The sequence below is a fragment of the Bacillus sp. 5B6 genome (genome assembly GCF_000259405.1).
Lineage (GTDB): Bacteria > Bacillota > Bacilli > Bacillales > Bacillaceae > Bacillus > Bacillus velezensis.
In genome coordinates, this window is sequence record NZ_AJST01000001.1 from 2,598,202 (window position 1) to 2,655,002 (window position 56,801).

60 protein-coding genes, 3 pseudogenes and 1 other annotated feature (2 of these 64 only partly in view) are annotated in these 56,801 nt (G+C 46.5%); of the genes and pseudogenes, 18 read left to right on the top strand and 45 right to left on the bottom strand.

Annotation, left to right across the window (positions count from 1 at the left end; genetic code table 11):
- From argH to sppA, 10 genes are all read right to left on the bottom strand, one after another.
- Positions 1-1,074 carry the 5' portion of an argininosuccinate lyase gene (gene argH, locus MY7_RS12135; protein WP_007613085.1) on the bottom strand. It extends 303 nt beyond the left edge of the window, so 1,074 of the gene's 1,377 nt are visible here — the first part of the coding sequence; its start codon is at positions 1,072-1,074; its stop codon lies off the left edge, out of view.
- Entirely contained in the window at positions 1,071-2,282 is a 1,212-nt protein-coding gene (locus MY7_RS12140) for an argininosuccinate synthase (RefSeq protein WP_007613086.1), read from the bottom strand. Before MY7_RS12140 ends, argH begins: the two co-directional genes overlap by 4 nt.
- Before the next feature lie 152 nt (positions 2,283-2,434).
- Positions 2,435-2,947, bottom strand: coding sequence for a MogA/MoaB family molybdenum cofactor biosynthesis protein (locus MY7_RS12145; RefSeq protein ID WP_007408054.1), 513 nt, complete (start codon positions 2,945-2,947; stop codon positions 2,435-2,437).
- 99 nt (positions 2,948-3,046) lie between these two features.
- On the bottom strand, positions 3,047-4,234 hold the full coding sequence (locus tag MY7_RS12150; protein ID WP_029326031.1) for an acetate kinase: 1,188 nt from the start codon (positions 4,232-4,234) through the stop codon (positions 3,047-3,049).
- 310 nt (positions 4,235-4,544) lie between these two features.
- Entirely contained in the window at positions 4,545-5,531 is a 987-nt protein-coding gene (locus MY7_RS12155) for a class I SAM-dependent methyltransferase (protein WP_007613090.1), read from the bottom strand.
- 61 nt (positions 5,532-5,592) lie between these two features.
- On the bottom strand, positions 5,593-6,096 hold the full coding sequence (gene tpx, locus MY7_RS12160; RefSeq protein ID WP_007613091.1) for a thiol peroxidase: 504 nt from the start codon (positions 6,094-6,096) through the stop codon (positions 5,593-5,595).
- Between the two features lie 115 nt (positions 6,097-6,211).
- Positions 6,212-6,652, bottom strand: a complete 441-nt coding sequence (gene ytfJ, locus MY7_RS12165) for a GerW family sporulation protein (RefSeq protein ID WP_003152423.1) — start codon at positions 6,650-6,652, stop codon at positions 6,212-6,214.
- 12 nt (positions 6,653-6,664) lie between these two features.
- Positions 6,665-7,354 (bottom strand): DUF2953 domain-containing protein, encoded by a 690-nt coding sequence (locus tag MY7_RS12170; RefSeq protein ID WP_007613093.1) that lies wholly within the window; start codon positions 7,352-7,354, stop codon positions 6,665-6,667.
- Positions 7,355-7,431: 77 nt separating this feature from the next.
- Positions 7,432-7,923: an RDD family protein gene (locus tag MY7_RS12175; protein ID WP_007613095.1), complete on the bottom strand. Its 492-nt coding sequence runs from the start codon at positions 7,921-7,923 to the stop codon at positions 7,432-7,434.
- Between the two features lie 13 nt (positions 7,924-7,936).
- The gene (gene sppA, locus MY7_RS12180) at positions 7,937-8,944 is read right to left on the bottom strand and encodes a signal peptide peptidase SppA (RefSeq protein WP_007613097.1); all 1,008 of its coding nucleotides are present in this window, start codon (positions 8,942-8,944) and stop codon (positions 7,937-7,939) included.
- Positions 8,945-9,125: 181 nt separating this feature from the next.
- Between sppA and MY7_RS12185 the strand changes: the two genes are divergently transcribed.
- Positions 9,126-9,932 carry an NAD kinase gene (locus MY7_RS12185; protein ID WP_017418362.1) on the top strand — a complete coding sequence of 269 codons (807 nt, stop codon included), beginning with the start codon at positions 9,126-9,128 and terminating at the stop codon, positions 9,930-9,932.
- A 16-nt stretch (positions 9,933-9,948) separates the two neighbouring features.
- Here the strand turns inward: MY7_RS12185 and MY7_RS12190 are convergent, their stop codons facing one another.
- The 5 genes from MY7_RS12190 to MY7_RS12210 form a co-directional block, all read right to left on the bottom strand.
- A complete protein-coding gene (locus tag MY7_RS12190; RefSeq protein WP_007613102.1) occupies positions 9,949-11,544 on the bottom strand; it encodes an amidohydrolase in 1,596 nt (531 codons plus the stop codon).
- Positions 11,545-11,567: 23 nt separating this feature from the next.
- A complete protein-coding gene (gene mbcS, locus MY7_RS12195) occupies positions 11,568-13,154 on the bottom strand; it encodes an acyl-CoA synthetase MbcS (RefSeq protein WP_012118182.1) in 1,587 nt (528 codons plus the stop codon).
- Positions 13,155-13,302: 148 nt separating this feature from the next.
- A complete protein-coding gene (locus MY7_RS12200) occupies positions 13,303-13,524 on the bottom strand; it encodes an alpha/beta-type small acid-soluble spore protein (protein ID WP_007408043.1) in 222 nt (73 codons plus the stop codon).
- 80 nt (positions 13,525-13,604) lie between these two features.
- Positions 13,605-14,810 carry a tRNA uracil 4-sulfurtransferase ThiI gene (thiI, locus tag MY7_RS12205; RefSeq protein ID WP_007613105.1) on the bottom strand — a complete coding sequence of 402 codons (1,206 nt, stop codon included), beginning with the start codon at positions 14,808-14,810 and terminating at the stop codon, positions 13,605-13,607.
- Positions 14,811-14,813: 3 nt separating this feature from the next.
- Positions 14,814-15,959, bottom strand: a complete 1,146-nt coding sequence (locus MY7_RS12210) for a cysteine desulfurase family protein (RefSeq protein ID WP_007613106.1) — start codon at positions 15,957-15,959, stop codon at positions 14,814-14,816.
- A 193-nt stretch (positions 15,960-16,152) separates the two neighbouring features.
- Here MY7_RS12210 and brnQ point away from each other — a divergent pair, with 193 nt between their 5' ends.
- Positions 16,153-17,493, top strand: coding sequence for a branched-chain amino acid transport system II carrier protein (brnQ, locus tag MY7_RS12215; protein ID WP_007613107.1), 1,341 nt, complete (start codon positions 16,153-16,155; stop codon positions 17,491-17,493).
- A gap of 113 nt (positions 17,494-17,606) precedes the next feature.
- Here the strand turns inward: brnQ and ezrA are convergent, their stop codons facing one another.
- Positions 17,607-19,298 carry a septation ring formation regulator EzrA gene (ezrA, locus tag MY7_RS12220; RefSeq protein WP_007613114.1) on the bottom strand — a complete coding sequence of 564 codons (1,692 nt, stop codon included), beginning with the start codon at positions 19,296-19,298 and terminating at the stop codon, positions 17,607-17,609.
- Positions 19,299-19,493: 195 nt separating this feature from the next.
- On the opposite strand from ezrA, the gene hisJ reads away from it, so the two are divergent.
- Positions 19,494-20,306 (top strand): histidinol-phosphatase HisJ, encoded by an 813-nt coding sequence (hisJ, locus tag MY7_RS12225; RefSeq protein ID WP_007613116.1) that lies wholly within the window; start codon positions 19,494-19,496, stop codon positions 20,304-20,306.
- Here the strand turns inward: hisJ and refZ are convergent.
- Complete coding sequence (gene refZ / locus MY7_RS12230; RefSeq protein WP_007613118.1) at positions 20,296-20,919, bottom strand: forespore capture DNA-binding protein RefZ; 624 nt, start codon at positions 20,917-20,919, stop codon at positions 20,296-20,298. The genes hisJ and refZ overlap by 11 nt on opposite strands.
- A 125-nt stretch (positions 20,920-21,044) precedes the next feature.
- On the opposite strand from refZ, the gene MY7_RS12235 reads away from it, so the two are divergent.
- Complete coding sequence (locus tag MY7_RS12235) at positions 21,045-21,527, top strand: GAF domain-containing protein (protein WP_007613120.1); 483 nt, start codon at positions 21,045-21,047, stop codon at positions 21,525-21,527.
- A gap of 34 nt (positions 21,528-21,561) precedes the next feature.
- On the opposite strand, the gene MY7_RS12240 is transcribed toward MY7_RS12235, so the two are convergent.
- A complete protein-coding gene (locus MY7_RS12240) occupies positions 21,562-23,310 on the bottom strand; it encodes a sensor domain-containing diguanylate cyclase (RefSeq protein WP_007613122.1) in 1,749 nt (582 codons plus the stop codon).
- A gap of 290 nt (positions 23,311-23,600) precedes the next feature.
- Between MY7_RS12240 and rpsD the strand changes: the two genes are divergently transcribed.
- Complete coding sequence (rpsD, locus tag MY7_RS12245; RefSeq protein WP_003152406.1) at positions 23,601-24,203, top strand: 30S ribosomal protein S4; 603 nt, start codon at positions 23,601-23,603, stop codon at positions 24,201-24,203.
- A gap of 255 nt (positions 24,204-24,458) precedes the next feature.
- Complete coding sequence (locus MY7_RS12255; RefSeq protein ID WP_007613125.1) at positions 24,459-25,829, top strand: aldehyde dehydrogenase; 1,371 nt, start codon at positions 24,459-24,461, stop codon at positions 25,827-25,829.
- A gap of 24 nt (positions 25,830-25,853) precedes the next feature.
- Here the strand turns inward: MY7_RS12255 and MY7_RS19935 are convergent, their stop codons facing one another.
- Positions 25,854-26,018, bottom strand: a complete 165-nt coding sequence (locus tag MY7_RS19935) for a response regulator aspartate phosphatase (protein WP_051058662.1) — start codon at positions 26,016-26,018, stop codon at positions 25,854-25,856.
- A 265-nt stretch (positions 26,019-26,283) separates the two neighbouring features.
- Between MY7_RS19935 and MY7_RS12265 the strand changes: the two genes are divergently transcribed.
- Positions 26,284-26,967: a hypothetical protein gene (locus MY7_RS12265; protein ID WP_007613127.1), complete on the top strand. Its 684-nt coding sequence runs from the start codon at positions 26,284-26,286 to the stop codon at positions 26,965-26,967.
- A 428-nt stretch (positions 26,968-27,395) separates the two neighbouring features.
- Here the strand turns inward: MY7_RS12265 and MY7_RS20170 are convergent.
- From MY7_RS20170 to hmpA, 5 genes and pseudogenes are all read right to left on the bottom strand, one after another.
- A pseudogene (locus MY7_RS20170) lies at positions 27,396-27,667 on the bottom strand (HNH endonuclease signature motif containing protein).
- A 39-nt stretch (positions 27,668-27,706) separates the two neighbouring features.
- Positions 27,707-27,844 carry a hypothetical protein gene (locus MY7_RS19610; protein ID WP_153933080.1) on the bottom strand — a complete coding sequence of 46 codons (138 nt, stop codon included), beginning with the start codon at positions 27,842-27,844 and terminating at the stop codon, positions 27,707-27,709.
- Between the two features lie 205 nt (positions 27,845-28,049).
- Positions 28,050-28,787, bottom strand: a complete 738-nt coding sequence (locus MY7_RS12280; RefSeq protein WP_007613129.1) for a hypothetical protein — start codon at positions 28,785-28,787, stop codon at positions 28,050-28,052.
- A gap of 231 nt (positions 28,788-29,018) precedes the next feature.
- A pseudogene (locus tag MY7_RS12285) lies at positions 29,019-29,217 on the bottom strand (tyrosine-type recombinase/integrase); the annotation flags it as partial.
- Positions 29,218-29,327: 110 nt separating this feature from the next.
- Entirely contained in the window at positions 29,328-30,518 is a 1,191-nt protein-coding gene (hmpA, locus tag MY7_RS12290) for an NO-inducible flavohemoprotein (RefSeq protein ID WP_007613131.1), read from the bottom strand.
- Positions 30,519-30,754: 236 nt separating this feature from the next.
- Here hmpA and MY7_RS12295 point away from each other — a divergent pair, with 236 nt between their 5' ends.
- The 3 genes from MY7_RS12295 (at position 30,755) to MY7_RS20040 (ending at position 31,931) form a co-directional block, all read left to right on the top strand.
- Positions 30,755-30,982 (top strand): hypothetical protein, encoded by a 228-nt coding sequence (locus MY7_RS12295; RefSeq protein WP_007613133.1) that lies wholly within the window; start codon positions 30,755-30,757, stop codon positions 30,980-30,982.
- 169 nt (positions 30,983-31,151) lie between these two features.
- Complete coding sequence (locus MY7_RS12300) at positions 31,152-31,661, top strand: type 1 glutamine amidotransferase domain-containing protein (protein ID WP_007408760.1); 510 nt, start codon at positions 31,152-31,154, stop codon at positions 31,659-31,661.
- Between the two features lie 141 nt (positions 31,662-31,802).
- Positions 31,803-31,931, top strand: a complete 129-nt coding sequence (locus tag MY7_RS20040; RefSeq protein WP_007613134.1) for a hypothetical protein — start codon at positions 31,803-31,805, stop codon at positions 31,929-31,931.
- A 15-nt stretch (positions 31,932-31,946) separates the two neighbouring features.
- Here the strand turns inward: MY7_RS20040 and MY7_RS12305 are convergent, their stop codons facing one another.
- The 4 genes and pseudogenes from MY7_RS12305 to MY7_RS12315 all read right to left on the bottom strand — a co-directional run bounded on the left by MY7_RS12305 (position 31,947) and on the right by MY7_RS12315 (position 34,225).
- Complete coding sequence (locus tag MY7_RS12305; RefSeq protein ID WP_007613140.1) at positions 31,947-32,699, bottom strand: SGNH/GDSL hydrolase family protein; 753 nt, start codon at positions 32,697-32,699, stop codon at positions 31,947-31,949.
- 180 nt (positions 32,700-32,879) lie between these two features.
- Positions 32,880-33,086 (bottom strand): hypothetical protein, encoded by a 207-nt coding sequence (locus MY7_RS12310; protein ID WP_007613141.1) that lies wholly within the window; start codon positions 33,084-33,086, stop codon positions 32,880-32,882.
- Positions 33,087-33,133: 47 nt separating this feature from the next.
- Positions 33,134-33,184, bottom strand: a pseudogene (locus tag MY7_RS20175) (hypothetical protein); the annotation flags it as partial.
- A 171-nt stretch (positions 33,185-33,355) separates the two neighbouring features.
- Positions 33,356-34,225 carry a cation diffusion facilitator family transporter gene (locus MY7_RS12315; RefSeq protein WP_007408764.1) on the bottom strand — a complete coding sequence of 290 codons (870 nt, stop codon included), beginning with the start codon at positions 34,223-34,225 and terminating at the stop codon, positions 33,356-33,358.
- 223 nt (positions 34,226-34,448) lie between these two features.
- Here MY7_RS12315 and MY7_RS12320 point away from each other — a divergent pair, with 223 nt between their 5' ends.
- The 3 genes from MY7_RS12320 to MY7_RS12330 all read left to right on the top strand — a co-directional run bounded on the left by MY7_RS12320 (position 34,449) and on the right by MY7_RS12330 (position 36,379).
- A complete protein-coding gene (locus MY7_RS12320; RefSeq protein WP_007408765.1) occupies positions 34,449-35,255 on the top strand; it encodes a TrmB family transcriptional regulator in 807 nt (268 codons plus the stop codon).
- A 72-nt stretch (positions 35,256-35,327) separates the two neighbouring features.
- On the top strand, positions 35,328-36,059 hold the full coding sequence (locus MY7_RS12325) for an AzlC family ABC transporter permease (protein WP_007613144.1): 732 nt from the start codon (positions 35,328-35,330) through the stop codon (positions 36,057-36,059).
- Positions 36,056-36,379, top strand: a complete 324-nt coding sequence (locus MY7_RS12330; protein ID WP_007613145.1) for an AzlD domain-containing protein — start codon at positions 36,056-36,058, stop codon at positions 36,377-36,379. The genes MY7_RS12325 and MY7_RS12330 overlap by 4 nt, the downstream gene beginning before the upstream one ends.
- 40 nt (positions 36,380-36,419) lie before the next feature.
- On the opposite strand, the gene sr7p is transcribed toward MY7_RS12330, so the two are convergent.
- From sr7p to acsA, 3 genes are all read right to left on the bottom strand, one after another.
- Positions 36,420-36,545: a small protein SR7P gene (gene sr7p / locus MY7_RS20045; RefSeq protein ID WP_260627211.1), complete on the bottom strand. Its 126-nt coding sequence runs from the start codon at positions 36,543-36,545 to the stop codon at positions 36,420-36,422.
- A gap of 119 nt (positions 36,546-36,664) precedes the next feature.
- The gene (gene tyrS, locus MY7_RS12335) at positions 36,665-37,930 is read right to left on the bottom strand and encodes a tyrosine--tRNA ligase (RefSeq protein WP_007613147.1); all 1,266 of its coding nucleotides are present in this window, start codon (positions 37,928-37,930) and stop codon (positions 36,665-36,667) included.
- A gap of 50 nt (positions 37,931-37,980) precedes the next feature.
- Positions 37,981-38,213 (bottom strand) — a binding site (T-box leader).
- A 53-nt stretch (positions 38,214-38,266) separates the two neighbouring features.
- A complete protein-coding gene (gene acsA, locus MY7_RS12340) occupies positions 38,267-39,988 on the bottom strand; it encodes an acetate--CoA ligase (protein ID WP_007613149.1) in 1,722 nt (573 codons plus the stop codon).
- A gap of 158 nt (positions 39,989-40,146) precedes the next feature.
- Here acsA and MY7_RS12345 point away from each other — a divergent pair, with 158 nt between their 5' ends.
- Genes MY7_RS12345 through MY7_RS12355 form a run of 3 tightly spaced genes read left to right on the top strand, consistent with a single transcriptional unit; the run spans position 40,147 to position 42,611 of the window.
- The gene (locus tag MY7_RS12345; protein WP_007613150.1) at positions 40,147-40,779 is read left to right on the top strand and encodes a GNAT family N-acetyltransferase; all 633 of its coding nucleotides are present in this window, start codon (positions 40,147-40,149) and stop codon (positions 40,777-40,779) included.
- Between the two features lie 24 nt (positions 40,780-40,803).
- A complete protein-coding gene (locus MY7_RS12350; RefSeq protein ID WP_007613151.1) occupies positions 40,804-41,448 on the top strand; it encodes an acetoin utilization AcuB family protein in 645 nt (214 codons plus the stop codon).
- Positions 41,445-42,611, top strand: coding sequence for an acetoin utilization protein AcuC (locus MY7_RS12355; RefSeq protein ID WP_007613153.1), 1,167 nt, complete (start codon positions 41,445-41,447; stop codon positions 42,609-42,611). Before MY7_RS12350 ends, MY7_RS12355 begins: the two co-directional genes overlap by 4 nt.
- A gap of 9 nt (positions 42,612-42,620) precedes the next feature.
- On the opposite strand, the gene motS is transcribed toward MY7_RS12355, so the two are convergent.
- The 12 genes from motS to MY7_RS12415 all read right to left on the bottom strand — a co-directional run bounded on the left by motS (position 42,621) and on the right by MY7_RS12415 (position 54,232).
- A complete protein-coding gene (gene motS, locus MY7_RS12360; protein WP_007613154.1) occupies positions 42,621-43,310 on the bottom strand; it encodes a flagellar motor protein MotS in 690 nt (229 codons plus the stop codon).
- Positions 43,300-44,115 (bottom strand): flagellar motor protein MotP, encoded by an 816-nt coding sequence (gene motP / locus MY7_RS12365; RefSeq protein ID WP_007613155.1) that lies wholly within the window; start codon positions 44,113-44,115, stop codon positions 43,300-43,302. Before motP ends, motS begins: the two co-directional genes overlap by 11 nt.
- A 68-nt stretch (positions 44,116-44,183) precedes the next feature.
- Complete coding sequence (gene ccpA, locus MY7_RS12370; RefSeq protein ID WP_003152385.1) at positions 44,184-45,188, bottom strand: catabolite control protein A; 1,005 nt, start codon at positions 45,186-45,188, stop codon at positions 44,184-44,186.
- 278 nt (positions 45,189-45,466) lie between these two features.
- Entirely contained in the window at positions 45,467-46,543 is a 1,077-nt protein-coding gene (locus tag MY7_RS12375; protein ID WP_003152383.1) for a bifunctional 3-deoxy-7-phosphoheptulonate synthase/chorismate mutase, read from the bottom strand.
- 235 nt (positions 46,544-46,778) lie between these two features.
- Positions 46,779-47,105 (bottom strand): bacillithiol system redox-active protein YtxJ, encoded by a 327-nt coding sequence (gene ytxJ, locus MY7_RS12380; RefSeq protein ID WP_007408776.1) that lies wholly within the window; start codon positions 47,103-47,105, stop codon positions 46,779-46,781.
- A gap of 25 nt (positions 47,106-47,130) precedes the next feature.
- A complete protein-coding gene (locus MY7_RS12385; protein WP_003152380.1) occupies positions 47,131-47,544 on the bottom strand; it encodes a YtxH domain-containing protein in 414 nt (137 codons plus the stop codon).
- Positions 47,545-47,576: 32 nt separating this feature from the next.
- Positions 47,577-47,999, bottom strand: coding sequence for a DUF948 domain-containing protein (locus tag MY7_RS12390; protein ID WP_007408777.1), 423 nt, complete (start codon positions 47,997-47,999; stop codon positions 47,577-47,579).
- Between the two features lie 155 nt (positions 48,000-48,154).
- Complete coding sequence (gene murC / locus MY7_RS12395; protein WP_007613158.1) at positions 48,155-49,453, bottom strand: UDP-N-acetylmuramate--L-alanine ligase; 1,299 nt, start codon at positions 49,451-49,453, stop codon at positions 48,155-48,157.
- 240 nt (positions 49,454-49,693) lie between these two features.
- Complete coding sequence (locus MY7_RS12400; RefSeq protein WP_007613160.1) at positions 49,694-52,297, bottom strand: DNA translocase FtsK; 2,604 nt, start codon at positions 52,295-52,297, stop codon at positions 49,694-49,696.
- A gap of 166 nt (positions 52,298-52,463) precedes the next feature.
- A complete protein-coding gene (ytpR, locus tag MY7_RS12405) occupies positions 52,464-53,069 on the bottom strand; it encodes a YtpR family tRNA-binding protein (RefSeq protein ID WP_007613161.1) in 606 nt (201 codons plus the stop codon).
- A 14-nt stretch (positions 53,070-53,083) separates the two neighbouring features.
- Positions 53,084-53,893 carry a DUF1444 domain-containing protein gene (locus tag MY7_RS12410; protein ID WP_012118213.1) on the bottom strand — a complete coding sequence of 270 codons (810 nt, stop codon included), beginning with the start codon at positions 53,891-53,893 and terminating at the stop codon, positions 53,084-53,086.
- Between the two features lie 15 nt (positions 53,894-53,908).
- A complete protein-coding gene (locus tag MY7_RS12415) occupies positions 53,909-54,232 on the bottom strand; it encodes a thioredoxin family protein (protein ID WP_029326241.1) in 324 nt (107 codons plus the stop codon).
- Between the two features lie 197 nt (positions 54,233-54,429).
- Here MY7_RS12415 and MY7_RS12420 point away from each other — a divergent pair, with 197 nt between their 5' ends.
- Entirely contained in the window at positions 54,430-54,876 is a 447-nt protein-coding gene (locus tag MY7_RS12420) for a YtoQ family protein (protein ID WP_014418659.1), read from the top strand.
- 33 nt (positions 54,877-54,909) lie between these two features.
- Here the strand turns inward: MY7_RS12420 and MY7_RS12425 are convergent, their stop codons facing one another.
- A complete protein-coding gene (locus MY7_RS12425; RefSeq protein WP_007613172.1) occupies positions 54,910-55,983 on the bottom strand; it encodes a M42 family metallopeptidase in 1,074 nt (357 codons plus the stop codon).
- 158 nt (positions 55,984-56,141) lie between these two features.
- On the opposite strand from MY7_RS12425, the gene MY7_RS12430 reads away from it, so the two are divergent.
- Positions 56,142-56,459 carry a PepSY domain-containing protein gene (locus MY7_RS12430; protein ID WP_003152366.1) on the top strand — a complete coding sequence of 106 codons (318 nt, stop codon included), beginning with the start codon at positions 56,142-56,144 and terminating at the stop codon, positions 56,457-56,459.
- A 55-nt stretch (positions 56,460-56,514) separates the two neighbouring features.
- On the opposite strand, the gene MY7_RS12435 is transcribed toward MY7_RS12430, so the two are convergent.
- Positions 56,515-56,801 carry the 3' end of an NAD-dependent malic enzyme gene (locus tag MY7_RS12435; protein WP_007613173.1) on the bottom strand. It continues 1,411 nt past the right edge of the window, so the window shows 287 of its 1,698 coding nt (coding positions 1,412-1,698); its start codon lies off the right edge, out of view — the gene reads right to left on this strand; the stop codon is at positions 56,515-56,517.

Here is a 56,801-nt window from a genome sequence, read left to right on the forward strand (position 1 = left end):
TTGTTTCATGATGTCTTTGTTTACTTTCATCGTTTCAATCATGCCCGTGAAAATCTGAAGGCTTCCTTCAACGGTTTTCACCGTGTCAAACATGCCTTCTTTATCTTCCTGCAGGTCTTTGTTGTAAGCGAGCGGGAGCCCTTTCATAATCGTGAAAAGCCCCATCATATCACCGTATACGCGTCCGGTTTTACCGCGGATCAGCTCCGCCATGTCGGGGTTTTTCTTCTGCGGCATCATGCTGCTTCCCGTCGCATACGTATCATCCAGTTCAATGAATCTGAATTCCTGCGAGCACCATAGAATGATTTCTTCTGATAAACGCGAAAGGTGCATCATCAGCATGCTGCTGCCGCTTAAAAACTCGAGAATAAAATCTCTGTCACTGACTCCGTCAAGACTGTTCTCATAAATGGAGTCAAAACCGAGCAGCTCCGCCGAATAGTTACGGTCTATCGGAAACGTAGTTCCGGCAAGCGCCCCGCATCCGAGCGGCGATATGTTAATCCGCTTCATAGCATCGCGAAAACGCTCTTTATCCCGTTCAAGCATCCAAAAATAAGCAAGCAGATGGTGGGCGAAAGAAATCGGCTGGGCCCGCTGTAAATGGGTGTACCCCGGCAGAATGGTCTCGACATTGGCCTCCGCTTTTTCGATCAGCGCTTTTTGGAACTGTTCAATCAGAACGATGATATGTGAGACATGATCTTTCAAATACAAATGCATGTCGGTCGCCACCTGGTCATTCCGGCTTCTGCCGGTATGGAGCTTGCCGCCCAGCGGTCCGATTTCTTCGATCAGCATTTTTTCAATATTCAAATGGATATCTTCATAATCAACAGAGAATTCAAGCGTTCCTTCCTCTGCTTTTTGCAGGAGGATCTGCAGCCCCTGTCGGATGGCGCCTTCTTCTTCTTCCGTCAGAATGCCGCATTTTTTCAGCATGGCCGCATGAGCGAGAGACCCTGTAATATCCTCTTTGACTAAGTTTTGGTCGAATGTGATGGATGCGCCGAACTCATCGACCCACTTTTCCGGTGTTTTTTGAAAACGGCCTCCCCAAAGCTTCTTCATGCTTCAATCTGCTCCTTCTTTTTCACAATGCTGTTTACTTTTGTCGGCAGCCCCCAAAGCTCAATGAAACCGATTGCCGCGTGATGGTCAAAAACATCGTCTTTTGTATATGTCGCAAGTTTTTCATCATAGAGTGAATATTCCGACTTACGTCCTTCTACAATGGCATGGCCTTTAAACAGCTTGACGCGCACGACGCCGGTGACGTGTTTTTGGGTTTCTTTCAGGAATGCAAGCAGCGCGTCTTTTAACGGCGAGAACCATAAACCGTTATAGATGATTTCAGACAGTTTTTGTTCAATTGCCGGTTTGAAATGGGCCACTTCTTTCACTAAAGTCAGATCCTCAAGCTCTTTGTGAGCCGTAATCAAAGTCATCGCGCCCGGGCACTCATAAACTTCACGGGACTTAATGCCGACCAGGCGGTTTTCCACATGGTCAATCCGGCCGATGCCGTGTTTTCCGGCAGTCTCGTTCAGCTTGAGAATTAAATCAGCAAGCGGGTAGGTTACGCCGTCGATTGAAACCGGAACACCGGCTTCAAATGCGATTTCGATGATTTCCGGAACGTCCGGCGTGTTTTCAAGAGATGCTGTCAGGTCATATGCCCCTTCAGGCGGCGCCGCCCACGGATCTTCTAATATACCGCATTCATTGGCGCGTCCCCATAGGTTCTGGTCGATGGAATACGGGCTGTCAAGATTGATCGGAATCGGAATGCCGCGGCTTGCAGCATATTCAATTTCTTCTTCACGCGACCATTGCCACTCACGGACCGGAGCAATGACCTCCAGATCAGGATTTAATGATTTAATGGATACTTCGAAACGCACCTGATCGTTGCCTTTTCCCGTGCAGCCGTGCGCTACGGCCACCGCGTTTTCCTTTTCCGCGACTTCAACGAGTTTTTTCGCGATTAACGGACGGGATAGTGCAGATACGAGCGGATACTTGCCTTCATACATTGTATGGGCCTGCATAGAAATGAGCGCGTACTCCCGGGCGAATTCTTCTTTCGCATCAATCACATAGGAATTTACGGCGCCTACTTCCAGCGCTTTTTGCTGAACGAATGCCAAATCCTTTCCTTCCCCTACGTCTAAGCAGCAGGCAACAACATCGTATCCCTGTTCTTGCAGCCATTTTATCGCTACAGAAGTATCAAGACCTCCTGAGTATGCCAATACAACCTTTTTTTGTTCTGCCATGTTAAAAGCTCCCTTTTGTATAAAAATTAGTTTTAATTAATAAAAATGCATTTTGTATGTATACACTGTAACAAGTAAATTCTGTTTTTTCAAGCCTTTTATAAAAAAAACCCCACCCAATTTTTTGAGCGGAGCAGAGCCTTTTTATACATTTATAAATCTTTTCGGATTTCCCGGAGCACATGAGGCAGTTCAGGAATAATCAGTTTACTCATCGCAAGCTTTACGGCGCCTGAGGAGCCGGGCGTGCAGAAGACTGCGGTATTTTGGATCACACCCGCTGCCGCTCTGGACAAAATGGCGGCGGAACCGATGTCCTCCGTATAGCTCAGCATGCGGAACAGCTCGCCGAATCCCGGGAGTTCTTTTGAAAACAGCGGCGTGACGGCTTCAATTGTGACATCCCTTTCGGCAATGCCCGTCCCTCCGTTTAACAGCACCGCATCTGTATATTCATCCATACAGCCGGATAAAACAGCTTTCTGCAATTCGTCTTTTTCATCTTTAACAATGTCATAAGCGACCGTTTCAAATCCCGCTTCCCTGAGGAAGTCCATCATGACGCGCCCGCTTTTGTCGGTTTCTTTCGTTCTCGTGTCGCTGACTGTGATCACCTTGCAGCGCACGGCTGACGGGGCTTCTTGTTTATGTTCATGCACACTCATTGCTTCACCTCATCGTTTATGTATTAAACATATCGTAACGTTTGATTCTGGGGCATTCAATAAAAAAGCACACCCTAAAGGATGTGCTTTTTTCGATCATTACTGTGCAAGGCGGACAACGTCGCGTGCGATCATGACCTCTTCGTCAGTCGGAATGATCATGACTTTGACAGGAGAGTGAGGGTAGCTGATAAACGCTTCCTCGCCGCGCACGTTGTTCAGCGCAGGATCCCAATATACACCCATGAATTCTAAGCCGCGAAGCACGCGTTCTCTGACTTCAACGCTGTTTTCACCGATACCCGCAGTGAAAATAATCGCGTCAACGCCGCTCATTCTCGCAGCGTAAGAACCGATGTATTTATGGATTCTGCTTGCGAACACTTCAAGAGCCGTTTCCGCTCTTTCGTTTCCTTCTTTTGAAGCTTCCACGATATCGCGGAGGTCGCTGGAGAAACCGGATACGCCAAGCAGTCCGCTCTTTTTATTTAACGTATTTAATACTTCATCTGCCGTCTGATCCGTTTTTTCCATAATGTACGGAATCAATGCAGGGTCGATGTTTCCTGAACGTGTTCCCATCGCAACACCCGCAAGCGGTGTGAAGCCCATTGACGTATCAATGGATTTTCCGCCTTCTACGGCCGCGATACTTGCGCCGTTACCGAGGTGGCAGGAAATCAGACGCAAGTCTTCAATCGGACGGCCGAGAAGCTCAGCTGCGCGCTGTGTCACGTATTTATGAGATGTGCCGTGGAAACCGTATTTGCGGATGCCGTATTTCTCGTAGTATTCGTACGGAAGGCTGTACAGGTAAGATTGCTCAGGCATCGTTTGGTGGAACGCCGTATCAAACACTGCAACCGCAGGCACATCCGGAAGCACTTCTTTAAAGGCTTTAATGCCGACGATGTTAGCCGGGTTGTGAAGCGGCGCAAGTTCTGAAATCTCTTCAATCTCACGGATTGTTTCATCCGTAAGCAAAACAGAATCGCTGAATTTTTCTCCGCCGTGAACCACACGGTGGCCGATTCCGTCAATTTCATTTAAATCCTTTATAATACCGAATTCAGTCAGCTTGTGAAGCAGCATCTTCACCGCAACCGCATGATCCGGAATATCTGTCACTTCTGTATTTTTTTCGCCGTTAACAGAGATTGTGAAAACGCTGTCGGCGATACCGATCCGTTCTACTAAACCTTTTGTTAGCACCTTTTCTGAAGGCATTTCGAATAACTGAAATTTTAAAGATGAGCTTCCTGCGTTAATTGCAATAATTTTAGACATAAATGACGCTCCTATCAAAATTCTTCTTCGTTTGTTCGTTCTTTTTTCCCAGACCATAACTGCAGTCCAAAAAATATCTGACTTTTCCATTTAAACATTGTCAACTCAGCATTTCAAGTCAACATCCACATTGGTACCGCTTACAATATGAAGTCGATATTTTCTGATAAATTTTATTTGTGCCAAATGGACGGCACGGCCTTACGGAATGTTATTTTCTTTCCTTAATTTGTGTTATCCTCCTGATTTCCATTCATTTTAAAAAGCAAAAGCAGCGCGGGATTTTGCATCTCGCACTGCTTTTTCGCCATTATTTTTCTGTTTGAATCCATTGATCCAATTTTGCCATCATCTCCCGCATCGCCTGCTGGTTCGCAAAAGAAGGAAGATTCGCCAAAAGCGCTTGTTTCGGCGGCTTTGCGTCTTCGCCTTTTTTCTGCAAGATTAAAATGCTCTTTGCCTGCGCTTCGTCTTTAAACATAGTAGCCGGCAGCTGAAGAAGGGCGTTGATATACACTTTTTCCGCAAAAAACCGCTTCAGTTTATCGCTTTGCGCGCTGTCAAACAGATGGTTCGGAATCATAAAAAATAAGTATCCGCCCGGTTTTGTATGTTTGACGCTCTGCTCAATAAATAAGTGGTGAGCAAATGAGTGGCCTTCATTCGCTTTCAGCTCAAACGCTTCAGCGCCTTCGTCATTCGGATAGTAGCCGACCGGCAAATCGCAGATGACCGTATCGGCCGGTTCGATAAATAACGGCTGAAGACTGTCCTGGCAGAACAGCTCCATTTCTTTTTCCTGCAGATTCGCCTGAGCATAAGCGATCTTCAGAAGGACATCGTCGATTTCAATGCCGAAGCTTTTTCCCGCTTTGTCAGAAAGCTGGTTTGCCGCGGTCAGCAGAAGATTTCCGGTGCCGCAGGCGGGGTCCAGCAATGTCAGCCCTTTTCGGCCGCCCGTAAATTTATTCACGAGGTAACTGATGAAAAGGCCGATCGTATCAGGCGTCATCTGTCTGTTCGGATGGGACTTATCTTTGAGCCCTTTTAAAATGGCGAGCTGGAACGCCTTGCGGATCCATTCATGCTCCCATTTTCTGAAGTCTGCTTTCGCGAGCAGGCTGTTAAGCTCGCCGGTTTGCTTTTCCTGAAGCGGAAGCTGGTCGGCCTTTTCAAGAAAATACATCTCTCCCGCTTCCGCAAGCCCCTCAATATAAGAAATCTGAAGGCCTTCTGCTATCACTTGGGCGGCTTCATCTAAAAGTTCATAAATCTGACCGACATGGTCGTGTTGCATGCTGTTTCCTCCTTGCCATGAAAAGAGCTCCGCGGCAGCACCCGGAGCTCTTGTTCTCTCTTTACTTGATTAACGCTTTTGCAGCTTCGATAGGCTTTTCATAATTCGGGTGGTTTGTCGCTTCGCTTACGTATTCCGCGTAAACGACTTTTCCGTCCTGATCAAGGACGAATACGGAACGCGCCAAAAGACGAAGTTCTTTGATGTGAACACCGAATGCTTCACCAAATGACATCTCTTTATGATCCGATAATGTTTCAACTTTATCAATTCCGTTCGCTCCGCACCAGCGCGCTTGTGCAAACGGAAGGTCGGCGCTGATTGTATAAACGTTCACATCACCGAGTTTTGCGGCTTCTTCATTGAAGCGGCGTGTCTGCGCGTCACATACGCCTGTGTCGATGGAAGGAATAACGGATATGATCGTTACTTTCCCTTTCATATCTGCTAACGTCTTCTCTTCTAATCCGTTTGTCAAAACCGTGAAGTCAGGAGCTTGGTCACCCGGTTTCACTTCTTGTCCGATCAGCGTCACGGCTCCGCCTTTAAATGTAATTTCAGCCATTCTGATTCCTCCCTTTATCTATGTATAGCTCTATCATAGTCGAGTTTTATGCAAACTGCAAAGGTTATGCCGCATCGTAAAAAAAGCTAACTGCGGGCGGCAGTTAACTTTTCTGTTATAAATCGATATCCGTTCTTTTTTGGTTCCGGCCTTTTTCATTCTTTTTAAACATATGCTGGATGCGTTCAATCGTTTGAGGCGCGGAGTCTAACAGTTTATCAATCAGATGGGTGTTTTCGTCCAAATGAAGCATACGCACGCCGTTTGTTCCGACAATCAGAAACGCAATCGGCGTAATGGATACTCCGCCGCCGCTTCCGCCGCCGAACGGGAGCTTCTGCTCTTTTCTTTCATCATCATCGGTTCTTTTTTCAGCCGGCTTTCCTCCAAACTCGCTTCCGCCCGCCGCAAATCCGAATCCGACCTTTGAAACCGTTAAGATTACGCTGCCGTCAGGCGTTTCAACAGGATCGCCGATGATTGTATTCACGTCAATCATTTCTTTTAAATTTTCCATAGCGGTTTTCATTAAACCTTGAATGGGATGGTCTGCCATATGCGCTCCTCCTTAAACTGATGAATCATTCTTTGAAGCAACCGGAACCGGCTGTTTCTTTCGTATGATAGAAAGTCCGTTCCGCCCGTATTTGAGCAATTTGAAAGCTGCACCTATAAGATGTCCAAAACGAAAAAAGAATATACACTGCAAATGCGTCTTGGATGCAGGCACTTGAAAAGACGGAATGACTTCGCACACCGGTTTATGTATGAAACGCAGATGATCATACAGCATCGCCGTAAGGCCTCCCTTTACGGCCCACAATCCGCCGGCGGCGATTCCCGTAACGGCGGCGTCCTTTATTCCGATAACCGTCACCCATTCGAACTTCGTAACACGGACTCCCGCAAGAAATGAGGCGCCGATTTGGCGCATCTGAAAAACTTGGTGCAGAATCATTTCTATTCTGTGAATGCTCTGTTTGACATCTTCATATGTGATTTTTTTCTTCTCTTTTTTCTGACCTTTCATTTCTGATTTCGTGTCCTGTTTGACATCAATTGACGCGTCTTCGCTGTTTACTTTAATGACGGGCAGCGTTTTTTTAATACGGATCAGCCCGTATAAGGCCGAGAGTTTAAACGTCAGTTTGTCGTTATCTTTATCGTGAAGATATTCGAGCGTCAGGTGAATTTTCATCCTCATAAGCAGCCAGGCCAAAATGAGAATGAGAATAACAGCTGCTGCGGCATATCCCATAAGCTTCACTTCCTTAGCAGCATTATCGCCAAAACCAAAAAAAATAAACCCGGACGTTTATTCCGGGTTTACTGCTTTTATTTGCGGTACAGCGCTTCGTGAATCACCGTTGTGTCGGCGATCAGATCGTGAATGCCCTGCTTTTTGGGCGTAAACGCAATGACGATATAAAGAATCCAGATTTTATCGATATAACGCCCCACCGCTTCTCTGAAAATGACGGTGCTCCAAGTAAGAGGCTTTCCGGGCGTCAAAGAAGTGACCTTTAACCCGAAGACCATCTTGCCGAGTGTCTGATGAAACCATTTCGTCATGAACACAAAATAGGCGAGGTAGACGATCAGGGTTGTGACGGAATAAGCTGAGATTGTAAACATTCCGCTTGTTGCCGGGAGCTTCATCAGCGTGAAAACCGGTGAAACGATGAGATGGTTAAGTCCCCAGACCACCAGCCAATCGAGAAGAAAAGCCCAAAACCTGATCCAAAAGCCCGCATATGCCTGCTCGGGCGCCCTCTGTTGTTCGGCTCCCTCTTCTTTGCCGTGAAAGCCTTCGTAAGTCGCGTCCATTCTTTCTTCCCCCCTACTTTGCATAGAGATACATCATCCGCGGCGAACCGGATTGCGAAATGAGTTCTTTCATGTTCAGAAAATCAATTTCGCTTTTAAACATTTTCGCTGCGCTCATGGAAAAGAGCGAGCCTAATCCGAATCCTTCCTCGTATGTGATGACTGAAGCGTTTTTCATATTTTTATGGTCCTTTTTCATCGCGCTGATCGTATCATCGTAAAAACCGAGCTCATCAACGAGGCCGATTTTTTTCGCTTGTCTGCCGTCGTAAACACGGCCGTCGGCAATTTTTTTCACATCAGATTTTGACATGTGCCGGCCTTTTGAAATGACATTGACAAATCCTTCATAAGAATCGTTGACCATTGTCTGCATGATCTTTCTTTCTTCCTTCGTCATGTCGCGGGTCGGGGACATGATGTCTTTATGCGCGCCGCTTTTAATGGTTTCAAACTTGATGCCGAGTTCATCGGCGAGCTTGGAATAATTGACGCTTTCCATGATGACGCCCAGTGAACCCGTGAGCGTTTCCGGTGAAGCATAGATTTTATCGGCGGCCGTTGAAATATAGTAGCCTCCCGAAGCCGCCATGGAGCCCATGGATACATAAATCGGTTTCTTCGTTTCTTTCTTTAGTTCTTCCAGTTTTTTATGTATTTCCGCGCTTTCGTACACGCCTCCGCCAGGGGAATTGATTTTCAGCACAATTCCTTTGACGCTTTTGTCTTCTTTCGCACGCTCAACCTGTTTTAAAAATGATCTGTGATCATACCCGCCTGAGCTGAGCAGGCCAGCGGACCCGCCGTTATCCTCAATCGTGCCGTCCACTTCAAGCACGGCGATTTTACTGCCGGGGCTGCCCTTATCCAGCGTCACTTCCTCTGTGTCATCTGTCAGTGATGCAAAGTCAGACCCTGTATCCCCGATATTCTTCAGCACCCCGACGGTCACACTTGCAATGACTGATACGCCGAAAATGCCGAGCGCGATGACGAGCGCAATCCATCTTTTTGCATTCATTTGTTCTCCTCCTTTTCTGTCAATATTCGTACGTTCCCCCGTAAAAAAAGATTCATTTTTTTCATGAAGCGCTTTCCCTTAACGGATAAACAGGAAACATGTTACACTATTGCCACAGGTATTTTAACACAATACCTGCTGGGAGAAAAACGTAAATATGACAGCAAAGGGGAATGGGGATATGACCGATCTTCGCCGCAATGTTTATTTTTTTCACAAACAAAACAACGAAACAAAAGAACAAGTCAGCTCTTTGAAGCAGCTTGCTGAATCGCACGGTTTTACAGTTGCGGCTCAACCGGAGGATGCCGGAATTATCGCCAGCATCGGCAGCGACGGCTCATTTCTGCAAGCTGTCAGAAAAACCGGATTCCGTGATGACTGCCTGTATGTCGGCATCGCTAAAAAAGGGAAAGCCCATTTGTACTGTGATTTTCACAGCGATGAGCCTGAAAAAATGGCGGCCAGCATGACCGCGGAACAGCTTGAGGTCAGAAAATACCCGCTCATTCACGTAACGGTGGACGGCAGCAATCATTTTCACTGTTTAAACGAGGTTTCCATCCGTTCAAGCATTATTAAAACGTTTGTGATGGATGTGTTAATTGATGATCTTCATTTTGAGACATTCAGAGGAGACGGGATGATCATTTCCACCCCGACGGGCAGCACCGCCTACAATAAATCTGTTTCAGGCGCCGTTGTTGATCCTTTGATTTCCTGCATGCAGGTATCCGAACTGGCGTCGTTGAACAACAACACATACCGTACACTCGGATCTCCGTTTATTTTAAGCTCAGACCGGAAGCTGACACTGCAGGTGGTGCAAGACGGCAATGAGCATCCGATTATCGGGCTTGATAATGAAGCGCTCAGCACGCGGAATGTCAAAAAGGTTGAGATTAGACTATCCGATAAAAAAATCAAAACGGTGAAACTGAAAGACAACTCTTTCTGGGAAAAAGTAAAACGATCATTTTTATCATAAAAAAAGAGGACGGGCATCACTGCCTGTCCTCTTTTTCATATACGATACGGCCGCCGACGACGGTTTTGACAGCTTCCAATTCATGAAGCTTTTTCGGGTCCGTCCTGAACGGATCACCGCTGAGTACGGTAAAGTCGGCATCATAGCCGGGGGCGATCCGTCCGCGGCTATGTTCTTTATGGATGATGGCCGCGCTTCCCTCCGTGTAAAGCTGAATGGCTTCGTACACAGTCAGGCACTCTTTTTCATAATAGGCCGGACCTTCCGGGTGCTGCTTGCTCGTACGGAGCACAGCCGATTGAATGCCCAGAAGCGGATCGGCCGGTTCTATCGGGGCATCTGAACCTCCGGCGCACAGCAGCCCTTTTGACAGCAGTGTTTTCCAGGCGAAAGCCGTTTTCATCCGCTCTTCTCCGAGCCTGTCAATCACCCACGGAAAATCACTGGCCACAAAATGCGGCTGAAGATCAAGTCCGATCGGCAGCCGGGCGGCTCTTTCAATCAATCCGTCATCTAATACTTGCGCATGAATGAGCCTGTCTAGCTGTCCGGGCTTTGCCGGGTAACTTTCGATAACATCCAGCACCTTTTCGAATGCAAGGTCGCCAAACGCGTGCACGGCGATCTCCATCCCTTTCTCTCTCGCTTTATAAACAAGAGCGGCAAGGGTTTCGTCATCATGCACCTGAACACCGGAAACTGACGGATCATCGTGATAAGGCTTTTTCAATAGAGCGGTTCTGCCGCCGAGCGCGCCGTCAGCAAAAATTTTCATCGCTCCGTATTCCAGATAAGGTCCGGTCGATTTATCCAGAGCGCTCCAGCTGTCGACGGCTTCGTGATGTACGAGCAGATGGGCGCGAAAAGGATAAAGGCCGCTGCCGGTTAATGACTCGTACGCGGCAATGGGAACGGACGCGTCTCCGTAGTATGCCAGATCTTCTGAATGCCCGCCGGTCAGGCCTTTTGACCAGCAGTCCGTAATCGCCGTTTGAAGCGCGCGTTTGACATAGTGAAGTGAGACGGGCGGCAGGGCCTGTGTCACAAGCTCTTGGGCTTTATCCAGCAGGAGGCCTGTCGGACCGGTGCCGTCCCGGACGATAATTCCGCCGTTTGGATCAGGTGTTTCGTTTGTAATTCCCGCCGCGCGCAATGCGGCTGAATTAACCGCCGCGGCGTGCCGGCATACCCGCTTCAGCAGGACGGGGCGGTCGGGAAAGAGCGGGTCAAGGTCATGCTTCGTGACGTAAACCGGCCGTTCAAACAGATTTTCATCCCAGCCTTCGCCGATCAGCCATTCGCCATCTTCCAATTCACGCTCTGCTTCTTTTGCGGCCCGCAGTATCGCTTCTTTTGACGTCAGCTGCGACAAATCGAGGCGAAGCTGTTTTTCCCCGTGTCCGATTAAATGCATATGACTGTCCGTAAACCCCGGGAACATGACAGCTCCATGTAAATCGATCTCATCCGTATCAGGCGAACCGTATGTTCCTTGGAGCTCCCGGAAGCTGCCCGTCTGTCTGACGACGCCTTCTTCGGTATAAACGGCTTCAGTGACATGATTCTTGTCCAGCATTGTATAGATGGTGCCGCCGTGCCAAATCGCTTTCATCCCCGCTCACCCTTTATCCTGTATTATGCTTTTTTATCAGCCTTCAGCCGTTCTTCACGCTGTCTCAGCTCCACACGTCTGATTTTTGCGGACGCCGTTTTCGGCAGGCTTTCGACAAATTCAATTTCTCTCGGATATTTGTAAGGCGCCGTAATCGTTTTTACGTGGTTTTGCAGTTCTTTGACAAGTTCGTCACTGCGCTTTTCATCGTCTTGTAAAACGACATAAGCTTTTACGATTGAACCTCTGATTTCATCCGGGCTCGCCACAACGGCACATTCTTTCACTTCCGGATGCTTCACGAGCGCGTCCTCTACTTCAAAAGGCCCGATTGTATATCCGGAGCTGACGATGATGTCATCATTGCGGCTCTCAAACCAAAAGTAGCCGTCCTCGTCTTTTTTCGCGCGGTCTCCTGTAAGAAAGTAATCTCCGCGAATCTGCTTTTTCGTTCTTTCAGGATCTTTATAATATTCCTTGAATAAGGCCGGTGTGCTCAAATGCACGGCGATATCGCCCGTTTCGCCAGTTTCGCATATTTCGCCTTTATCGTTTATAATCTCCACTTGATTTCCGGGGGTCGGTTTGCCCATGCTTCCCGGCTTAATATCCATGTCCTTCAGGACGCCGACTAACAGGGTGCTCTCCGTTTGGCCGTATCCGTCTCTCACTTTAATGCCGAAATGCTTCCGGAATACGTCAATGACTTCCCGGTTTAATGGCTCACCCGCAGAAACTGCGCTGTGAAGGGCAGAAAGATCATATTTGTCCAACTCCTCCACTTTTGCCATCAGGCGGTATTCCGTCGGGGTACAGCAGAAGACATTTACTTGATGGCGCTCCAGCAGCTCTAAATACGTCTTGGCGTTGAATCTGCCGTGATAAATGACTCCTGTCGCGCCGCTTCCCAGAATTGCGAGCAGCGGGCTCCACACCCATTTCTGCCAGCCGGGCGCCGCGGTGGCCCACACTGTATCGTCTTCAGAAATATCCAGCCATGCACCAGCTGATGTTTTTAAATGGGCAAAGGCCCAGCCGTGTGTATGTACAACGCCTTTAGGCTGGCCGGTCGTGCCTGAAGTATAGGACAAAAACGCCATGTCTTCTCTTGTTGTATCAGCTGTTTGAAAACTGTCTCCGTCCGCTTCAATCGTTAGGAGGTTTTTCCAGCCGACATTATTTTCACCGATTGACAATGTCACCAGCTGCTCGGTATTCACCTCGTCAAACGCGTTTATAAATGAAGGATAAACGATAGCGCCTTTCACTTCGGCGTGTTTGATCCGGTATTCAAGGTCTTTGGCGCGCAGCATTTCCGAGCAAGGAATGACGACCATCCCCGCTTTTAAGATCGCTAAATAAACGGCATACGCTTCAAGCACTCTCGGAACCATGACAATTAGCTTATCGCCTTTTTCAAATCCGAGACCTTTCAGACGGGCTCCGATTTTATTCGTTTCTTCCATCAATTTTTCATATGTCCAGACTTTCTTGCCGCCTGTTTGATCTTCCCATATAAGCGCGTTCTTCTCTTTGGAACGGCTGAACTTTTCGATTTCATTTACAAGGTTATAGTTCTTTGGGGCGATTAAATCTTCTCGTTTTAACACGAACAACTCCTCACTTTCTTTCCCCATTATACATAAACATAGGCCATTACAATAAAAATATGCATAAATTGCTTCCCGCCTTCTATCTATACTCATGAAAAAAGAGCGGGGAATTCCCCGCTCTTTTAGCCATTATGTGAAGTTGTGATTAAAACTGCTGCTGGCTGCTTCCGCCCATGCTTTGCTGAGCAAAAGAGACAAGACGTTTTGTGATTTCTCCACCGACAGAACCGTTAGCGCGAGAAGTTGTTTCCGGTCCAAGGTTTACACCGAATTCAGAAGCGATTTCATACTTCATTTGGTCGATAGCTTGAGCAGCGCCTGGCACTAAAAGCTGGTTGCTGTTTCCGCTGTTTGATTGTTGTGACATGTGTATCACCTCCTTGTGAGTATAGAATGTGATAAAACACATGTCTTCATTCAAAAAAACTTTGGTAATTGTATACAGTTTTAAAACAGGCCGGCAAACTTATCGTGAGCTTCCTGCTCTGAGTAAACAGTGATAGTTTCGATGCCGGCAGCGGCCTCTGCAATCAGCGGTTCAAAATCAACGAAGCTTTCGAAGTGCTCGATTTTTTCTTTTTTCGGGCGTGTTTTCGGACTTGGCGGCGTAAAGATGGTGCAGCAGTCCTCAAACGGCTGAATGCTTGTTTCATAAGTGCCGATTTCTTTTGATTTCTCGATGATTTCTGTTTTGTCCATTCCGATTAAAGGACGCAAAATCGGCGTTGCCGTCACGGCATTGATCGCATACATGCTTTCAAGCGTCTGGCTCGCTACCTGCCCGAGACTTTCTCCCGTAATGATCGCGAGCGCTTTTCGTTCTTCTCTGATTCTGTCCGCGATTTGCAGCATAAGACGCCGCGTCGCCGTCATCGTATAGTTCTCCGGGATTTGTTTTTGGATGAGTTCCTGCGTCTTTGTAAACGGCACGATATGAAGCGTCATACTGCCGCCGAACTTCGCAAGGCATCCCGCGAGATCCATGACTTTCTGCTTTGCACGTTCACTCGTATACGGCGGACTGAAGAAATGTACGGCTTCAACTGATAACCCCCGTTTCATCGCGTAAAAACCGGCGACCGGACTGTCAAAACCGCCGGAAAGCATCAGCATCGCTTTACCCGCGGAACCGACAGGAAGGCCTCCTGCGCCTTTTTCGTTACGAATAGTCAGGAATGTCGCTTCCTCCCTGATTTCAATCCGAAGCGGAATATCGGGATGTTTCACATTGACGGTTAATCCATCCGTGTTTTTCAAAATATGGCCGCCGATTTCAGCGTTCATCGCATTCGTATCTAATTCAAACTGTTTGTAAGCCCGTTTGGTCTCGACCTTAAACGTATTCCCCGGTTTATATTCGCCTTCTATCGCGGCTAAAGCCGTTTTTTTAATGTCTTCCAGCTTGCTTTCGCATTTAATTGCGAGACTAAAGCTTTGAATGCCGAATATATTCTTTAATAAGGAACAAATTTCCTCCGGGTTTTCTCCATTAAGTGTAATTGACATCCGGTCCCGGTTTGAAAAGTATTTTACTTTTTTATAATCCTTTAATACCAGGCGGATATTCTGTTTTAATCTTTCAATAAAACTGCGTCTGTTTTTTCCTTTTGTGGATATTTCACCAAAACGGATTAAAATATGATCGTAATTCATATGCTACCTCATCATTTTTTTTAGTTTTTGAACAGCCGGCACCAGCGCGGCCATAAACGGCTCCGTGATGTCAGCCGTATGGCTGAAGTTCAGGCTGACTCTGATGCTGCTTGATGCAATCTGTTCGCCTTTATTCATTTGCAGAAGAACACGGCTCGGTTTGTGCTCTCTTGCGGAACATGCCGCGGTTGTGGAGACATATATTCCTTTTTCCTCAAGCATGTGCAGCAGCACTTCCGCCTTCACGCCCGGAACGGAAAAATTAATGATATGCGGCGCGCTGTTTTCGACGGGAGTGTTGATGACGACACCGTCCGTCCCGCTCAGCCTTTCCATGAGCGCATTCTTGGCAGCCTCCACAGAAGAAAGCCGCTCGTTCATGTCACGCGCGGAAAGATTGATCGCTTTCGCAAGGGAAACGGCGCCTGCCGTGTGTTCTGTTCCGGCGCGGACGCCTTTTTGCTGCGAGCCGCCCGTTATAAGCGGAATGAGCCGCGTTCCTTTTTTGACGATAAGCGCTCCGGTCCCTTTTAAGCCGTGAAACTTATGCCCTGAAACGGTGCAAAGGTCAATGCCCGCTTCTTCTATAGACAGAGGAACTTTATGAATACCCTGCACATGATCAACATGAAACAGAATATTCCGGTGCTGCTTCAAAAACCCGCCGATTTCCTTTACGGGCTGAATGGAGCCGACTTCGTTATTGACATGCATGACGCTGACGATTATCGTATCCGGCCTGACAGCCGATTTGACGTCTTTCAAAGAAACGAAGCCGTTTTGATCGGCCGGAAGATATGTGACTTCAAAGCCGAACAGCTCTATCAGCTGATCAAGCGTCTCCGTCACAGAAGGATGCTCAATCGCCGAAGCAATGATATGTCTTCCTTTACTCATGTTTGCCCAGGCTGCTCCCTTTAACGCCGCGTTATTCGCTTCAGTCGCGCCTGATGTAAATACAATATCATAATTTTTTAAACGCAAGGTTTTTTTTATTTGCTGAGCGGCCGCTTCAAGGAGCTGTTCCGTCTCAGTTCCTAACTGGTGCAGAGACGAAGGGTTGCCGAAATAACGGCTGCTCGTCTGTTTATACACTTCCAAAACCTCTTCATACGGCTCGGTCGTTGAGCTGTTGTCTAAATATATCATTTTTTTTACTCCTTTAATGAAAACGGTACATCGTATGATATTTATGCTACCATAACAAAAGTAAATATAAATTCGCAATAAATCGAGTATTGACTTCTCTGTACATTGCCATATAATAAGTAATGTTCGTTTTGTTATATTATCTGACAATTAATTGACAGAATATTTCAACATAGTATTTAGGAGGATTTTTATGAAACACTCACTACCTGTCAAAGATACCGTTATTATCGGTTTCATGCTTTTCGCACTTTTTTTCGGGGCAGGAAATATGATATATCCGCCGGAGCTCGGGCAAGCGGCGGGGCATAATGTCTGGAAAGCGATGGGCGGTTTCTTACTGACCGGCGTAGGTCTGCCGCTTTTGGGTATTATCGCCATCGCATTAACGGGCAAAGACGCAAAAGGGCTTGCCGATAAAGCTCATCCGGTATTCGGGACTATTTTCACCGTTGTGCTTTATTTATCAATCGGGCCGCTTTTCGCGATTCCGAGAACCGGAACCGTTTCATATGAAATCGGTGCAGTTCCGTTTTTAAGCGGCATTCCGGAAAGATTATCTTTATTTGTTTTCACATTGATCTTTTTTTCTATTACGTATTATTTAGCTCTTAATCCTTCCAAAATCGTTGACAGAGTCGGAAAGATTTTGACTCCTATTAAATTCGGTATTATTTTAATCATCGTCGTAAAAGCCATTGTCACTCCGATGGGCGGACTGGGCGCCGTACATCAGGCATATTCCGGAACGCCAGTGTTCAAAGGATTTTTGGAAGGCTATAAAACAATGGACGCGCTCGCCTCAATCGTCTTCGGCGTCGTTGTCGTCAACGCTGTTAAAAGCAGGGGCGTCACCCAGCGTAAAGCGCTCGCGGCCGCTTGTATTAAAGCGGGTCTTATAGCTGCGGCAGGTTTGACATTCATTTATTTATCTTTGGCCTATTTGGGAGCGACAAGCACGGACGCTGTAGGTCCGATCGGCGAAGGCGCAAAGATTTTATCAGCTTCATCAGATTACCTGTTCGGTTCACTGGGAAACATCGTTCTCGGCTCTGCCATCACCGTTGCGTGTTTAACGACAAGCATCGGGCTTGTCACATCTTGCGGCGAATATTTTTCAAAATTGATTCCCGCTTTATCATACAAAATGGTGGTTACGATTGTCACGCTGTTCAGTCTGGCGATTTCAAATTTCGGACTTGCTGAGATTATTGCATTTTCAGTTCCTATTTTATCAGCGATTTACCCGCTGGCGATTGTCATTATCGTCCTTTCCTTTATTGATAAAATCTTTAAGGAAAGACGGGAAGTCTATATCGCCTGCCTGATCGGAACGGGGCTGTTCAGTATCTTGGACGGTTTGAAGGCAGCAGGCATTCCGCTCGGATCATTAGATTCATTCTTAAACGCAAATCTTCCGCTTTACAGCATGGGAATCGGCTGGGTGCTTCCGGGCATTGCCGGAGCGATCATCGGCTGCATCATCACGTTTTTTACCAGCCCGCCCATCGAATTAAATAAAGCAAAATCGTAACATTCAGCGCTTGCGGCTTGACGTATATCAGCCGCAGGCGCTTTTTATATTCCGTGAGAAACTAAAAAACTGCACCTCTGATTTCCATCAGGGTGCAGTTTTTGCTTATGCGTCTATGAAGCAGATTGATCAGCTTTAATTTTTTTCACGGCGCCGGGAGCTGCTTTTTCAACAGCATCTGCCGCCATCTCATAAGCTTCATTATAGCTGTAAGCGTAAAACAGCCGTTCCGCTTCTTTCAGCTGTTCGGATAAAATATGATTCTGGCTTCGGAAGCGGTTGCCGTACTGGATGATCCGCTCAATCAGCTTCACCTGAATCACAAGATCTTCCGCCTCTTCGCTGACTTCCTCAACTGCCTTTTCGGCTTCAGCCAGATGTTTGGCGGCTTCCTCCATGTTCAGCGGCAGCACTTCCAATTGGCTGACGGTTTCTTCTATATGATGATTTGCCGTTTCGAGCTTGTCCTTGACTTGTTCAGGAATTCCCGGCACGTTGCTTTTTTGCAGCATTCGGGCCGTGTCAGAAATGGTTTTCCGAAGATGCATCAGCGTTTCCCGCGCCTGCAGTTCTTCTTTTCTGAGCGCCTGCAGATTTTCACGGTATTCGGCATGTTCTTTCTGAGCCTCTTCCATCTGCTTTTCGATGGCCTCGACTTCTTCAATCAATAGAGAGTAAGCGACATGCTCACCATCAAGCTTTTCTCTCGCCTGCTCAAGGAGCCGGCCGATCGTTTCCAGCTGTTTTTCGAAGGCATGCTGTCTGCCGATTTCACCCGCCGTCAGCTGATAGCTTTCCTTGACGAGCTCCGTTTCGGTTTTTGTACGGTCTTTTTCTTCCTCAAGCTTCTCATACGCGATGATCAGCTCAGGCATTTTGCTTAATACGGACTGTCCGGCTTCCACTTCGCCTTCCAGCTGGTCATACATCGATTGAATGGTTTCATCAATCAGCTGAAGAATGGCGGACGCTTCGTCGACATCCAATTCTTCCAAAAGCGCGTTTTCAGCCCGTTTCAATTGATTTGTGAGTGTATCCAGCTCTTTTTCGATTTGAATATGCTCCAATTTGTAGCCTTTTTCCGTCATTTCCCGGTAGCCGTCTTTCAGCTTGGCAATTTGGTTCGGCACGGTCTGTTTACAGTCCGCAAGCAGTTTCGGAACGTCATCTATGTATGTCTGAAGCTGATCCAGTCTGCGGTCCTGTTCAAGCAGCACTTTTCTCGCTTTGATGTAATTGCCGCTTTCCGTCTCTTCTTCGAACTCTTTTATGCCGCTCCAGATTTCGTCGAGATCCGTCTCCAGGCTGTTATAAAGCTCTCCGTAGAGATGGCTGTACGCCAGAAGGTTTTTCCGCGCTTTTGAATACCGCTCACGCACCTGTTCAATCTCTCCGCGGCTTTTTTCCTCGCTCGTCACAAGGTCGCTGATCTCACGCAGTATGCCTTCTATATTTGATTCGGCTGCAGTGAGAAGGTCGTCGATGTGGACAAGCACCTGATTCGCTTTTTTAAACCGGTATTTGTCGGCGTTCTCTTCGGCATCATAAAGGAGCTCTTCTACTTTCGGCAGATGGGCTGTGACAATTTCATCCCACTCTTCGCGCCATCTTTCAAAGAACTCTTCCGTCTCTCCGGTCATTTTCAGATGTTTGATCTTGGACATTTCTTCCACTATCGAACGGTTTAAAATTTCAATCTTCCATGACTCCAGCCGGTCAATTTCCGTATAAATTTTTTTCCTGAAAAAGTAGCCCGCCGCAAAGAGCGCGAGCAGTATAACCAATAATCCGATGACTAACTCCATAATGAGCCCCCTTGTTGTTCTCTTAATCTGTCAGGGTGTTTTATGTATTCAGAAAGATTTCAATATATGTATTGAGAAAATCTGTCGTTTTCATTGTTATTATGATACCATGTAACCAACATTTTTTGACCAGAAATCAAAAACTTTTTGCATAATTTCGGCAGGATTCTGCAATTTTTTAATGGAGTGACACAAATGGAAAAACGAGACGCTCATATCCACACGCCTTTTTGCCCTCACGGCTCGAAGGATGCGCTGAAACAATATGTCGAAAAGGCCCTGGAAAGAGGCTTTGACTCGATCACATTTACAGAGCACGCCCCCCTTCCTCCGTCATTTCAAGATCCCGTACCGCTTCAGGACAGCGCGATGGATCTCAGACAGATGGAGGTTTATTTGGAGCGGCTGTCACACCTGAAAAAGGAATACGATGGACAAATCAGCATTCTGACTGGGCTGGAAACCGATTTTATCACAGGGTATGAAGAGGAAACCGCGGCGTTTCTGAACACGTACGGCCCCTCACTGGATGACGGCATTTTATCCGTTCATTTTTTGAAGACCGGTCCGTCTTATATATGCCTGGATTTTGACGAGCACGCCTTTCAGCAGCTTGCCGACCGCTTCGGAAGCGTTGAAGCCGTATATGAACAATACTATGAAACTGTGTATTCTTCCATTGTAACACCGCTCGGCCCCTTTAAGCCAAAACGGGTCGGCCATATCACGCTCGTCAAAAAATTCGCGCGCCTTTTCCCTTACAGCATGTCACCTCAAATAAGAGAGCTTGCGGCCCGCTGTCTTGACGCCGTGAAAGAACGCGGAATGGAGCTGGATGTGAATACATCCGGGCTCAGAAAGAAATTTGCCGGGGAAGTATACATGGAGGATTGGATGGCTGAGACGGCGAAGCAAAAAAAAATCCCGCTCATATTCGGGTCGGACGCCCATCAAGCGGAAGATGTCGGCAGTTCCTACGAAACGTACAAAAGCATCATTACTTCATAAGCGCCGCATCAGGCCGTCGGAACACGCTTTCGATCCAGATCTTCACCTCTTCAAAATACCTTTTATAAAAGTACGGTTCATGAGGCTGCATATAGAGCACCTCCGTAATGTATTGAGGCTGAAGATACGGCATCATCAAGAGGGATTTCAATTGCAGAATAAAATGCGGCACGGGCAGCGTCAGCCGTCTGTGGCGTGACTGCCCTTCTTCAATCATCAGCTGGAAAATATATTTTTCTTTCATTAAGTAAGTAGACATAATTTCCCTGATCAGCACGGAATCAATCGTCACTTCCCGGTATACAAACCGCGTTAATTGACGGTTATCGTGCTGATAGGATAAAATATCGAAAATCACCCGCAGGATGCGTTCCTGCGCGTCTTCACCGTTCATACTGACGGCGGCTTTTTCCAGCGCTTCAGTATAGCCTTCGTAAAACTCGGAAACTAAATGTTCCATTAATCCGCCTTTCCCTTTAAAATAGTAGGAGATGTGCGCAACATTTACATCAGCTGACTTTGCGATTTCACGGACGGACGTGCCGGAATAACCTTTTTGGTTAAACAGCTGGACAGCGGCGTTAATAATTTTGTCTTTGGTGCTTACTTTCATACGGCTCACCCCTTTATGTGTAACAATTCAAGCAGAAAGGCGCCGTTCCTGTAAGAACTTCTCGACAAATGCCGGCAGAACGGCCGGAACTTTGTTTGATATTATAGAAAAAGTGAGGGTTTTCCATGTTTCATGTCGAAAAACAATCCGGAGATAAAGAAAAAAGTTATCAGCTTCTGCTTAAACAGCTCGAAGCCATGACAGAAGATGAAACGGATGCGATCGCAAATTACGCGAATGCGTCAGCGCTTTTATACCATTCATTACATGAAGTCAACTGGGCGGGGTTTTACTTCGCTAAAGAGGGCGAGCTCGTACTCGGACCGTTTCAAGGACTTCCTGCCTGTGTGCGCATTCCGTTCGGCAGAGGCGTATGCGGCACTGCCTACTCTAATGGCTCGGTGCAGCGGATTGCCGATGTGAATGCGTTCCCGGGACATATCGCCTGTGACGCGGCTTCCCAGTCGGAAATCGTCCTCCCGATCCGCGTAAACGGTGAAGTGATCGGTGTGCTGGACATTGACAGCCCCGTGAAAAACCGTTTTGATGAAACGGACGAAACCTATTTGGCAAAGTTTGTTGAAACGCTTGAAAAACGATTAGGATAAAAAAAGGAGCCCGGCCGGCAGGCCGGCTCCTTTTTTATGTCGTCGTGCTGTTTTGATGGATGATCAGCCGGTTTTTGCCGTTCCGTTTGGCGATATAAAGCGCCTCATCCGCTTGCTGAACGAGCAATTTCAACGGCATCGGGCCGGTCTTTGACCAGCAGGAAACGCCGCAGGAAATCGTCACGCGCGGCTCGGTGTTTTCCCGGATGGCGCGAACCAGCCTTTTAGCGATGCGTTCTCCGGATGACACGTTGATATTCGGCAGATAGACAGCCAGCTCCTCGCCCCCCCACCTCGCAGCGACATCATGCTCACGAATATGGTTCTTCATAACGGAGGCCACCTGAATCAGGATCGAATCTCCCGTTTGATGACCGTATGTATCATTAATATTTTTGAAATTATCGATATCAACGAGGATGAATACACCCCGTTTATGAATTTTCATGCTGTATTGAATTTTCTCATCCAAATAGGTTCTTGAATACAGCTCCGTCAGCTGGTCTGTCTGAACAAGATGCTCAAGCCTGTCGCGCAGCATGGAGTTCGTAACCGCCAATGTCGCATGGTGAATGAGCGCTTGAAAAAGCTTATACATTTCAAACGTAAAAGCATACAAATCCTTTTTCAATAAAATCGCAAACCCGAAGACGGTGTCATTTTCGATCATCGGCACCGCCATCAGCGAGCCGTAGCCGCTTTCGCCGAATACAGTCTTTCCGCTGCCGATAAACACACCCTTTTCTCCCTCGAAGAGCTTTTCTTTCACAATGCTGATATAGGGGTTCGCACGTTCTGTCTTAAAAAAAGCGGTATGTCCCGGAAGCAGATTTTGCGTTTCAAAATGATCAATATGAAAAAAAGCCACTTCTTCCGCATGAAACGATTGGGTCATAATGGCGGCGAGCTCCCGCATCGTATCAGTGAGTCTGAGGCGCTGATTCAGCTGGCGCGATGTTTCATTAATGAGCTCCAGATTCGCAATGCTTTTTTTCGATTGCTCATAGAGCTGCGCATTTTCAAATGCTTTTCCCGCTGCGCCCGCAAGCAGCAGCATTTCACTGAGAGTACTGCACGAAAGAACGGCATCCTGCAGCCCCTCCGTCTTCAGAACCCCGTAAGTCCCCTGCTGGCCTTTGATCGGCAGATAAGCAGATGACCTGCCTTTTCTGAGCAGTCTCCCCGATAAATAAACCTTCTGGGCAGACGGATCGGCATCTTTTCCGTCCATATGTAATTCTTTTGCGGGAAGCTGTCTGTCCGTATCCTGATCCTGCGTGATAAACAGTGAAAAACGGAAAGACCGGAAAGCCGTACTCAAACTTGCCTGCAGTTTTTCCAAAACCTCATTTTGGTCCAAAAGCGAATGGAACATTTCTGTCATTCTGTGAATTTTCCGCTGATGCTTCGTTTTGTCAAACAGCCCGCTTTGTCTCACAGATTGATTAATGAACTGAGTAACGATCTCAGGCAATGATTCCGGGATCGGCAGCCCGCCTTCCGAGCACAGATAAAAGGATCTGCCGGACGTCTGATTCCTGATCATAAAACGGCCGTCACTCTCTTTCAGCGGAGCATAATGCGGTTCATCTTCTGTTTTTATGGTGAAACGTGTTGATTCTGCCGGTGAAAGGGTCAATGAAAGAGATGTAAAGCAGGATTCGAGAGCTGAGGCCAGCCATAACAGCGAGTCGGATAATGAGACGGATTCAGATTTCGTTAAGAAAAAAGAAAGCATTTTCTGATGAAAGGCCGTCACTTCATCAATTGTTTGTTTTTTCATTTTTATCACCTAAACATGTACTACTCATTTTTGTACATTATATCATAAACCGGCACTCTTCATGGAGAAATGGTTGACGGCGGCAGGGAAAAATCATATAATGTTCTTTGTGTGAAATATTGCAGCCTTTTTGTTCAGCTTCTGTGTTTGCATTTTGTTCCTTAGCTGTAAGGTGTATCGTGTAACTCTCTGCTGCTGGAGCGAGGATACATGAAAACAAAATGTGCACGGTCGGATCGAACAGACGGTTTTTATTTTCCACAAAATAAAACCAAAGGAGGAGTCACATTATGGCTCGCTATACAGGTCCATCTTGGAAACTGTCTCGCCGTTTAGGAATCTCTCTTAGCGGTACAGGTAAAGAATTAGAAAAACGCCCTTACGCACCAGGTCCCCACGGTCCGGGACAGCGTAAAAAACTATCAGAATACGGTTTGCAATTGCAAGAAAAGCAAAAACTTCGTCACATGTACGGTGTAAACGAACGTCAATTCCGCACATTGTTTGACAAAGCTGCAAAAATGACTGGTAAACACGGCGAAAACTTCATGATTCTTTTAGATGCACGTCTTGATAACGTTGTGTACAAGCTCGGTCTTGCGCGCACTCGCCGTCAAGCACGCCAATTAGTTAACCACGGTCACATCCTTGTTGACGGAAGCCGCGTTGACATTCCGTCTTACCAAGTAAAACCTGGTCAAACAATCGGTGTTCGCGAAAAATCAAGAAACCTCTCTATCATCAAAGAATCTGTAGAAGTAAACAACTTCGTTCCTGAGTACCTTACTTTCGACGCTGAAAAGCTTGAAGGTACATTCACTCGTCTTCCAGAGCGCTCTGAGCTTGCTCCGGAAATTAACGAAGCGCTTATCGTTGAGTTCTACTCCCGTTAAGTAAAACGCTCTTTAAAGAGCATTGGATTAAACCCCGGACATGTTGTAATGACAATGTTTCCGGGGTTTTTCTTTTGGGCTGTCAGAATAATGGGCAGATGCTCCCTCTCTTTATTAAAAAAAGCCCCTGTCCCGGGGCTTTTTTTATGTGCCTGCTGCTTTTCAGCTGCATGTACATTAGAAAATCCCATTTGACAAGCAGAAGCGATTTTTTACATAATGAATCATCATACCTTACAAAAAAGGAGCGACTGAATGAACAGCATCCCCTCTATCGTCAGCAAGCACAAAGCCTATTTTGCGGCGGGGCATACGAGACAGCTAGAAATGAGACTGAACATGCTGCAAAAGCTGAAACAAGCCATCAAAACACAAGAAGCCGATATAACAGCCGCTCTCTATCAGGATCTCCACAAATCCGAACAAGAGTCGTACACGACAGAAATCGGAATTGTACTGGAGGAAATCAGTTTTGTGATGAAGCGGCTGGGAAAATGGATCAAACCGAAACGAGTCAAAACGCCTCTGACTCACCTAGGCTCGAAAAGCATCATTATCCCTGAGCCATATGGAACCGTTTTGGTGATTGCGCCTTGGAATTATCCCTTGCAGCTGGCGCTTTCACCCTTGATTGGAGCCATTGCGGCCGGAAACACAGTCGTTCTTAAACCGTCAGAATACACGCCGGCGGTTTCCGCTGTTCTTTCCAAACTCATCAGCAGCGTTTTTCCGAGTGACTATGTCGCTATGGCGGAGGGCGGGCCCGACGTCAGCACTGTGTTATTACAGCAGCCCTTTGACTATATTTTCTTCACAGGAAGCGTTGCCGTGGGAAAAATCGTCATGGAGGCAGCCGCCAAACAATTAATTCCCGTTACCTTGGAGCTCGGCGGCAAAAGTCCCTGCATTGTCCATAAGGATGCTGATATACAGCTTGCCGCCAAACGCATCGTCTTCGGGAAATTTACAAATGCAGGGCAAACCTGCATCGCACCGGATTATTTATTTGTCCACCAAGATATCAAAACGAAGCTCACAGAAGAAATGAAGCGTGCGATCAGTGAATTTTACGGCCCTCAGCCTGAACAAAATCCGCAGTACGGCAAAATCGTCAGTGAACGCCACTATCAGCGGCTGCTCAGCTTTCTGAATGATGGCGTCCCGCTTACAGGCGGACAATTTAATCCTGATCACCACAAAATAGCGCCGACGATCCTAGATCAAGTGAAGGATGACTCTCCAGTGATGCAGGAGGAGATTTTCGGGCCGATTCTTCCGCTCTTTACATACCGTGATATCGGGGAAGTCATTGAGAAAGTCCAATCATGCCCAAAGCCGCTCGCCCTGTATCTCTTCACCACAAACAAAGAAACTGAGCGCGCTGTTTTAGAGAATCTGTCGTTTGGCGGAGGCTGTGTCAATGATACGTTAATGCACGTCGCGACACCGTATTTGCCATTCGGCGGCGTCGGGGAAAGCGGCATCGGCAGCTATCACGGATTTGACAGCTTTAACACGTTTACGCACAAAAAAAGCGTCGTCAAACAAACGAACCGCTTCGACTTCGCTTTCCGTTATCCTTCTTCCAAAAACGGGCTGCGAATGATTCGGAAAATACTTAAATAAAAAAGCGCAGAGTATCTGCGCTTTTTATAAATCCTCTATACACCAATTAATCGGTTCGTCTCCCATTTCATCTAAAAGCGGTTTGATCTCTTCAAAATATTTCTCAGCAGACTCAGCGTCTTGTTGTTTTATCGCGATATACCAATCATTTAATATATTTGCAACACATTCAGAAGCCAGTTTACTCATAAGATAAACCCCTCTTTCTACAAATATTCTAAATTTTATCAAAAAATATTCTAGCATACCTTTAACATAAAATGTAATTAATAGGAGTTTTTTTCGGCATCGCACAATTTCAAAAAAAGGCTATTGACCCACTTTTTCAGAACGGTATTATAGCGGACTATTTCTCTCTATTGTCGAATCTACACTCCGCTGTCCCCATTCTTAAATAATAACAAGTCCGGTATAATTTGGTTTGTAACGAATATACAATAGGGAGTGTGATTGTTTGAAGAAATTCAGGTCAGCTTTACTTTTGTTTTTGGTCACTGCATTGGTTGTAGGGGTTATGCCTAATTTTAAAGCCAAAGCAGAAAGCAATGAAATGTTGAACACCCCTGCATCAATGTCAAATGATACTGTAGGTGAGAATGTTTTTGAGATTGATGGGGAAAAGTATGTCTATTCTTACGACTTTACTGACCCTGCTGTGAATAAAGCTAAAGTTATTGAGGAAAATGGGGCAGTTACAAAATTTGAATACAACAACGAAACAAACACACTTTATAAAAACGGTGAGGTCGATTTTAACCTTACTATGGAGGAAGATGGGGTATTTTCTTCTTCTAATATGTCAACTATGAAGATACCGCCCGGTGGAAAATACATGGGGAAATACAATTATAAATACAATTTGAAAGGCGTTTCTGTCGGTGTGGCAGCCACAGCTATTTCAACAATAACAAAAACACCTTACAACGTAGTATTCGCTATTGTAGGGTTTTTAGCAGGTACCCAAACAACTGCATACTATACAGTATTCCAATATCGTTATGCCTTTAAATGCAGCGCATACCCTTATGCTAATAGAACAAAATTCTACGAAGACTCTAAAAGAAAGAAAGTCCTTAAAACGGCAGACAGTCCCAAATTCTTTGGAAGCAGGCCAATCCCATCAACTTGCCGACCATAAAAACGAGGTGGAAAAATATGCAACAAGAAAAAACAACGTCTAATGTTAACAGGATATTAAAAAGATATATCCTACTGTTCCTTGTTTTATGTGCATGTTATTTTGTTTACATGGGCGTTTTGGGTAATAAATTCACTCCAGTCCCATTGATTATTTTCATCGCTGGATCAATTATTGGGGAGTTAATCAGAATAGGAAGAATGAGAAGATAGGGGGTTACATCCTCCTATCTTTTTTAAAACACACAAGCTTCACAAATTTGTTTTTACCCATTTTTCTTTTATGCTCGGGTATATAACAGTGAAGACAATAACATCAAAACAGATGAAGTTAAGTGTACGCAAAAGAATTTAATTTTTAGTCTTGGGGATTTTGTACATTCTTTCATTTGATGTTCTGTTCCCAAATCCTCCATCCTCCGTCGCTGTCTACCGGCCCTGACACGAGGCGCATAAGGGCCCATTTACTTGAGGTTCATGCCGCCTTTATGCGGAACGATATGATTGATAACTGTCGCCGGGGTTCTTCTTCCTTGCATTAAGCAGACAGCACATAACGGATGCTTGGACAGGTAACCAGCGCGCGACTGCCTCCACTTGCTGTTATACCCCCGTTTGGCAGCTGATGATTCCCGATATTGGTCATAGGCTTGCGTGGTGCTCTTATGCTGTTCGCAGTAGTCCTCCCTTTCCCCTGAAATCCTTCGATTGTATGCAACAAAAAAAGCACCCGAAGGATGCTAATCTAGAATTTCAAAAGAGGAGACGCGTTCTGCATTCAAATATATTTTTTCTTCATCATCTACAGAAAAATACAAAACCTCATCTGATGATTGTCCTAATTTAGTCGCTAAGTCTTCTTTTGATTCAAATTTCACTGTTACATATTCTTTACCACTATCCATAATGATTTTATTTTCATACTAATCCTCCTATAATCTCTTCTCATAGGATCGAGAAGAATACTATAATTATTATCTGCTCTCTTGAGAACCAGAGAATCTTCTTAAATTTATTACCTATTACCATAATACCTCACTCAAAAGAAATGGTGTGCCGTTATTCTGCCAAGTTTGTGCCATTTTAATAACTGGCTTCTACTTCTTCCTCTTCCTCTTGTTGCTTATTTTCTTTGAGAGTACCCCAATTTATTAGCTCGTTCAAAAAATAACCTTGAAACGCATTTAAGTTAGCTGAATAATGCTCGTAACCTTTTGATACTACTTTAAACAACCAACCTATAAGTCCAAGATAAATTATAAATATAACTAAATTGAATATATACATATTTGGATTTAAGGTTGAATTAAAATAACTATCAAAATTATATTTTGTTAAAGTGACCAAATTAATCACAAAGGAAATCACCAGAGAAACTCTAAGAGTACCTAAACTATGAATTGTGCTAAGTATATGCCTATATCGATCAGCTACATAATCTCTTTGAGCATCTTTTAATCTCAATAACCCCCTATGCCAAACATATTCAAATACATAATAATCTTGATGATGATTTTCGCCCCACTCAAACAGACTTACACCCTTAACGTGCTCCTCAACAGCATTTATCATTCTAGCAGCTTCATCTATGATTTGTTTATTTTTAGACCACCGACTAGAAAAGTGAATTTGTTGCATTATGTATCCGATAGTTACTCCGAAAAAAGCTAATGATACAAAAAGACCCAAGGTCTTGGATATATCTATTTTTAATTTAAGTAATTCATTATGATATAAAAATAAGATTGGCAAGCTTATTAACATAATGAATACCCATCCTGGTATTCCCCACCTAATAAGATACTTCGTATCAAAGTTCAAATTTTCCACTCCTAAACTTTTCCCCTATTATATAACATTTACAGGAAGTATCCACATTATCCACGAATTACCCATATGTTATATACTGTGCAACTGCCCGAAGTGCGTCAGCCCTTGCCACCCTTGTTTTCAAGCATTATCCCTACAAAATGAATTCCACATTTGCTTTTTGAAGGGAATCAATAAAAATATGCAAAAAAAAGACTCATCTTGTTTATGAGATGAGCCTGCTTATATTTTGGATTTCTTCCTGGCGTTGTTCATGGTATCGGTTAATTCCAATGTACCGAAGGGTTGTCCGCTGATCTGAGTGATTAAAAATCTCCTGCAACATCGCAACGTCTTTTGTTTGCCTGTAAAAATGGTAGCCGAATGTTTTCCTCAGCGTGTGCGTGCCTATATCATCCAAAACAACGTACTCAGCGGCAGCCATCGACGTGACAACCCGCCTCTAATTCCCTGTTCGTTCTGTTATCTAGAATAAAAAAAGCACCCAATCCGGGTGCTTAACACATTAAATCATCGTCCTTCCTTCTTCAATCACACCATACTCAGCTGCGGTTCGAATAATTCATAGTGAATGGATTCCGGCGGTGTATTGAATTCAGAAATCAGCTTTTTCATTTCTTTAATGAACGACGGTGATCCGCACAGGTAAAAATCAGCATCTTTATCTGTCATCACTTCTTCTAACAGCTGCTTGTCAATCCGGCCTTCCCGAAAACGAATGTTTTCTGAACGGTCTTGCTCGGACGGCTCGCTGTAAATAAAGAGGGTGTCAACGGATGAGTGTTCCGCGGCTTCTTCAGCTTCATGCCGCAACGCATGATACTCTCCGCTCCTTGCTGCATGGATAAAGAGAACGTTTCGCTGCGGCTGGGTTTTGGCAACCGTCTTTAACATGCTGATCATCGGGGTAATTCCGACACCGGCACTGACGAGAACGAGATTCTTTTTGGAATCAGGGTCTAATACGAAATCCCCGGCCGGAGCGCTGATTTCAATTGAATCCTTTTCGTGTAATTGGTCATGCAGATATGAGGAAACAACCCCTTCTTTTTTCACGGAAATCCGGTAATAATCCTTACCGGACACGTCGGATAAGCTGTACTGGCGGATATGCGTATAGCCCGTGTCCGGAATGTATACTTTTACACTGATATACTGCCCCGCTTTGAATTCGGGGAGAACTTGTTCGTCTTCCGGTTTTAAATAAAACGACGTTATCTCTTTGCTTTCTTTTACCTTTTTATCAATTTTAAACGCCTTATAGTCTTTCCAGCCGCCTTTTTGCGTTTCCGCTTGTTCATACATGTCCTTCTCAATTCCGATAAAAGCGTCTGCAATGGCGCCGTATGCTTTTTCCCATGCCCGAATGACCTCAGGAGCAGCCCCGTCTTTTAGCACATCCTTTATCGCGATTAACAAGTACTTTCCAACGATTGGGTAATGCTCGGGCTTAACACCTATACTCCGGTGTTTATGGCTGATTTGTTTGACGACGGGAACGATGTTTTCCAGCCTGTCAATATTGGCTGCGGCCGCAATCACAGCATTCGATAAGGCCGTACGCTGTGTTTTTTTCTTTTGATTTGTCTGATTAAAGATATTCAGCAGCTCAGGGTGATGCTGAAACAGCAGGTCATAAAACCGGCCTGTGATTTCTTCACCATGCTCTTCTAAGACCGGCACTGTGCTTTTAATGGTTTCAATCGTTTTTTCATCGAGCATTCTGAAATCCCCCTAAAGATGTATGCATCTCGATTGACCTGAGAAAAGAATCGTTTTTGAATTCTTTTTTATAGATTTCCCCGCTCAAAAAGGGTTAGCCATTCCAATTTGAGGCGGATTCAGGAAAAAACAGAAAAACGAAATTGCATATGGAAAATTGTGGACTTGCCATGGGGTACTTGTCCGATGCAAAATCCTCCTTGTCAGCATTTAATAAAGTACGGGAGGTGAGATGAATGGGTAAAAAATCGAAAGTGTATTACTGTGACCCTAAGTATATTGTGACTGACAAGTATACTGACAAAGAAGTGGTTTACGTCCATCCCATCAAACACATTAACAGAGAGCATATCCGTTATGTTCCCCGCCACGTTTATCAGGAAGAAACAATTCACGAAGTCATTGATCCGGGAGATCCGGGGAAATGCGGGTGTAAAAAGAATAAAAAAAGACACAAAAAGTAATTGGTTCGATTTCTTGCCTTATCTCAGGTTAAACACGTAAGTTTCAGCAGACCTCCGTACCTTTTGGCTCCTCTTTTTCAGAGGGGTCTTTTTTCATAAGCAAATACGTTGTGAGGCGGGAATCTGCCTGATATTCTTGTCATATACAAATTCACAGGAGGCATGATGTATGAGCAAAAAAATCGCAGTTCTGATGACAGATCAATTTGAGGATATTGAATATACAAGCCCGGCGGAAGCATTTAAAGAAGCGGGCCACAGTGTGGTGACAATAGATTTGGAAGCAGGGAAAGAAGTGACGGGCAAGCACGGTGAGAAAGTAAAGATCGATCAAGCGATCTCAGACGCAGACGCCAAGGAATTCGATGCGTTATTGATTCCCGGAGGCTTTTCACCGGATCTTCTGCGCGGAGATGACCGCCCGGGTGAATTCACTAAAGCATTCGTGGAAAATCAGAAACCCGTTTTCGCGATCTGCCACGGCCCGCAGCTGCTGATTGATACCGACCTTCTTAAAGGAAAAGATATCACGGGATTCCGCAGCATCCGCAAAGACTTAATCAATGCCGGCGCACATTATAAAGATGAAGAAGTCGTCGTGAGTCATAACATCGTAACGAGCAGAACACCTGACGATTTGGAAGCCTTTAATCGTGAATCATTGAACCTGCTGAAATAAGAGAAAAAAGCACAGACCCGTTCAGTCTGTGCTTTTTTATGGACTCTTAAAGAAACACCGTTCGTTTAGACCTATTCTCCGGCCCATCCATCATAAGTAAAATAAAGAGAGGATGTTTTAAAACCCGACAGGAGGTTCGCTATGTGGATGATCATTTTGCTGCTTTTCATTTTAATCGGTTTTACCGGTAATATCGTCTCGCTTTTGAGAGCGCAAAAACACGCATCTCAAAGAATAATTGAGCTTTTAGAAAAGCAAAGCCGAAAATAATCTGTTAGCGCTGTGTTACCCATAATAGTAATAATAATTCCGGCAGATTTCCTGAAATATGATTTGATGCCCTTTCTCGTTCGGATGAAGACCTTCTGACATGCACATGCTGCGGAAAGCGGGATTATACGGGTCGATGAGATCTGTATCAAACAGGTCGGCATACGGTACAGAGAGGAGTGTGCAGGCTTCTTTTTGGGCTTTCACATAGTCAGCCAGCTTCAGGCCCAGTTTATTTTTATCAGTATCACGGCGGACGATTTTTCCTTTTGATATTTTTGCTTGTCTCGTTGGGGTCACCACAATGATGCTCGCGCCTTTATTTCCGCTCCGCAGCTGCTGGATCACTTGGCAGAAGCCTCCGTAAAATGTGGTGATATCCTTTTCATCTGTGCCGATGGGAATGTGGTTGCACCAATCATCATCTGTTCCCTGGACAATGATGACATCATGTCCCTTTGTTTTAAGCGCCTGCTGATAAATGTTATCGCTTCCGTTGTTGCTCATATTAACGCCGCTGACAGACAGATTGGTTATTTCAGCGTTTGTCCGGTCTTTCAGAATGTCACCAAAGCCGTATTCCGCACGCAGCCCCCGGGCGACGCTGTCACCTAAGATCGCGATTTTTGAAGCCTTCCGCAGCCTGCTTATGCTGATGAAGTCAACGCTGATATGCCCGCTGTCCGTGATATGCAAAAGCTTGCTGCTTATGTTTGGCAAAGAGACTGTCTTTCCTGCAGAGTTATAAAAATCCTCATTCAGCTTCATTCGGCGTCATCCCTTCCTTTTTATCCTCCGGCATCTTTGTTGACATAAAAAACGGACACGAACAAACAGCGCCATGTTGTCAGTTCAGTGTCCGCAGATGATGAATACCGGATCTTTTATGCAGTTCTCTTGCCATTATAGCAGATCCCCGTTACTTGTAACAGAGTCTGCAGTCAGCATTTAAAACAGCGTTTGCGGGTACGTTTTTGATGGGACCGTCTGCTGCGGGAACGGTGTGTCCGGCGATGCGTCCGTCTTCTGCTGCGGGAACGGTGTGTCCGGTGATGCGTCCGTCTTCTGCTGCGGGAACGGTGTGTCCGGTGATGCGTCCGTCTTCTGCTGCGAGAACGGTGTGTCCGTTTTCTGCTGCGGGAACGGCGCGAACATTTTTTAGAAACCGGTTCTTGGTATAAATACTCCCCTAAACCTTCTCTTTCCGCAACGGCAACTCCATGTTCAATTTCTTTAACAGAAATAGCGTTCAATTCTGTTCACCTCCCTTTTTCTTTACAACATAACGTATGAAATGAACCCCTCACGTGTATAAGCTTCTCTCTCATATGAGCGAGAAATGGTCATTTACACAACAAAAAGACCCGTGGGAACGGGCCTTTTGCAGACATTTTGCCGGGAACAAAAGCAAACTTAAGATCGATTTATTTCTTCCTCTCGCTCTCCGGCTCGGGGTGAATCATTACCTGTGCTTGTTTGAATTCATTCGTAATATCTCTTTCAATGCGGTCACACAGGTCATGCACGTCTTTAATCGTCACGTGAGAGGCTACGACCAGGTGAAAATCAATATACTCCTGCGGGCCGGAGCGCCTTGTACGAAAATCGTGAATTTCAATAAATTCCTGTTGAAATGTTTCAATAATCTTTAAAATTGTTTTTTCTTCCTCTTCCGACAAACGGGTATCAATCAGCGGCGGGAATGCTTCTTTCATTAACTTAAACGCTTCATATATGATATACACCGCCAGCACCATACCTATAATGGGATCAAGTATGTACCACTCCGTTAAGGTAACGACCAAAAGGCTTGCCGCTACGCCTAATGATGTGTACACGTCAGTCAGTAAATGCAGGGCATTTGATTTCATTGCCACGGAATTAACCTTTTCGGCTTCTCTTTTTACGAACTTCGAAACGATCAAATTAATGAGAGCCCCCGCAAGCATCACAACAATTCCCAATACAGGCAGATGAACCGGCGCGGGGTTGACCAGTTTTTGAACGCATTCATATATCATCCAAATCCCTGCCGCAAAAATCAGAATCGTCTCGATAGTCCCCGACAGATTCTCGACTTTTCCATGACCGTACGGATGCCCTGTATCAGCCGGCTTTTTTGAAATCCTGACGGAGATAAAGGCGATGAAGGCGGCGATCAAATCTAAAAAAGAATGAATGGCTTCAGAAAGTATCGCGACAGATCCGGTTATGATCCCCACCACTATTTTGAGCATGACGACCAGGGAATTGCTTATAACCGATAAAAAAGCGATTTTAGAGGTGTTTTCCACCGTGATCCTCCTCTTTTTAACTTCTTGAATTTATCGTATCAAACGGCATTCGTGTGGGTCTACGGCAACGTTTTTCACAAAAGCCATACATGTAACTCACCATAAACTAAGTTGGAAAGCGACAAAAACAGGCGCACCTTTCTTTCAGCACTCAAGTCCCATTGACAAGATATAACCGCTTACATTATAGTAGTTTCATGAATAACCACTACGGAGGATGTTTATGGAGGATGTTCTGAAAGAATTACAGAAATTTGGATTTTCTCAATATGAATGTAAAGCATATATCGGCTTGTTGAAACACTCGCCTGTTACCGGATATGAAATCAGCAAAAGGTCAGGCGTCCCCCGCTCAATGATCTATGAAGTATTGGGGAAATTAGTTGATAAAGGCGCTGTCCATATTGTGCCGTCTGATCCGGTTACTTATGCTCCGCTTGCCGGAAAGGAATTAATCGACCGGCTCCGGCACGATTTCGAGAGTTCATTCGGCTACCTTGAGGAAAAGTTATTGGCGCTGGAAAGCGAGCAGGAGATGAATGTCATCCGCCGCATCAGCACGAATGATCATGTCATCAATGAGATGAAGGATATGATTGAAAAAGCCGAGGAAGAGTTGTGGCTGTCTGTCTGGGAACAGCAGATTCCCTTTATTCAAGAAGCCGCTAACAAACGCGCCGCCGAACAATTGCCCGTCTTTTCGATTGTGTTCGGCCCTCCGGAAGTGAAGCTCGGAAATACGACAAATCATAATATGTCTCCTGAAGTGGCGGAGAAACGGATGGGCGGAAGATTAACGATAGCTGCCCGCGATAATAAAGAAGTCTTAATCGCCAATTTTTCTCCGCAGACGAATGCCTGGGCCATTAAATCAGAAGATCCCGCTCTCGTTCTCGTGGCCATGGAATATATGAGGCACGACCTTATGTTCGCGGAGCTTGTAAAAGAAGTAGGGGCTGAAAAAGTTGAAGGCCTGATGAAACAAAACCATTCGTTATTTCATGTCGTCACCGGAAATCGGTTCATTTAAATGTGAACCGTATTTTCTTTGATTTTTTCATTAGTCGTTATCATTATAATCTCTATGAAAGGAGTATAAAAAATGATTAACACAGAAGTGCAAAAAACCGCCGTTTCCCGGGAAATGAACGATACGTTTTTACAGGGGGTGCGGGATTGTGTGCCTACGCTGCTGGGCTATATGAGCATCGGTTTTGCTTTCGGCATCGTTGGCGTTGCCTCTCATCTAAGCATTCTTGAAATTTGTTTGTTATCTTTGTGTGTCTATGCCGGCGCCGCCCAATTTATTATTTGCTCACTCCTTGTTTCCGGGAGTCCGATTTCCGCCATTATTTTAACGACGTTTATCGTCAATCTGCGGCACCTTCTGCTGAGCCTGACCATCGCGCCGTATTTCACGAAATACTCTTTGCTGAAAAATATCGGCTTCGGGGCTTTGCTTACTGACGAATCTTTCGGGGTAGCGGTGAACAAAGCGGCTCAGAACGGCAGGTTATACGATAAGTGGATGAATGGCCTCAATATAACCGCTTACATGTGCTGGGTTATTTCCTGCGTGATGGGCGGGCTTCTCGGACAATGGATTTCTGATCCTTACGCGCTCGGCCTGGACTTTGCTTTGCCCGCTATGTTTGCGGCGCTGCTTGTGCTGCAATTGCAGTCGTCCGCTTCGGAAAAGCTGAAGCACAGCCTCTCCTTAATTCTCTATATGATCATTTTTATGGTCTTGTTATCGTATTTCGTCCCGTCACACATCGCGGTTATCGCCTCAACCGTGATTGTGGCAACGATCGGGGTGGTGACGGACAAATGAGCATCAGCACACAAATGATCTGGATTATACTCGGCTGCATGGTTGTTACACTCGTGCCGCGCATTGTTCCGTTTATATTTGTCCGGAACATTCAGATGCCTGAATTGGCTTTAAAATGGCTCTCCTTTATTCCGCTTTGCATTTTGACGGCTCTGGTAACGGAAAGCATGATTGTGAAAACAAACAGCGCTTTGACCTTTGATTGGCAAGCAATGATCGTTCTCATCCCGACATTGCTTTGCGCAATGCGGACAAAAAGCTTATCCATCACGGTCATCACAGGAGTCGTGCTGATGGCCGCGGTCAGGCTGATATGGTGACAATCAAAAGCCTCCATTCCGCAGAATGGAGGCTTTCCCTTTATGATGTCGGATTTTCTTCTTCCGTCTCTGATTCCTCGGCTTTGGCTTCGGCGTTTATGCCTTGCTGCTGTTCCCAATGATCCCGCTGCAATCTTTCTTTTGCGATGGTAAACATGAAATTCACGGCGCAGCACCCCTTCCCTGTTTTGCTTATACTATGTACTGTACTCATTTCCCCGTGCAGTATTCACAAAACATAAAAAAGCAGCCTGCCGCATTGAGCGGCCGGACTGCTTTTTATTTTCAGTACGTGATCAGGAAGTATTTTTTCTTTCCGCGGCGCAGTACGGTAAATTGGTCTTCAATGCGGTCTTCCGCAGTCAGAAGATGCCCGATGTCCGTCTGGCGCTCGCCGTTAATGTAAACAGCTCCGTTTTGAATGTCTTCGCGGGCCTGCCGTTTTGAAGGCGACAATTTAGATTCCACAAGCACGTCTACTAAAGACAGTTCTTCAGAGCGGTCTTTTTCAAACGAAGGTACATCTTTAAATCCTACCTTGACGTCTTGAGCGGAAAGCTCTTTAATATTGCCGCTGAACAGCGCCTGGGAGATATGAACGGCCTGCTCAAGCGCTTCGCGGCCGTGTACAAGAACAGTCACCTCTTCAGCGAGACGTTTCTGCGCTTCTCTTTTCTCAGGAGCCGTCTCCGTTTTTTCAGCATAAGCTTCAATTTCCTCTTTTGATAAGAAAGTGAAGTATTTTAAGTATTTGACGACGTCGCGGTCATCTGTATTGATCCAGAACTGGTAGAATTCGTACGGCGATGTTTTTTCTTTATCAAGCCAAATGGCTCCGCCTTCCGTTTTGCCGAACTTCGTGCCGTCAGCTTTTGTGACGAGCGGAATGGTAAGACCGAAAGCTTTCGCCCCTTCTTCTTCTGATTTTCTGATCAGTTCAAGACCGGCCGTGATGTTGCCCCACTGGTCACTGCCTCCGATTTGGAGTTTGCAGTTCTTTTCTCTGTACAGATTCAGAAAATCGTAGGATTGCAGGATCATGTAGCTGAATTCCGTGTAAGAAATCCCAGTTTCAATTCTTGAGCTTACGGTATCTTTCGCAAGCATGTAGTTAATTCCGAAGTTCTTTCCGACGTCACGAAGAAATTCAATAATGCTCAGCTTTCCGATCCAGTCAAAGTTATTCGCTATGACAGCGGGGTTTTCTCCGGCCTCGAAATCTAAAAATCGGGAAAGCTGATTTTTAATTTTTTGCGACCATTCGACAACGATATCCTGAGTATTTAACGTACGTTCCGCTTTTTTGCCGCTCGGATCGCCGATCAGTCCCGTCGCGCCGCCTACAAGCGCAATCGGATGGTGGCCTGCAAGCTGGAAACGGCGCAGTGTCAATATCGGCAGAAGGTGTCCGATGTGCAGGCTGTCAGCCGTCGGGTCAAACCCTGAGTATAAACGGATTTTTTCTTCGTTCAGCTGTTTATTCAGTCCTTCTTCATCCGTCATTTGCTGGATTAAGCCGCGGAATGATAAATCCTCTAATAAGTTAGTCATTTTGTCTGCTCCTTTGTTTATGAAAATAAAAAACGCCCCTTCGTTTTAAACGAAGGGACGATATAATCGCGGTACCACCCTACTAATAAAAGCATAAAAAAGCTTTTATCACTCTTTTTGATAACGGACCGTGTCCGTTCTTTCACTACTGAAAGCCTTGGAATGGCTTTGTTCGCAAAAGCAGTTCATGAGTGTATTCGGCATATCTTATGTGCTGATTTTCACCGGCCATCAGCTCTCTTGAACAATCAGATACCCTACTTGTCTCAATCAAAACCTTTTCGTATGAAGCTTACTCATTTTTAACATAAATAAGATACGATGTCAACGCCGTCTTTAATCTTCCATTGTGGACAGGTCGCCTGCCGGCAGGTTCAGCTCCCACGCCTTCAGCACACGTCTCATAATCTTTCCGCTCCTTGTTTTCGGAAGTTTATCTTTGAATTCAATTTCCCGCGGTGCGGCATGCGCGGCAAGCCCCTGTTTTACAAAGAGGCGAATGTCCTCCTTCAGCTGATCGGATGGCTCATGCCCTTCTCTGAGCGCGATAAACGCTTTAATAATTTCTCCCCGGACAGGGTCCGGCTTTCCGATGACGCCGGCTTCGGCAATCGCCGGATGTTCAACAAGTTTGCTTTCGACTTCAAACGGGCCGACGCGCTCGCCGGATGTCATGATGACATCATCGACTCTGCCTTGGAACCAGAAATAACCGTCTTCATCCATATAAGCAGAATCTCCGGAAACATACCAGCCGCCCGGCATGAAATAAGAATCATATTTCTCTTTGTTGTTCCAAATGGAATCCATCATCGACGGCCAGCCCTTTTTAATGGCGAGATTTCCCATTCGGTACGGCGGAAGCTCATTTCCCTGATTGTCAACGATCGCCGCTTCCACTCCCGGAATCGGTTTCCCCATTGAACCCGGCTTGATCTCCATGCAAGGATAATTGCAGATGAGCTGTCCGCCCGTTTCTGTCATCCACCACGTGTCGTGGATACGCTTGCCGAATACTTTATGTCCCCACTTGATGACCTCGGGGTTCAGAGGTTCTCCGACACTCAGGACGTGACGAAGTGAAGTAAGGTCAAATTTGGATGCCATTTCATCTCCGGCGCCCATAAGCATTCTGAAAGCCGTTGGAGCGCTGTACCAGACGCTGACACCAAGCTTCTCAATCGTGCCGTACCAGTTTTCCGGGCTGAATCTGCCGCCGACGATCACATTCGCCGCTCCGTTCAGCCACGGCGCAAATATCCCGTACACCGTCCCGGTCACCCAGCCCGGGTCCGCAGTGCACCAGTAAATATCGTCTTCTTTAAGATCAAGCACCCACTTACCGGTCTGGTATTGCTGAATCATGGCTTCATGAACGTGGAGCACACCTTTGGGCGTTCCGGTAGATCCTGATGTGTAGTGAAGCAGGTAGCCGTCTCTTCTGTCCATCCATTCAATATCAAGTCTCGTGCTTTCTCCCTCAGCCGCTTTATCATAATGGATGATTTTATTATCTCCCGCTTCTTTGCTGCCGCCGACAATGAAAATATGCTCGAGGTCGGGCAGGCTGTCCGCCGGAATCCGTTCGGCCAGTTCAGGTGTCGTCACGACAACCTTTGCCTGACTGTTCAAGAGGCGGTCTTTGACGGCGCCTTCCATAAACGCTTCAAATAAAGGACCGGCGATCGCACCGATTTTAATTGCGCCGAGCATGATAAAGTAAAGCTCCGGCGAACGCGGCATGAAAATAAAAACGCGGTCCCCTTTTTCCACGTTTCCATACCGTCTCAGTACATTTCCCGCCCGGTTCGATTCCTCCATCATTTCTTTAAATGTGTATTTTTCATCCCGGTTTGCGTCCTTGTAATACAGCGCTACTTTGTTTTTTCGAAATGATTCGGCATGACGGTCAATCGCTTCGTACGCCGCATTCAGCTTCCCCGTCTGATGCCAGGAAAACTCCGCTTCGACCTCTTTCCAATCGAAGCTGCGGTACGTTTCCTCATAATTTCGCAGATGATAATTCCCCTTTTCCGCCGGCAACGCTTTCAAATTCATGCAACATCCCCCTTTGCTTATCTATAGACTAATTATAGTAGATGTTCACAGTTTTCTCAATTTTTAAAATATAAATTACAACACTATTGAAAACGCTTTATATTTTGTTATGCTTAAGAGAGATGTGTTTTTATTAAGAACCGACAGGCGGTGAATCAGTGAAACATCATAAAACGTACCATTCTTCATTAATTCAGACAGCAGCCGGCCCTCTTTTAGTAGAAGGGCCCGTTCCTCCAGAGGACCTAGCACAGTATGAGTTTCATGAAGGCCTGACAGCCTTTCGCCTTCCTCATGAACAGCACAAAGCGTTAATCGAGATCGCCGGGCTTCCTGAAGGTCGGATCATTATCGCCAGGGACGGACAGACGATTATCGGCTATGTGACGTATTTATATCCTGATCCGCTTGAACGGTGGTCTGACGGAAATATGGAAGACCTCCTTGAACTCGGGGCGATCGAGGTCGCTCCCGGCTACAGGGGCTGTTCTGTCGGAAAAACGCTGCTGACAGTCAGCATGATGGATGAACAGATGGAACGGTACATCATCATGACGACGGAATATTACTGGCATTGGGATTTAAAAGGAATGAAAAAAGATGTGTGGGAATACAGAAAGATCATGGAAAAGATGATGAATGCCGGGGGTCTTGTCTGGTTCGCAACGGATGAACCGGAAATCAGCTCTCACCCGGCCAATTGTCTGATGGCCCGCATCGGCAGGCACGTCAGTCAGGAGTCAATTGAACAGTTCGACAGGCTTCGTTTTTATCAGCGATTTATGTATTGACTGACATACAAAGGGGATAAAAAGATGATTGCAGAACAAATCATGAAACGGGACGTCATCACCGTCTCAAAACACGACTCCATTGAAACAGCCGTCCGTAAAATGAAGGTATATCATATCCGCCATCTCCCTGTCATCGACGACGAGCTGCACGTCATCGGTATTGTCACAGACAGAGACATTAAACAGGCCGGCCCCGGCAGCTTTGAACAAAAGGAACGCGGCGTGTTTCTGACAAACAAAGTGGAGACCATTATGAAACGGAATGTCATCTGCGCTCATCCGCTTGACTTTGTGGAAGAAATATCTGCTTCCTTTTATGAGCACGGCATCGGCTGTCTGCCGATTACGGTAAACCATAAGCTGACGGGCATTTTAACGAAAACTGACGTGCTCCGGACTTTCGTCAGCCTGACAGGAGCGGCCCAGCCGGGGTCACAGGTGGAAATCCTGGTGACGGATATGACAAAAAGCCTTGCTGATCTCAGCTGCATGTGCCGTGATCTTCAGCTGCAAATCCTGAGTGTGCTCGTCTATCCCCATGATTCCGCCGGGTCGAACATTCTCGTCTTCCGGGTGAAGACGATGAATCCGCTCCCTTTTATCCGTGCCGTTCATGAAGCCGGATACAATGTCTTATGGCCGAAACATTTGAGGGATAAGCCATGAGAGACAGCGTTTTTGTTTACTCGCCTTCTTATCAGACGTATCAATTTCATCAGGAACATCCGTTCAATCAGCGTCGCGTGCTTTTAACATACGATCTGCTTCAGGCGGCGGATGCGTTTGACGAAGGAGATATCGTCACACCGCGCACGGCCGCTAAAGAAGAGCTGGCTCTCGTTCATACGGAGGATTATATACAGGCGGTGGAACTAGCGGGTGCCGGCCGGCTCCCTGCCGCAGAAGGAGAAAGCTACGGTCTCGGAACGGAAGACACCCCCGTTTTTGCCGGCATGCATGAAGCCGCGTCACTTCTGGTGGGCGGCACCTTAACGGCGGCTGATTATGTCATGACGGGACAAGCTAGGCACGCCTGCAATTTAGGAGGCGGCCTTCACCACGGCTTCCGCGGCAGGGCCTCAGGCTTTTGTATCTATAATGACAGCGCCGTGGCCATCCAATACATCCAGAAGAACTACGGGGCAAAAGTGTTATACATTGATACAGACGCCCATCACGGCGACGGCGTTCAATTTACGTTTTACGACAGGTCTGATGTCTGCACTGTTTCTTTTCACGAGACCGGGCGTTATTTATTTCCCGGGACGGGACAGGTACTGGAAAAAGGAAGCGGGCAAGGCTACGGCTATTCTTTTAACATTCCGCTGGATGCTTTCACAGAGGACGATTCCTTTCTTCACGCTTACAATACGGCCGCCTCAGAAATCGCGGCTTTTTTTAAGCCGGATGTGATTCTTACCCAAAACGGTGCCGACGCCCATTATTACGACCCATTGACACACCTGTCCAATACAATCTCCATTTATCAGGAGATCCCGCGGCTCGCTCATTCATTAGCCCATCAATATTGCAGCGGCAGATGGATCGCGGTCGGCGGCGGCGGATACGATATTTGGAGAGTCGTCCCGAGAGCATGGAGCCGCATTTGGCTTGAGATGAAAGGGATTGATCCCGGGGAGCGCATACCGCAGAAATGGATTGATAAATGGCAGAAGCACTCCCCCTGCACGTTGCCCGCTATTTGGAGTGATCCTGAACAATTATATCCTCCGATTCCCCGCAAAGAAGAAATTTCAGAAAAAAATGCCCAAACCGTGGAAAAAGCACTTTTTGCCATCCGGTCTGAGCAGCGGTATAAAACAAAATAAAAAACGACCTTATGAGGAGGTCGTTTTTTTGATCACAATTTCTACACGGCGGTTTTCTTTCATATGTCCGGGACTTTTGTTATCCTTCACAGGTTTCGTATCCGCATACCCGACAGAGATAAACCGTTTGGCGGAAAAGTCTTCATTCGCGGTAAAATACCGGATCACACTCGCCGCTCTTGCAGACGACAGCTCCCAATTTGACGGAAATTGATAGGTGGAAATCCGCCGGCTGTCCGTATGGCCTTCTACCTGTATGTCATTCGGAATTGTTTTTAAAAGCACCGCGATCTGATGCAGAACCGGCTCGGCGTTTTTCAGCACATCCGCTTTTCCTGTCTGAAACAGAACGGCCTCCTGCAGCACAAGAACCACTCCGCGCTCATCGCGCTTCGCCGTCAATTTCGAACTCAAATGATGCGCTTTTATGTATGTCTTCACGTTTTGTAACAGCAAATCCTGTTCTTTATTTTCGTTTGCTTTGTCTGATGACGCCGGTTCACCCCCGCTGCCGTTTGTATGAATCGATGAAACGGCAGATTGAAATTTTTCCGCGTCTATTTGCGACATCGAAAAAAGCAATATAAAGAACACGAGAATGAGCGTGATCAAGTCAGCGAACGTCACCATCCATCTCGGTGAACCGCCGGAATGTTCCGGTTTGTTTCTTCTTTCAAAACGCTCTTTTCTAAGCTTCATGGACAGCGCCCTTTTTCTTGTTCGCAGGCTGTCCTTTACGCCAGTCTTCTCTTGAGCTGAAGACGACGAGCTGACTTTCGAGGTTGCGGGGATTTTTGCCCGATTGGATGCCGACAACCCCTTCGATCATGACCTGTTTGATGAAAATTTCGCTTTCTGTTTTTTCTTCAAGCTTTGCCGCGATTGGGATAAACACCAAGTTGGCAAGCAGCGCTCCGTACAGTGTCGTCAATAGCGCAACGGCCATGTTCGGTCCGAGGGTATGCGGGTCATTTAAGTTTTTGAGCATGAGAACGAGTCCGACGAGCGTCCCGATCATTCCCCAGGCGGGTGCGAAATCACCGGCTTTTTCAAAAACGCGTCTTCCTTTTCTGTGTCTTTCTTCCATCGCGGCGATTTCAGAATCCATCACCAGCCGGATCGTTTCCTCGTCCCAGCCGTCAATCGCAAGCAAAAGCCCTTTTTTTAAAAACGGATCCTTGATCTCACGCGCCCGGTCATCCAGAGACAGAAGCCCCTGCCTGCGCGCCTGCTCCGAAAGGCTGACAAATACTCTGACAAGCTCTTTCACATTGTCATCCTGACGGGAGAATACCTGTTTCAGAACAGAAGGGGTTTTCTTTAAATCCCTCGGCGGAAAGCTGATAAAGATCGCCGCAGCAAGGCCGCCTGTGACGATTAAAAAAGAAGTCAGATCTAAAAATGAACTGATTCCCGCCAGTCCCGTCCCTGACAGAATACCGATTGCGACAATAATACAGCCTAACATAAAGCCAACGGGCGTCAGATAATCAAAACGTTTCATATCTTCTCCTTACTCAAGTAAAAAAGCAAGATTCCACCCCTCAGAGTGAAGCTTGCTTTTCCGTTTTTTTATGACTTGGTTGATTGTCTTAATTCGATGCGGTGAGGCAATTCGACGATATGCTCTTCAACCGGCTCTTTGTTCATCAGTTTTGTCAAAAGTCTCATCGCCACAGCGCCGATATCGTACGTAGGCTGCACGACTGTTGAAAGCTGAGGGCGGACCATCAGGCTCAATCTCGTATTGTCAAAACCGATAATATCAAGATCATCAGGTATCGAAAGACCTTGATCTTGGGCCGCATGGATAATGCCGAGGGCCATTTCATCCGTCGCAGAAAGAATCGCCGTCGGTTTCCGGTCAAGGCCCATCAAGCTTTGAAGCGCCTCCATACCGGAATCATAGGTGTAATCGCCTTCCGCTACGAATTGCTCGTTAAACGGAATCGCCGCTTCTTCAAGCGCCCGTTTGTACCCTTGCAGTTTTTTCGAACGGTTGATCGGCTCTTGCATCGGTCCGGAGACGAATGCAATATCGCGATGCCCTTTATCAATGAAAAGCTTAACGGCATCATAAATCGCCTGTTCATAATCAATGGCGACAGAAGGCGTCTCGCCCTGTTCTTCCACTGACGCCGCCAAGACGATCGGCACAGGAGAGCGCTTAAATTCTTCGACATGCTCGTCCGTAATGTTGCCGCCCATAAATACGATACCGTCCACTTGTTTGCCAAGCATCGTATTTAACAGATGCAGTTCTTTCTCAAGATTTTGGTCCGAGTTGCTTAAAATAATATTATATTTGTACATCGTCGCGATATCTTCAATTCCACGCGCAAGTTCAGAGTAGAAAATGCTTGAGATATCAGGGATGATGACGCCGACCGTTGTCGTTTTTTTGCTTGCAAGCCCTCTTGCCACCGCGTTCGGGCGGTAGCCGAGCCGGTCAATGGCTTCCAATACTTTTTTTCTGGTCGTCGGTTTTACATTCGGGTTGCCGTTCACGACGCGGGAAACAGTCGCCATACTGACATTTGCTTCTCTGGCCACATCGTATATCGTAATGTTGCTCACTGAAACCACTCCTTTTACTGGATACACTTATCCTTATCTATAGCATAAACACTTTATGTAAAGAAATGTCGTACGATTTCGCATTCTGTCGTTTATGATTGTAAGCGTAAGTCAGTAGTGTACATTATTTTTCATTATTCATCAAATTTAAATATCTCTCATGAAATTATACACGTTTTTCCCAGTGATGAAAACGTTCACTTTCATTTTATAATTAAATAAAATGAAGATACGAAAAAAAGCCGCGCGAGGCGGCCTTTGAAGAGCGGAACGTTGTATTATGCTTTTACTTTCAGCATTGGCTTTAATTCGTTCAGCCATTTCTCGAATTCAGGTATATCCATCTGCTGCGCAGAGTCTGAAAGGGCAACGGAAGGATCAGGGTGAACTTCGGCCATCACGCCGTCAGCGCCGATCGCAAGCGCCGCTTTTGCTGTCGGAAGCAGGAGATCGCGGCGGCCTGTTGAGTGTGTGACGTCAACAAACACCGGCAAGTGAGTTTCCTGTTTCAAAATCGGCACGGCAGAAATGTCGAGTGTGTTTCTCGTTGCCGTTTCGTACGTTCTGATTCCGCGCTCACAAAGAATGATTTGGTCGTTTCCTTGTGACATGATGTATTCAGCTGCATTGATGAACTCTGAAATTGTTGCGGCAAGACCGCGTTTTAACAATACCGGCTTTTTAACGGAGCCGGCCGCTTTCAGCAATTCAAAGTTTTGCATGTTCCGCGCGCCGATCTGAATGACGTCAATGTAATCAATCGCTTGCTCAATGTGTGCGGGCGTTACGATTTCACTGATCACCGCGAGGTCATATTCATCAGCGACGCGTTTAAGAATTTGCAGGCCTTCTACGCCGAGACCTTGGAAATCATACGGACTTGTGCGGGGTTTAAACGCGCCCCCGCGCAGGATTTTAATGCCTTGTTTTTTCGCTGCGGCCGCTACTTCGGCAACCTGCTCATAGCTTTCTACGGCACAAGGTCCGACGATGAATCTCTGATCGCCGTCACCGATTTTTTCACCTTTTATGTCAACGATCGTATCTTCTGCTTTTTTCTTCCGGGAGACGAGCAACGCTTTGCTGTGGTCCTCTTCTTGAAGTTCAAGTCCGGCTTTGAAAATTTCTTTGAAAATATGCTGGATCGTTGAGTTTTCAAATGGGCCGTCATTGCTTTCAATTATGCGGTTAAGCATTGTACGCTCTCTGACAGGGTCAAATCGGTTGACACCTTGTGCTTCCTTTGCTTTACCGATTTCTTTTACAACGGCTCCGCGTTCATTGATTAATTTAAGGATTTCTAAGTTTAGTGCGTCTGCCTGCTGTCTTAGGCTCTCTAATTCCTTGTTGCTCATCTTTTTCATCCCTTCTATGCTATGCTTTATTTTAATGGTTAACATGCATCTTACTACAGTTATGCGAAAATAGGAATATGAAATAATAAATTTTTTCACATTCGGCTTTATCACAAAAACGCTTTTAAGCTTTTATGCGTTGAAGCAGTATATATTGATATCCTACATGATCCGGCTGAAATGATCAATAGTTTTTTTCAAAAAAAAACCGCCGGTATCAACCGGCGGCCAGCAATTATGAAAGGTGCTGCTCTATTGCGTTTTTTGTGATTTGTGAATGAGACGCGTGCCATTTCACTTCGCCGTTTGCAATGACGAATACTTGCGGACTTTCATGTTTCACGCCGTATGTCTCGGCGATATAGTTTGAAAGCGGCCGGCTGTCCTGCACCTGCAGGTAATAAGAAGGCACTTCCGAATGCGCCGATGCAAAGGCGTCAAACTCCTGAAACGCGGCTTGGCTGATCGGGCAGGTGGTGCTGTGTTTCAAAAACACGAGCGTGTTTTCTTTCTCAGCGGCATTTTTGAACTCTTCTTCAGACGATATCAGCTGTTTTGTCATGTCGGTTATCTCTCCTTATTGAAGATCAGCGATTTGCCTGACCGGCTTTTTCCCCGGCGTCTTCCGCTTCGGCCTTGATGCTTTGGGCCGTGTCCTGCATTTCGCTTCTCGTCTCTTCGGCTTTCTCGGTTAGTGTGCTCTTAGAACGGTCTTTTAAATCCTTCACTTTATTCATAATCTGGCCTGACTGATCAGCTACCAGCTGGGTGATATTAGATGTTTTGTCCTTGGCAATGCTGACATATTGAGAGCCTTTCTCTTTCGCGTCGGCCGTCATTCTGTCCGTCTTATCCTTTAACGCAGAAGCCTGACTGCCGAGATCGTCGCGCAGCTCCTTACCTGATTTAGGCGCCAGAAACAACGCCGTTGTCGCGCCGATAATTCCCCCGATCAGCGTTCCGATTAAAAAATCCTTACTATTGATTCCATCTTTGCTCATTATGATTCCTCCTTAGTGGATTTTTCTTATGATTAAAGCGATGTTTTTTTCTTTTGCTTCCACTTGTCCCATATTTCCATAGCGGCCTGGCTCCAGGTGACAACCTGACTGATCTTATCCTGATTCTCTCTTACAGAGGCCGTAACGGAACCTGCTGCCTGCTTTATGGATGTATTAAACTGCTGGACGGAAGTTCCCACTTCCTGGACAGCATGGACAACCGTATTTAATTTCTCTGATTTTTCCTGAATGTCTTCCGCGAGACGGTTTGTCTTATGTAACAGCTCGGTTGTCTCTGCGGTAATGCCTTTCATCTGCCCTTCAAGCCCGTCTAAAGTCGAGGCTACGTTTGTTAAGGTCATCTGCACGGACTTTAATGTTTTGGACAGATAGATGACGAGGATGAGAAATGCAACGGCAATGAGTGCGACGCTTAAGTAAAGAATGATGATCATCTAATACCTCCTTAATGCAGGATATAGTGGTATATACCCAATTCTTAAAATGATAAACATATATGAAAGATCTGTATGTATACTATTTCTCCGTTTCTCGGTGAATCCCTTTGCAGCACGCACAAAAAAGCAGTGAGAGCCCCACTGCTTTTTCGTTACGCTATGACGTTTTCATAGGCTCTCATATATTTTTGAATGTCTCCGGCGCCCATGAAGATCAGCACTGCGCCTTCATGCGCTTTTAACACGGATGTGTCATTTTCTTCAATGAGTTCTGCGTTATCGATTTTTTCCTGAAGATCCGTAATCGTGAGCTTGCCGACGTTCTCACGGGCAGAGCCGAAAATGTCACACAGATACACGCGGTCGGCCGCGCTTAAGCTTTCTGCGAATTCATCCAGGAATGATTGCGTCCGTGTAAACGTATGCGGCTGAAATACCGCAATGATTTCACGTTCGGGATATTTTTGGCGCGCCGCCTCAATCGTGACTTTGATTTCAGTCGGATGGTGGGCGTAGTCGTCGATCAGCACCTGGCTGCCGATTACTTTTTCATTGAATCTGCGTTTGACGCCGCCGAATGATTCAAGTCCGAGCTTAATCATGTTCACGTCTATCTCTTCATAGTGGCAGAGCGCAATGACCGCTAAGGAATTGAGGACATTGTGATGCCCGTATGCCGGGATGTAGAACGTATCGTAAAACGTATTGCGGACAAAGACGTCAAATGTCGTGCCTTCCGTATTTTTTAAGATGTTTCTCGCTTGAAAATCGTTTTCTTCTCCCGTGCCGTAATAAACGACAGGCACATTGGCGTGAATTTTCGGCAGGTACTCATCATCACCGCAGGCAATGATGCCTTTGTTGACTTGAAGCGCCATGTTTTGGAAAGCATCAAACACATCGTCAATGTTGGCGAAATAATCAGGGTGGTCAAAATCAATATTCGTCATAATCGCATAATCAGGCTGATAGCTTAAGAAATGACGGCGGTACTCGCAAGCTTCAAATACAAAGTATTCGCTGCTTTCATTTCCTCTGCCCGTTCCGTCCCCGATAAGAAACGAAGTCGGCTTCGCCTGCTGCATCACGTGTGCCAAGAGGCCCGTTGTGGACGTCTTGCCGTGTGCACCCGTTACCGCGACACTTGTGTATTTTTTCATATATTCAGCTAAAAATTTATGATATCTGATGACAGGAATCCCTTCAGCGAGCGCCTTTGCGATTTCCGGATGAGAATCAGGGAATGCGTTTCCGGCGATTACCGTTAAGCCGGGTTTGATGTTATCGGCGCTGAACGGATAGATCGGGATATTTCTTTTTTCAAGGGCAGCCTGAGTGAAAATCTGCTTCTCGATATCCGAGCCCTGCACCTGATACCCTGTATCATGCAGGATTTGAGCAAGCGGGCTCATACCTGTCCCTTTTATTCCAACAAAATGATAAACAGTCATAATCGTACCTCCAACAAACGTCTATCTGTTCCCCAGTATATGACGCTCATTTCATTTTGCGACCGCCGCGGGCAAAAAGCCCGCACAGCGGCGCTTCCATTTATTTTTACGTTATCGTCAGTATCTGTAACTTTCTTTTTGATTAAACCTGCCGCATGATATTTCAGCGCGTGACAGTGATGCAGTTTTGATGGTCCATCCACTATCATACCATGTTTGTGAGAAAAATGAACGATATTCTTATTCTTGAGCAATGTCAGCGGCCGTAATCAGCACTTCACGGGGTTTGCTGCCCTTCGCTTCTGAGATCATGCCTTCGGCTTCCATCATGTCAATCAGCCTCGCGGCGCGGTTATAACCGATTCTGAACCTTCTTTGAAGGCTTGAGGTGCTGGCACTGTTTTGCTCCACGACGAATTGGCACGCCTCAGGAAACAGTTCGTCTTCTTCCTTGAGGGCGGTTCCTTGCCTGATCAGTTCTTCCTGTTCAAACAAATAAGAAGGCGGCAGCTGCTTTCTGACATGAGAGACGACGCGGTCAATCTCTCTGTCGGATACAAAGTTGCCTTGCAGGCGCACCGGTTTTCCGGTACCGTTTTCCCAGTACAGCATGTCGCCTTTTCCGAGCAGCTTTTCTGCTCCCGCCATGTCGATGATCGTTCTGGAATCTACCTGGCTTGAGACGGAGAATGCAATCCTCGTCGGTATGTTTGCCTTGATCATTCCGGTAATGACATCGACAGACGGACGCTGTGTCGCGACAAGCAGATGAATGCCGCAGGCTCTCGCTTTCTGCGCGATTCTGGCAATGCTTTCTTCCACATCGTTCGGCGCGACCATCATTAAATCGGCAAGCTCATCAATAACCACTACGAGGTACGGGAGCTTTTCGCCTGTCTTATGATCGGCGGTTAATTCATTAAAGCGGCCGATATCTCTCACACCCGAATGGGCAAACAGTTCATATCGCCGTTCCATCTCTTCCACAACCCATTTTAACGCAGCGGTCGCGGCTTTGGCGTCCGTGATGACGGGGCTGACCAAATGCGGAATTTGGTTATAAGGCGCAAGCTCGACCATTTTCGGATCAATCAGAAGCATTTTGACATCACTCGGATCCGCCTTATAAAGCAGACTGACCAAAATGGTATTGATGCAGACGCTTTTTCCCGATCCTGTCGCACCCGCTATCAACCCGTGCGGCATCTTTTTCAAATCAATGACGACCGGGTTTCCGGAAATATCGACACCGAGCGCGGCTGTAAGCGGAGACGGATTCGTCCTGAAAGCGGCGCTTCTGATCATCTGCCTTAAATCGACGACTTTGCTTACACGGTTCGGAACTTCAATGCCGATCGTGTTTTTACCGGGGATCGGCGCCTCAATCCGAATATCCTTGGCAGACAGGCTCAGTTTAATATCATCTGCTAAGTTTGTAATTTTGTTCACTTTCACTCCGGGCTCAGGATGCACTTCAAAACGTGTGACGGACGGGCCTTGTGTGACATGAACGACTTGGGCGCGCACATTAAAGTTTTTCAGTGTAACGTTTAAAAGCTCGCGCTGTTCTTCAATCCACGATTGGTCGTCATGTCTTTGCGCCGGCGGTACGTCCAGAAGCGACAAATTCGGAAAGACATAGCTCGCTCCGCCCTCTGGCGTCTTCGTCTGCTTGTGTTTATCGCTTTTAAGCATCATGACGTTAAACGGAACATTGCGCTCTTTCGGCCGCTCCGCTTTTCTCACAGTCTGAGGCTGCCCGGGATGCTCCGTTTTTTCTTCGGCAGGCCGGGAAGGGGCATTGGCCGTCTCGATGCTTGCAGGTTCAGGCTCGGGGTCTGAATGCCGCGTGACTTCATTGTACTCAGGCTGAGAGTCTGCTTCCTGTTTCGCGTCGGTTTCAGCTGATTCGGGCTTGTCTCCAGACTGCGGCTGAACTTCCTCATCGTATCCGGGTTCTGTGTATGTATACACCGGTTCTTCTGCGGTTTCAAAAGGCGGTGCTTTTTCCGGCTCAGGCTCCTGATATTCCTCCTGCGGCGCCGCTTGTTCCTCTGTGTTTTCAGCCGTTCGGGATGCTTCATACTCAGGCTCTATTATAGGCTGCGGGCGGGTTTGTTCATGCTCTTGTTCTTCTGTAAAGCCGGCAGACTCCGCGCTTTCCGTGTGCTCCCGCTCTTCAGCCTGCTGCGGTTCTGGTGCTTCAAACACTTGCTCTTTTGCATTCTCAGCCTCGGTGTGAAGCTTCTCTTTTTTAACGGCCTGGATTTCTTCCGTTTCTTGTTTCACAAACGGGTCTGGCCGGTCATTCGTCTGTTTTGTTATGCCGGATGTTGTGATGACGGGCTCTTTTTCGGTTTCCTGACCGGCTTTTGTCGGAACAAATTGCTCCTCTGACAGCAGTGTTACGTTCTCTTCACGCCCCTTTTCGGATATAGGCGCTTTTTTTATGCTGTGCTGAGATTGAAAGCCGTAAACCGGTGAAGGAATGGATGACGGTTTAAAGGGCTTTTTCACCGTATCAGGCTCTTTATGTGTATGCTGTTTCCGCTCGGTTTGCTCCTTCCCGGCGGCATAATCCCGGGACGGCTGGCGGCGTTCGTGCCTTTCCCGCTGTCTTTGGTTTTGCTCCGTTCGCTTATAGCCGTCCGGAACGACGGGGAAGCGGAAATTCCCTTTCGGATATTCGTAATATATTTTAGGATCTTCCATGCGCGTGAATTTGCCTTCTGGCTGATCCGGTATCTGCTGTTTCGGGATTTGGGCATGCGTGTTCGGTTCACGTTCATGCTCTTCTTCTTTTTCACCTAAAAATAAGTCAAAAAATTTATTCAGCCAACTCATGTTTAATCACTCTCTAACTCCCTTTTTAGTAGTCTGGGACGATATTAGTATACCATTGCCGGGCGGCTCAGAAAAGATTAAGCTCCCAACTGAAGAAAGCCGTTAAGCAGGCCTGCTTAACGGCTTTCTCTCACATCATTCGATTCTGTGCGCTTATTTATGGGAGTTAGAATTGAAATGCTTCGCCGGCCTCGCGGCTGTCTTCAAGAACAAGAATCCCTTTTTCCGCCGGCGCATCCGGCAAAGCGAGTTCTTTCGCGGAGCAGATCATGCCGCTTGACGGAACGCCTCTTAATTCAGCGTCTTTAATCACAAGTCCGCTCGGCATTACCGCGCCGACTTTTGCGACGACGACTTTTTGCCCTTTGTCCACGTTCGGCGCGCCGCAAACGATTTGAAGGGTTTCCTCTCCCACATTCACTTGGCAGATATTCAGTTTATCCGCATTCGGATGTTTTTCTTTCGATTCAACGTGACCGACAACAAATTTCGGAGAAAGGTCAACCGTCAGCGTTTCTGAGACGCCGTTTCTGTTCAGTATTTCATTCACATCCTGAACGAATGTCTCAGACAAAGCGACGGGGCCGTTGTCCTCAATCTGTAAGTAAGAAGACACGTTAAAAATGTTAAAGCCCGTCGTTTCTTTTGTTTCTTTGTTAAAGATTCTGACGACATCGCCTTCTCTTTCATAGCCGATTTCTTCGCGTGCCGCATTTTTAAGAGAGATCAGAAGCGTATCTCCCACACCTTCTTTATTGTAAAAAGCGTTCATAAGAAAAATCCTTTCTAATCCTTTTTCGGCCGGCTTTTCGCCATGATAAACACAGGTTCCAGTCTGCCTTCATTATACAGAAATGAAAGGGCCGTAATCGGCACCGTGCCGCTTGCAAAGAAGCTCATGGACATTTGCCCTAAAATATCATAACCCGATTCATTTCGAATGTCAGCAAGTATTAATACATCCTGATGCGGGACGGAAATCGCCAATTCGCCTTCAGCGGCCTGCTTGTATTCATGAAGAATCGAATCATTGAGAATCCGGCTGGCGTCATAGCCGTCATTCGCCCTGAAAAAATAAAAATAATTGTCCGCAACCGTATCCTGTTTCACGACCGAAGGAAGAGAGCGGAGATTGAATGACGCCGTCTCCCTGATGCGTTCTTTTGTCCAGTTTTCTTTCTCGAGCATCCGGCTGTCAATTAAGCGGTACGTCTTACCGAGGTCAAGCGCGTAGTAGATTCTTGTTTCGGCCGTATGGTCATCATACACGAGCGGAATGCCGTCGCTCGTTTGATCGGGAAATGATGTGGAGCGGATGACCGGATAGATTCCGGCTTCCTTTCCGGACATCTCCTGTCCGCTGCCTTCCATCGCCTCCATTGCTTCTGACACATAGTAGACGATTTCGTCGATCGCTTCTTCTTTTTTCGTCTCCCACTTCGCAATGATCGGCGGGAGCTCCAATGTGATGCCTTTTTTGGTCGTTTGATCCTCAACACGGAGGGTGTCTTTTTCTCTGTCAAAAAAGAAGGATCGGTTCTCGTGCTGCAGGCGCTGTTTTAATAAATCCGCCAGCTTCCTTGACGTCATTTTCAAAGCCCGTGGCCTCCTTTATGCTTTAGCAAGGGAATCGGTTAAAAATTGCTCAATTTCTTCTTTTGTTTTACGGTCTTTGCTGACGAAGCGGTTCACTTCTTTTCCTCCGTTAAACACAACAAAGCTCGGAATGCCGTAAATTTCCCATTCCGCGCATGTATCAATAAATTGATCGCGGTCTACGTAGTAATAAGTGAATTCAGGAAAGTCCGCTTCCAGCTCAGGGAGAAACGGCTCCACAAAGCGGCAGTCCGGGCACCAATCCGATGAAAACATAAATACCGCCCAATCGTCTTGTACCGCTTTTTGCAATTCTTCCGTGCTTTCAATCTTTTTCATTGTCATTCCTCCATCTGGATTATGAGTTTTTTATATGCTGATGTTTGTCCAATTGGATCATACCAGACTGTGTACGGCAAGACCAACTATATGCAATATCATTATCATATTTCATTTGCATTATCAAGCAAGTTTCGTTTACCATTTTGCTTGTAGCCGTACGAAAATCTGAATTTGTACATAAGGAGGGGCAAAAGATGCAGTTTGTCGTGTATTTAGCGGGTGAAATCCACAGTGATTGGCGGGACGAGATCAAGCAAAAAGCAACGGCGCTGGACCTGCCGATTACGTTTGTCGGCCCGATGGAAAACCATGAACGCTCAGACAATATCGGAGAAGAGATTATGGGCGTGCAGCCCGATTCTGTTTTAAAAGACGCCAGAGCTTCTGATATCAACAATTTCCGTACAGAGGTGCTGATGGAAAAAGCCGATTTTGTGATCGCCCTGTTTGGCGAGAAATATAAACAGTGGAATACCGCGATGGATGCTTCTTATGCCATCGCAAAAGGAAAGCCGCTCATTCTCATCCGTCCGAAAGAACTTCATCATCCGCTGAAAGAGCTTTCCGGAAAAGCGAATATCACGGTCGAAACCGTCAATCAAGCGATGAAAGCACTCTCTTATTTATTTGAAACAGAATAAGCAGGCCGCCTTTATGCGGTCCTGCTTATTTTTTTACACATTTTCTCTGATCGTTTCGACCGTCTGTTTGTCACTCGCCATGACCAGCTTAATGAGCATTTCTTTCGCCGCGGCATAATCATCGACATGGATGATAGCGGCATTTGTATGAATGTATCTTGAACAAATGCCGATGACGGCAGACGGAACCCCGCTGTTTGATATGTGGACCCGCCCGGCATCCGTTCCCCCGCCTGAAGCGAAATATTGATAAGGGATATTGTGCGTTTCCGCCATATCAAGGACGAACTCTCTCATCCCGCGGTGCATGACTGTCGTTCTGTCGAGAATGCGGAGCAGCACCCCCTCGCCGAGACGGCCGAACAGCTCCTTATCGCCGGTCATATCATTTGCCGGGCTGGCATCAAGCGCGAAGAAGAGATCAGGCTGAATCATATTGGCCGCTGTCTGCGCCCCTCTCAGGCCGACTTCCTCCTGAACGGTGGCCCCGGCGTACAGATTGTTCGGCAGGTCTTTTCCTTGCAGCTCTTTTAATAATTCAATGCTTAACCCGCAGCCGTAGCGGTTATCCCACGCTTTGGACAATATTTTCTTCTCGTTGGCCATCGGGGTGAACGGGCAGACCGGCACGACCTGCTGTCCCGGTCTGATTCCCATTCTGACCGCGTCCTCTCTGTCATCGGCACCGATATCAATCATCATATTTTTGATCTCCATCGGCTTTGCGCGCTGGGCATCTGTTAAAATGTGGGGCGGGATGCTTGAGATGACGCCGATAATCGGTCCGTTATCCGTCTGCACCTCGACGCGTTGGGCAAGCAGCACCTGACTCCACCAGCCGCCGAGCGTCTGAAATCTCAGCATGCCGTTATCCGTAATCTGCGTTACCATAAACCCGACTTCGTCCATATGGCCGGCTACCATAACGGTCGGCGCATCTTCAGCGCCGCGCCTTACTCCGAAAACACTTCCGAGTCTGTCCTGCACGATGTCATCCGCATATTTCGCAAGCTCCCGTTTCATAAAGGAGCGGACCTGATGTTCATTTCCCGGTGCGCCGGGAAGCTGCGTCAGCGTCCGGAAAAGCGTTTTCGTTTCCTCATTCATATTTTCCCCTCATTTCTATGTAATGCTTTTATTTTATTAGAAAAACAACCGTTTTCCAAGCGCTCAGATTGAATGGGCTGGAAAACCGCCGCTTTACTTAACACCGTCTGGCATCTTCTGTATAATAAAAACTACGACATAATTGGAGGTGCTTCATATTGAAATTACGTCATTTTCTCTTAGGTGCAGGAGTCGGATTATGCGCTGCCATCGCAGTGAAAAAGTATGCGATGAAACCTTATATCTCTTCAGAAAAAGCGCTCCGTATCGTGAAAGCGGCTTTTAAACAGCGCGGGCCGATAGACGGATCATGGATTTACACAGAGCCCGAGCCCTACCAGGTAAACGGAGAAACCATCCAGGTATACAAAACCGGCGTGACACGTTCGGCATTCGGCGAACTGGAGCAATATGAAGTTATGGTCAATGCAAAAACAGGCCAGATTGTCGATGTCATTGATTCTGTCGCCTCATAATTCGGACAAGCAAAAAATAAAGCCCAAAACCATCAGCGTTTTGGGCTTTATTCGGTTACATCGGCCGAATTCGTTTATATACGGGGTGCCACATCGCATCCTGCACCGTTTGAATCAGATCCTCAGGTTCCGTTTCCGCTACACCGTCCTGAATGGCCGCTTTCGCTACGGCTACCGCCACAGTTGCCGATACCGTCCTGAGATCCTCCACTTTCGGAAGCATCGGCGCCCCCGGCTTGCCGACGTCCACCATACCGGCGATGGCATTCGCGCAGGCAACGAACATATTGTCCGTAATGAGCCTTGCTTTTGTCACAATCGTGCCGAGTCCGAGTCCCGGGA

Coding starts and splice junctions, on each gene's coding strand:
- MY7_RS12140 (WP_007613086.1), bottom strand. CDS start 2,282: ATGGCAGAACAAAAAAAGGTTGTATTGGCATACTCAGGAGGTCTTGAT.
- MY7_RS12145 (WP_007408054.1), bottom strand. CDS start 2,947: ATGAGTGTGCATGAACATAAACAAGAAGCCCCGTCAGCCGTGCGCTGC.
- MY7_RS12150 (WP_029326031.1), bottom strand. CDS start 4,234: ATGTCTAAAATTATTGCAATTAACGCAGGAAGCTCATCTTTAAAATTT.
- MY7_RS12155 (WP_007613090.1), bottom strand. CDS start 5,531: ATGCAACACGACCATGTCGGTCAGATTTATGAACTTTTAGATGAAGCC.
- tpx (WP_007613091.1), bottom strand. CDS start 6,096: ATGGCTGAAATTACATTTAAAGGCGGAGCCGTGACGCTGATCGGACAA.
- ytfJ (WP_003152423.1), bottom strand. CDS start 6,652: ATGGCAGACCATCCCATTCAAGGTTTAATGAAAACCGCTATGGAAAAT.
- MY7_RS12170 (WP_007613093.1), bottom strand. CDS start 7,354: ATGGGATATGCCGCAGCAGCTGTTATTCTCATTCTCATTTTGGCCTGG.
- MY7_RS12175 (WP_007613095.1), bottom strand. CDS start 7,923: ATGGACGCGACTTACGAAGGCTTTCACGGCAAAGAAGAGGGAGCCGAA.
- sppA (WP_007613097.1), bottom strand. CDS start 8,944: ATGAATGCAAAAAGATGGATTGCGCTCGTCATCGCGCTCGGCATTTTC.
- MY7_RS12185 (WP_017418362.1), top strand. CDS start 9,126: ATGACCGATCTTCGCCGCAATGTTTATTTTTTTCACAAACAAAACAAC.
- MY7_RS12190 (WP_007613102.1), bottom strand. CDS start 11,544: ATGAAAGCGATTTGGCACGGCGGCACCATCTATACAATGCTGGACAAG.
- MY7_RS12200 (WP_007408043.1), bottom strand. CDS start 13,524: ATGTCACAACAATCAAACAGCGGAAACAGCAACCAGCTTTTAGTGCCA.
- thiI (WP_007613105.1), bottom strand. CDS start 14,810: ATGAATTACGATCATATTTTAATCCGTTTTGGTGAAATATCCACAAAA.
- MY7_RS12210 (WP_007613106.1), bottom strand. CDS start 15,959: ATGATATATTTAGACAACAGCTCAACGACCGAGCCGTATGAAGAGGTT.
- brnQ (WP_007613107.1), top strand. CDS start 16,153: ATGAAACACTCACTACCTGTCAAAGATACCGTTATTATCGGTTTCATG.
- ezrA (WP_007613114.1), bottom strand. CDS start 19,298: ATGGAGTTAGTCATCGGATTATTGGTTATACTGCTCGCGCTCTTTGCG.
- hisJ (WP_007613116.1), top strand. CDS start 19,494: ATGGAAAAACGAGACGCTCATATCCACACGCCTTTTTGCCCTCACGGC.
- refZ (WP_007613118.1), bottom strand. CDS start 20,919: ATGAAAGTAAGCACCAAAGACAAAATTATTAACGCCGCTGTCCAGCTG.
- MY7_RS12235 (WP_007613120.1), top strand. CDS start 21,045: ATGTTTCATGTCGAAAAACAATCCGGAGATAAAGAAAAAAGTTATCAG.
- MY7_RS12240 (WP_007613122.1), bottom strand. CDS start 23,310: ATGAAAAAACAAACAATTGATGAAGTGACGGCCTTTCATCAGAAAATG.
- rpsD (WP_003152406.1), top strand. CDS start 23,601: ATGGCTCGCTATACAGGTCCATCTTGGAAACTGTCTCGCCGTTTAGGA.
- MY7_RS12255 (WP_007613125.1), top strand. CDS start 24,459: ATGAACAGCATCCCCTCTATCGTCAGCAAGCACAAAGCCTATTTTGCG.
- MY7_RS19935 (WP_051058662.1), bottom strand. CDS start 26,018: ATGAGTAAACTGGCTTCTGAATGTGTTGCAAATATATTAAATGATTGG.
- hmpA (WP_007613131.1), bottom strand. CDS start 30,518: ATGCTCGATGAAAAAACGATTGAAACCATTAAAAGCACAGTGCCGGTC.
- MY7_RS12295 (WP_007613133.1), top strand. CDS start 30,755: ATGGGTAAAAAATCGAAAGTGTATTACTGTGACCCTAAGTATATTGTG.
- MY7_RS12300 (WP_007408760.1), top strand. CDS start 31,152: ATGAGCAAAAAAATCGCAGTTCTGATGACAGATCAATTTGAGGATATT.
- MY7_RS20040 (WP_007613134.1), top strand. CDS start 31,803: ATGTGGATGATCATTTTGCTGCTTTTCATTTTAATCGGTTTTACCGGT.
- MY7_RS12305 (WP_007613140.1), bottom strand. CDS start 32,699: ATGAAGCTGAATGAGGATTTTTATAACTCTGCAGGAAAGACAGTCTCT.
- MY7_RS12310 (WP_007613141.1), bottom strand. CDS start 33,086: ATGTTCGCGCCGTTCCCGCAGCAGAAAACGGACACACCGTTCTCGCAG.
- MY7_RS12320 (WP_007408765.1), top strand. CDS start 34,449: ATGGAGGATGTTCTGAAAGAATTACAGAAATTTGGATTTTCTCAATAT.
- MY7_RS12325 (WP_007613144.1), top strand. CDS start 35,328: ATGATTAACACAGAAGTGCAAAAAACCGCCGTTTCCCGGGAAATGAAC.
- MY7_RS12330 (WP_007613145.1), top strand. CDS start 36,056: ATGAGCATCAGCACACAAATGATCTGGATTATACTCGGCTGCATGGTT.
- tyrS (WP_007613147.1), bottom strand. CDS start 37,930: ATGACTAACTTATTAGAGGATTTATCATTCCGCGGCTTAATCCAGCAA.
- acsA (WP_007613149.1), bottom strand. CDS start 39,988: ATGAATTTGAAAGCGTTGCCGGCGGAAAAGGGGAATTATCATCTGCGA.
- MY7_RS12350 (WP_007613151.1), top strand. CDS start 40,804: ATGATTGCAGAACAAATCATGAAACGGGACGTCATCACCGTCTCAAAA.
- MY7_RS12355 (WP_007613153.1), top strand. CDS start 41,445: ATGAGAGACAGCGTTTTTGTTTACTCGCCTTCTTATCAGACGTATCAA.
- motS (WP_007613154.1), bottom strand. CDS start 43,310: ATGAAGCTTAGAAAAGAGCGTTTTGAAAGAAGAAACAAACCGGAACAT.
- motP (WP_007613155.1), bottom strand. CDS start 44,115: ATGAAACGTTTTGATTATCTGACGCCCGTTGGCTTTATGTTAGGCTGT.
- MY7_RS12375 (WP_003152383.1), bottom strand. CDS start 46,543: ATGAGCAACAAGGAATTAGAGAGCCTAAGACAGCAGGCAGACGCACTA.
- ytxJ (WP_007408776.1), bottom strand. CDS start 47,105: ATGACAAAACAGCTGATATCGTCTGAAGAAGAGTTCAAAAATGCCGCT.
- MY7_RS12385 (WP_003152380.1), bottom strand. CDS start 47,544: ATGAGCAAAGATGGAATCAATAGTAAGGATTTTTTAATCGGAACGCTG.
- MY7_RS12390 (WP_007408777.1), bottom strand. CDS start 47,999: ATGATCATCATTCTTTACTTAAGCGTCGCACTCATTGCCGTTGCATTT.
- murC (WP_007613158.1), bottom strand. CDS start 49,453: ATGACTGTTTATCATTTTGTTGGAATAAAAGGGACAGGTATGAGCCCG.
- MY7_RS12400 (WP_007613160.1), bottom strand. CDS start 52,297: ATGAGTTGGCTGAATAAATTTTTTGACTTATTTTTAGGTGAAAAAGAA.
- ytpR (WP_007613161.1), bottom strand. CDS start 53,069: ATGAACGCTTTTTACAATAAAGAAGGTGTGGGAGATACGCTTCTGATC.
- MY7_RS12415 (WP_029326241.1), bottom strand. CDS start 54,232: ATGAAAAAGATTGAAAGCACGGAAGAATTGCAAAAAGCGGTACAAGAC.
- MY7_RS12420 (WP_014418659.1), top strand. CDS start 54,430: ATGCAGTTTGTCGTGTATTTAGCGGGTGAAATCCACAGTGATTGGCGG.
- MY7_RS12425 (WP_007613172.1), bottom strand. CDS start 55,983: ATGAATGAGGAAACGAAAACGCTTTTCCGGACGCTGACGCAGCTTCCC.